Source organism: Microbacterium sp. gxy059 (genome assembly GCF_050958665.1).
Classification (GTDB): Bacteria; Actinomycetota; Actinomycetes; order Actinomycetales; family Microbacteriaceae; genus Microbacterium.
In genome coordinates, this window is sequence record NZ_JAMXWT010000022.1 from 1 (window position 1) to 51,766 (window position 51,766).

The 51,766-nt window shown below is 72.9% G+C and carries 42 protein-coding genes and 1 tRNA gene; 25 read left to right on the forward strand and 18 right to left on the reverse strand.

Translation table 11 applies throughout. From position 1 onward, the window contains the following. Together NHL53_RS12005 and NHL53_RS12010 are read left to right on the forward strand one after the other, a co-directional pair. The coding region (locus NHL53_RS12005; RefSeq protein WP_433777104.1) for an MFS transporter at positions 1-1,233 on the forward strand (1,233 nt) is incomplete at its 5' end. Between the two features lie 471 nt (positions 1,234-1,704). Further along, positions 1,705-2,355: a transcriptional regulator gene (locus tag NHL53_RS12010; protein WP_433777105.1), complete on the forward strand. Its 651-nt coding sequence runs from the start codon at positions 1,705-1,707 to the stop codon at positions 2,353-2,355. 63 nt (positions 2,356-2,418) lie between these two features. Here the strand turns inward: NHL53_RS12010 and NHL53_RS12015 are convergent, their stop codons facing one another. From NHL53_RS12015 to NHL53_RS12030, 4 genes are all read right to left on the reverse strand, one after another. Beyond that, positions 2,419-3,156, reverse strand: coding sequence for an HPr family phosphocarrier protein (locus NHL53_RS12015; protein ID WP_433777106.1), 738 nt, complete (start codon positions 3,154-3,156; stop codon positions 2,419-2,421). Beyond that, complete coding sequence (dhaL, locus tag NHL53_RS12020; protein ID WP_433777107.1) at positions 3,153-3,788, reverse strand: dihydroxyacetone kinase subunit DhaL; 636 nt, start codon at positions 3,786-3,788, stop codon at positions 3,153-3,155. Before dhaL ends, NHL53_RS12015 begins: the two co-directional genes overlap by 4 nt. An 8-nt stretch (positions 3,789-3,796) precedes the next feature. Further along, entirely contained in the window at positions 3,797-4,789 is a 993-nt protein-coding gene (dhaK, locus tag NHL53_RS12025; RefSeq protein WP_433777108.1) for a dihydroxyacetone kinase subunit DhaK, read from the reverse strand. Positions 4,790-4,920: 131 nt separating this feature from the next. Further along, positions 4,921-6,003, reverse strand: coding sequence for a hypothetical protein (locus tag NHL53_RS12030; RefSeq protein ID WP_433777109.1), 1,083 nt, complete (start codon positions 6,001-6,003; stop codon positions 4,921-4,923). A 92-nt stretch (positions 6,004-6,095) separates the two neighbouring features. On the opposite strand from NHL53_RS12030, the gene NHL53_RS12035 reads away from it, so the two are divergent. Genes NHL53_RS12035 through NHL53_RS12045 form a run of 3 tightly spaced genes read left to right on the forward strand, consistent with a single transcriptional unit; the run spans position 6,096 to position 9,715 of the window. Continuing rightward, entirely contained in the window at positions 6,096-7,469 is a 1,374-nt protein-coding gene (locus NHL53_RS12035; RefSeq protein ID WP_433777110.1) for an ATP-dependent DNA helicase, read from the forward strand. Positions 7,470-7,526: 57 nt separating this feature from the next. Beyond that, positions 7,527-8,795, forward strand: a complete 1,269-nt coding sequence (locus tag NHL53_RS12040) for a serine hydrolase domain-containing protein (protein ID WP_433777111.1) — start codon at positions 7,527-7,529, stop codon at positions 8,793-8,795. Further along, entirely contained in the window at positions 8,792-9,715 is a 924-nt protein-coding gene (locus tag NHL53_RS12045) for an EamA family transporter (protein WP_433777112.1), read from the forward strand. The genes NHL53_RS12040 and NHL53_RS12045 overlap by 4 nt, the downstream gene beginning before the upstream one ends. 165 nt (positions 9,716-9,880) lie before the next feature. Here the strand turns inward: NHL53_RS12045 and NHL53_RS12050 are convergent, their stop codons facing one another. After that, entirely contained in the window at positions 9,881-10,417 is a 537-nt protein-coding gene (locus NHL53_RS12050) for a TetR/AcrR family transcriptional regulator (RefSeq protein WP_433777113.1), read from the reverse strand. Positions 10,418-10,513: 96 nt separating this feature from the next. On the opposite strand from NHL53_RS12050, the gene NHL53_RS12055 reads away from it, so the two are divergent. Then, entirely contained in the window at positions 10,514-12,034 is a 1,521-nt protein-coding gene (locus tag NHL53_RS12055; RefSeq protein ID WP_433777114.1) for an MFS transporter, read from the forward strand. 241 nt (positions 12,035-12,275) lie between these two features. Here the strand turns inward: NHL53_RS12055 and pcp are convergent, their stop codons facing one another. The 4 genes from pcp to NHL53_RS12075 all read right to left on the reverse strand — a co-directional run bounded on the left by pcp (position 12,276) and on the right by NHL53_RS12075 (position 16,876). Next, the gene (gene pcp, locus NHL53_RS12060) at positions 12,276-12,914 is read right to left on the reverse strand and encodes a pyroglutamyl-peptidase I (protein ID WP_433777115.1); all 639 of its coding nucleotides are present in this window, start codon (positions 12,912-12,914) and stop codon (positions 12,276-12,278) included. Positions 12,915-13,761: 847 nt separating this feature from the next. Then, positions 13,762-15,654, reverse strand: a complete 1,893-nt coding sequence (locus NHL53_RS12065; RefSeq protein WP_433777116.1) for a YhgE/Pip family protein — start codon at positions 15,652-15,654, stop codon at positions 13,762-13,764. Continuing rightward, positions 15,651-16,247, reverse strand: coding sequence for a hypothetical protein (locus NHL53_RS12070; protein ID WP_433777117.1), 597 nt, complete (start codon positions 16,245-16,247; stop codon positions 15,651-15,653). Before NHL53_RS12070 ends, NHL53_RS12065 begins: the two co-directional genes overlap by 4 nt. Next, positions 16,244-16,876, reverse strand: a complete 633-nt coding sequence (locus NHL53_RS12075) for a TetR/AcrR family transcriptional regulator (protein WP_433777118.1) — start codon at positions 16,874-16,876, stop codon at positions 16,244-16,246. Before NHL53_RS12075 ends, NHL53_RS12070 begins: the two co-directional genes overlap by 4 nt. 115 nt (positions 16,877-16,991) lie before the next feature. Between NHL53_RS12075 and iolB the strand changes: the two genes are divergently transcribed. The 3 genes from iolB to NHL53_RS12090 all read left to right on the forward strand — a co-directional run bounded on the left by iolB (position 16,992) and on the right by NHL53_RS12090 (position 19,986). After that, positions 16,992-17,870, forward strand: a complete 879-nt coding sequence (gene iolB, locus NHL53_RS12080) for a 5-deoxy-glucuronate isomerase (protein ID WP_433777119.1) — start codon at positions 16,992-16,994, stop codon at positions 17,868-17,870. 22 nt (positions 17,871-17,892) lie between these two features. Then, positions 17,893-18,345 carry a hypothetical protein gene (locus NHL53_RS12085; RefSeq protein WP_433777120.1) on the forward strand — a complete coding sequence of 151 codons (453 nt, stop codon included), beginning with the start codon at positions 17,893-17,895 and terminating at the stop codon, positions 18,343-18,345. Positions 18,346-18,540: 195 nt separating this feature from the next. Further along, positions 18,541-19,986 carry a phytoene desaturase family protein gene (locus tag NHL53_RS12090; protein WP_433777121.1) on the forward strand — a complete coding sequence of 482 codons (1,446 nt, stop codon included), beginning with the start codon at positions 18,541-18,543 and terminating at the stop codon, positions 19,984-19,986. Positions 19,987-20,130: 144 nt separating this feature from the next. On the opposite strand, the gene NHL53_RS12095 is transcribed toward NHL53_RS12090, so the two are convergent. The 3 genes from NHL53_RS12095 to NHL53_RS12105 form a co-directional block, all read right to left on the reverse strand. After that, positions 20,131-22,428 carry a heavy metal translocating P-type ATPase gene (locus tag NHL53_RS12095; RefSeq protein WP_433777122.1) on the reverse strand — a complete coding sequence of 766 codons (2,298 nt, stop codon included), beginning with the start codon at positions 22,426-22,428 and terminating at the stop codon, positions 20,131-20,133. Positions 22,429-22,611: 183 nt separating this feature from the next. Further along, positions 22,612-22,682, reverse strand: a tRNA-Gly gene (locus NHL53_RS12100). A gap of 95 nt (positions 22,683-22,777) precedes the next feature. Beyond that, positions 22,778-23,626 (reverse strand): 3-hydroxyacyl-CoA dehydrogenase, encoded by an 849-nt coding sequence (locus tag NHL53_RS12105; protein ID WP_433777123.1) that lies wholly within the window; start codon positions 23,624-23,626, stop codon positions 22,778-22,780. 218 nt (positions 23,627-23,844) lie between these two features. Here NHL53_RS12105 and dcd point away from each other — a divergent pair, with 218 nt between their 5' ends. The 5 genes from dcd to NHL53_RS12130 all read left to right on the forward strand — a co-directional run bounded on the left by dcd (position 23,845) and on the right by NHL53_RS12130 (position 29,255). After that, a complete protein-coding gene (gene dcd / locus NHL53_RS12110) occupies positions 23,845-24,444 on the forward strand; it encodes a dCTP deaminase (protein ID WP_433777124.1) in 600 nt (199 codons plus the stop codon). 218 nt (positions 24,445-24,662) lie between these two features. Then, positions 24,663-25,262 (forward strand): PadR family transcriptional regulator, encoded by a 600-nt coding sequence (locus NHL53_RS12115; RefSeq protein WP_433777125.1) that lies wholly within the window; start codon positions 24,663-24,665, stop codon positions 25,260-25,262. After that, entirely contained in the window at positions 25,259-25,978 is a 720-nt protein-coding gene (locus tag NHL53_RS12120) for an ABC transporter ATP-binding protein (protein ID WP_433777126.1), read from the forward strand. Before NHL53_RS12115 ends, NHL53_RS12120 begins: the two co-directional genes overlap by 4 nt. After that, positions 25,975-28,845: an FtsX-like permease family protein gene (locus NHL53_RS12125; RefSeq protein WP_433777127.1), complete on the forward strand. Its 2,871-nt coding sequence runs from the start codon at positions 25,975-25,977 to the stop codon at positions 28,843-28,845. The genes NHL53_RS12120 and NHL53_RS12125 overlap by 4 nt, the downstream gene beginning before the upstream one ends. Before the next feature lie 101 nt (positions 28,846-28,946). Continuing rightward, positions 28,947-29,255 (forward strand): hypothetical protein, encoded by a 309-nt coding sequence (locus tag NHL53_RS12130; protein ID WP_433777128.1) that lies wholly within the window; start codon positions 28,947-28,949, stop codon positions 29,253-29,255. A 28-nt stretch (positions 29,256-29,283) separates the two neighbouring features. Here the strand turns inward: NHL53_RS12130 and NHL53_RS12135 are convergent, their stop codons facing one another. Beyond that, the gene (locus NHL53_RS12135) at positions 29,284-29,658 is read right to left on the reverse strand and encodes a YchJ family protein (protein ID WP_433777129.1); all 375 of its coding nucleotides are present in this window, start codon (positions 29,656-29,658) and stop codon (positions 29,284-29,286) included. Between the two features lie 718 nt (positions 29,659-30,376). Here NHL53_RS12135 and NHL53_RS12140 point away from each other — a divergent pair. Continuing rightward, on the forward strand, positions 30,377-31,612 hold the full coding sequence (locus tag NHL53_RS12140) for a DUF418 domain-containing protein (protein ID WP_433777130.1): 1,236 nt from the start codon (positions 30,377-30,379) through the stop codon (positions 31,610-31,612). Between the two features lie 850 nt (positions 31,613-32,462). Then, a complete protein-coding gene (locus NHL53_RS12145; RefSeq protein WP_433777131.1) occupies positions 32,463-33,482 on the forward strand; it encodes a hypothetical protein in 1,020 nt (339 codons plus the stop codon). A gap of 451 nt (positions 33,483-33,933) precedes the next feature. On the opposite strand, the gene NHL53_RS12150 is transcribed toward NHL53_RS12145, so the two are convergent. The 4 genes from NHL53_RS12150 to NHL53_RS12165 all read right to left on the reverse strand — a co-directional run bounded on the left by NHL53_RS12150 (position 33,934) and on the right by NHL53_RS12165 (position 37,875). Beyond that, complete coding sequence (locus NHL53_RS12150) at positions 33,934-34,401, reverse strand: nitroreductase/quinone reductase family protein (protein WP_433777132.1); 468 nt, start codon at positions 34,399-34,401, stop codon at positions 33,934-33,936. Between the two features lie 343 nt (positions 34,402-34,744). Continuing rightward, the gene (locus NHL53_RS12155) at positions 34,745-35,356 is read right to left on the reverse strand and encodes a rhomboid family intramembrane serine protease (protein WP_433777133.1); all 612 of its coding nucleotides are present in this window, start codon (positions 35,354-35,356) and stop codon (positions 34,745-34,747) included. Positions 35,357-35,381: 25 nt separating this feature from the next. After that, complete coding sequence (locus tag NHL53_RS12160) at positions 35,382-36,218, reverse strand: HAD hydrolase family protein (protein ID WP_433777134.1); 837 nt, start codon at positions 36,216-36,218, stop codon at positions 35,382-35,384. A 253-nt stretch (positions 36,219-36,471) separates the two neighbouring features. Beyond that, entirely contained in the window at positions 36,472-37,875 is a 1,404-nt protein-coding gene (locus tag NHL53_RS12165) for an MFS transporter (RefSeq protein ID WP_433777135.1), read from the reverse strand. Between the two features lie 476 nt (positions 37,876-38,351). On the opposite strand from NHL53_RS12165, the gene NHL53_RS12170 reads away from it, so the two are divergent. After that, positions 38,352-39,545 carry an MFS transporter gene (locus NHL53_RS12170; RefSeq protein WP_433777136.1) on the forward strand — a complete coding sequence of 398 codons (1,194 nt, stop codon included), beginning with the start codon at positions 38,352-38,354 and terminating at the stop codon, positions 39,543-39,545. A gap of 592 nt (positions 39,546-40,137) precedes the next feature. Further along, the gene (locus NHL53_RS12175; RefSeq protein ID WP_433777137.1) at positions 40,138-41,322 is read left to right on the forward strand and encodes an MFS transporter; all 1,185 of its coding nucleotides are present in this window, start codon (positions 40,138-40,140) and stop codon (positions 41,320-41,322) included. Here the strand turns inward: NHL53_RS12175 and NHL53_RS12180 are convergent. Then, a complete protein-coding gene (locus NHL53_RS12180; RefSeq protein ID WP_433777138.1) occupies positions 41,308-42,186 on the reverse strand; it encodes a helix-turn-helix domain-containing protein in 879 nt (292 codons plus the stop codon). The genes NHL53_RS12175 and NHL53_RS12180 overlap by 15 nt on opposite strands. A 957-nt stretch (positions 42,187-43,143) precedes the next feature. Here NHL53_RS12180 and NHL53_RS12185 point away from each other — a divergent pair. The 7 genes from NHL53_RS12185 to NHL53_RS12215 all read left to right on the forward strand — a co-directional run bounded on the left by NHL53_RS12185 (position 43,144) and on the right by NHL53_RS12215 (position 51,711). Beyond that, positions 43,144-43,848, forward strand: coding sequence for a FadR/GntR family transcriptional regulator (locus tag NHL53_RS12185; protein ID WP_433777139.1), 705 nt, complete (start codon positions 43,144-43,146; stop codon positions 43,846-43,848). Between the two features lie 434 nt (positions 43,849-44,282). Then, positions 44,283-45,686 (forward strand): four-carbon acid sugar kinase family protein, encoded by a 1,404-nt coding sequence (locus tag NHL53_RS12190; RefSeq protein WP_433777140.1) that lies wholly within the window; start codon positions 44,283-44,285, stop codon positions 45,684-45,686. 24 nt (positions 45,687-45,710) lie between these two features. Next, positions 45,711-46,601 (forward strand): NAD(P)-dependent oxidoreductase, encoded by an 891-nt coding sequence (locus NHL53_RS12195; RefSeq protein WP_433777141.1) that lies wholly within the window; start codon positions 45,711-45,713, stop codon positions 46,599-46,601. Between the two features lie 45 nt (positions 46,602-46,646). Next, entirely contained in the window at positions 46,647-48,071 is a 1,425-nt protein-coding gene (locus tag NHL53_RS12200) for a GntP family transporter (protein WP_433777142.1), read from the forward strand. Between the two features lie 198 nt (positions 48,072-48,269). Next, positions 48,270-50,123: a molecular chaperone DnaK gene (gene dnaK / locus NHL53_RS12205; protein WP_433777143.1), complete on the forward strand. Its 1,854-nt coding sequence runs from the start codon at positions 48,270-48,272 to the stop codon at positions 50,121-50,123. Beyond that, positions 50,123-50,737: a nucleotide exchange factor GrpE gene (locus NHL53_RS12210; RefSeq protein WP_433777144.1), complete on the forward strand. Its 615-nt coding sequence runs from the start codon at positions 50,123-50,125 to the stop codon at positions 50,735-50,737. Before dnaK ends, NHL53_RS12210 begins: the two co-directional genes overlap by 1 nt. Before the next feature lie 20 nt (positions 50,738-50,757). Then, complete coding sequence (locus NHL53_RS12215) at positions 50,758-51,711, forward strand: DnaJ C-terminal domain-containing protein (protein ID WP_433777145.1); 954 nt, start codon at positions 50,758-50,760, stop codon at positions 51,709-51,711. Positions 51,712-51,766 lie beyond the last annotated feature (55 nt).

Genomic DNA, 51,766 nt, shown 5'->3' on the forward strand with positions numbered 1-51,766 from the left:
GAGGCCGCCCTCGGCCTCGGCATCGCGGCCGGGCCCCTGATCGGCGGCCTGCTGGGGCACATCAGCTGGCGCGGTCCGTTCTTCGGCGTCGCCGTGCTCATGGGCATCGCCCTCGTCGCGACGCTGCTGTTCATCCCGAAGACCCCCAAGCCCGTCGAGAAGATCTCGCTCGGCGCGCCGCTCAAGGCGCTGAAGCACCGCGGGCTCCTCACGATGGGCATCATGGCCCTGCTGTACAACTGGGGCTTCTTCACGATGCTCGGCTACGCGCCCTACCCGATGAAGCTCGACGCCCTGCAGCTCGGCTTCGTGTTCACCGGCTGGGGCCTGCTCGTCGCCGCCTTCGCCGTGTTCTTCGCGCCCCGCCTGCAGCGCCGCTTCGGCACCGCCGCCGTGCTGTACGCGAACCTCGCGGGCCTCGGCATCGTCATGACCGCGATCGCGTTCGGCGTCGAGCACCCGACGGTGGTCATCGTCGCCGTCATCGTCAGCGGGGCGTTCATCGGCATCAACAACACGCTCACGACGCAGGCCGTCATGCTCGTGTCGCCCGTCGAGCGCTCGGTCGCCTCGTCGGCCTACGGATTCCTCCGCTTCTTCGGCGGCGGCCTCGCCCCGTTCGTCGCGGGCATCGTCGCCGCGCACCACGGCCAGGGCTGGGCCTTCGGCCTCGGCGCGATCGCCTTCTTCATCGCCATCCCCGTCCTCGCGAGCGGCCACAGGCTGCTCGCCGCGGCCGAGCGCTCCGAGGCGGAGGGCGACGCCGAGGAGGGCCAGGCGCCGCTCGCCCTCATCGGCGAGGAGACGCCGTCTGGCGTGCGCCCCGTCGTCGCCGCGATCGACGCGACCGCGCAGGCCGCAGACGTCGTCGAGCGCGCGGGTCGCCTCGCGGCGGCCGGCGGCACCTCGGTCGAGCTCGTCCACGTCGTCGAGACCGACGTCGTCGCCGACGTGGCGCTCGAGCCCGAGTCGGACGACGAGGCGCGCCGCGTGCTCGCCTCCCACCTGAGCGCCCTCGAGGAGCGCGGGATCCCCGCACGCGGCATCCTGCTCGCGAGCATCGGCGACCACGGCGAGGTCGGCGAGGCGATCGCCCGCCACGCGGAGGACGTCGACGCCCGCACGATCGTGCTCGGCCGCAGCGAGAACGGCCCGTTCGCGCGGTTCTTCGACGCCGACCTCGTCGAGCGGATCGAGCAGGCCGAGGCCCGCGACCTCGTCGTCGTCCCGTAGGCGTCGCCCGGGCGCCGTCGTCCCGGGGCGCGTCTCGCGTTCTGCGGGTTCCGGGTCTTCGTTCCCGCGTGCTGTGAGATACGGGTCGCTGTTCGTGCGGCTCGTGTCTCGCGTTGTGCGGGTATCGGATCCGGTTTCCCGCGTGTTGTGAGACATGGCTTGGTGCTCGTGCGGCCCGTGTCTCGCGTTCTGCGGGTATCGGATCCCCTTTCCCGCGTGTCGTGAGACGCGGTCTGCGGGATCCCGGCTCCCGAGCCGCTCGGACGCGCGCGGGAGGCGCGCCACCTTGGAGAACGCTGAACGCGTCGGGTAGCCTGGGATCGGAAGCTGACCGGTGGGTGGGGGAGACGAGAGTCTTTCCACCGCAGCTCTCATGGAGTCCTCGACCGTGCGCGGGAGAGCGGCGCTGTGCAGGGGCCGGGACGCGCCCGTCATGCACAACGCAACGCCGAGAGACGACGAGAGAGCACCATGAGCGAGAACCGAGTCCGACGTCCCCTGATGCTGACCGCCGCCGCCCTGAGCGGAGCGCTCCTCCTGGCCGGCTGCGGAGCCTCCGCCGAGGAAGAGCCCGTGACCGAGGAGGCGCCCGTCGAGGAGACCGCCCCCGAGGAGGAGGCTCCCGTCGAGGAGGAGCCAGAAGAGGAGGCCGCCGCACCTGCCGGCGACCAGACCGAGGTGGAGATCGGCGAGACGATCGAGGACCCCGACATGGGCGACACGATCCAGGTCGTCTCCGCGATCCGCGACTTCCCATCCGAGGCGGAGGCCGACCTCATCGCCGAGGGCGGCGAGGTCGTGCTCGTGCAGGTCGAGGTGACCACCGGCGACGAGTTCGGCGGCCTGGTCTCGGCCGGCGACCTCGAGATCTCGTGGGACGAGGGCGCCGACTTCTGGAACAACAAGACCCGCATGATCGCCGACGAGATGGAAGCGGCGGGCTACGAGGTCTTCGACGACGTGTCGCGCCGCGACGGCGGGGCCACGGGCTGGATCGGCTACCTCGTCGACGAGCGTGCCGACAGCTACCAGCTGAAGTACCACCGCAGCGGCGCCGAGGTCATCGGATCCGACGAGGTCATCGACGCGTTCGACGCCGAGCTCGTGATCCCCGCGCCGTAACCACCCGCGCACGAGAGAGGGGCCGGACGACCGCGATGGTCGTCCGGCCCCTCTTCCGCTGCGTCAGCGCTCGCCGAAGCCGTCGTCGATGAGCGCCTTGAGCGCCTGCGCGGCGTCCTCCGCGTCGGGGCCGCGCGCCTCGACGCGCACGCGGGTGCCCTGCGTGATGCCGAGGGCCATGAGCGCGATGAGGTTCGTCGGCGCCGGGCCGTGGCCCGCGCGCAGGTCGGTGATCGTCACCTCCGCCTCGAAGCACGCCGCCGTGCGCGCGAAGGTGGCCGCGGGGCGGGCGTGCAGGCCGGACGGGTTGCGGATGTCCGCCTCGAACGAGGCGACCTGCTCGCCGTCGCCCTCGGCCGGCGCCTCGCCGCCACCCGCGGGGCTCGCGTCGGGCGCCGGGGCGTCGCCCAGCTGCGTCGTCTTCGGCTCGAGCGCCCGTCTCGCGTCGGCGTCGACGGCGTCGAGCGAGGATCCGGAGGCCGCGCCGACGACCGCGGCGATCAGCCCCTCGACGAAGGGCGCGGCGCTCAGGCGCACGGGGACGTCCGTCGTCGTGAACTCGAGCGCCATCTCGGTGCTGAGCAGCGCGGACCCGAGGTCCATCACGACGAGCACCCCGTCGGGCGTCGCGATCTCGTCGATCGCCTCGGCGATCGCCGCCGCGTCGGTCCCCGTGACGCCGCCCGCCGCGCCCGCCGCGACGCGCACCGCGGGCGACCGCTCCCCGGCCACCTCGAGCGCGAGCGACACGGCGGCCTGCGCGAGCGCCGGGGAGTGCGAGACGACGACGATGCCGATCACGACGCGCCCCCGAGCGCCTCGGCGAGGGCGTCGAACAGCATCGCCGACGACGCGGCGCCGGGATCCATGTGCCCCGCGCTGCGCTCTCCGAGATAGCTCGCGCGGCCCTTGCGCGCCACGAGCGGGATCGTCGCGTCCCGCCCCTCGGCCGCCGCGTCGCGGGCCGCGGCCGATGCGCGGGCCGGACCGTCGGTGGCCGTCGCCTCCCAGGCGTCGACCGCGGGGCCGATCGCGTCGAGCATCGTCTTGTCGCCCGGCTCGGCCTTGCCGCGGGCCGCGATCCCGTCGTATCCGGCGCGGAGCGCCGCGCCCAGCGCCGTCGCGTCCAGCGACTCCGCCGCGCCGCCGGTCGCGCCGATCCGGAGGAACAGCGTGCCGTACAGGGGGCCGCTCGCGCCTCCCACGCTCGAGACGAGCGCCATCCCGACGGCCTTGCCGAGATCGGCGACCGTCGCGGGCGGCTCGGCCTCCAGTTTCTCGACGGCGGCGGTCATGCCGCGGGCCATGTTCGCGCCGTGATCGGCGTCGCCGATCACCGAGTCGAGCTCCGTGAGCTCCGCCCGCGCCTCGACCACGCGGTCGCGGAAGGCCCGCAGCGCGGCGACGAGGTCCTGCGTCGTGACATCGGTCATCGGATCCCTCACGCTCCCCATCGCAGACCGGGCGTGGACACCGGGGCGTCCCACAGGTCGAGCATCTCGTCGTCGGCCTTCACGACGGTGAGCGAGGCGCCCGCCATGTCGAGGCTCGTGATGTAGTTCCCCACCAGCAGGCGCGCCACCTCGACGCCCGCCTTCTCGAGCAGCGGGGCCACCTCGGCGTACAGCAGGTACAGCTCGATGAGCGGCGTGCCGCCCAGCCCGTTCAGCAGCACGATCGCAGGCCCCGACACGTCGAGATCGTGCGCGATCGGATCCACGAGCATCGGCGCGATCTCCCGCGCGGTCGCGAGGGGCACCCGGTGGCGGCCAGGCTCGCCGTGGATGCCGACCCCCACCTCCATCTCGTCCTCCGGCAGGTCGAACGTCGGCTTGCCGGCCGCCGGGACCGTGCAGCTCGTCAGGGCGACGCCCATCGAGCGCCCCTGCGCGTTCACCCGCTCGGCGAGAGCGTGCACCGCCTCCAGGTCGTCACCGCGCTCGGCGGCGGCCCCGACGAGCTTCTCGAGGATCACGGTCGTGCCGACCCCGCGGCGGCCCGCCGTGAAAGTCGAGTCCTGCACCGCGACGTCGTCGTTCACGACGACCGCCCGCACCTCGACGCCCTCGGCGGCCGCGAGCTCCGCGGCCATCTCGAAGTTGAGCACGTCGCCCGTGTAGTTCTTCACGATGTGCAGGACGCCGGCCCCGGCGTCGACGGTCTTCGTCGCCTCGAGCACCTGGTCGGGCGTCGGCGAAGTGAACACCTCGCCGGCCGCCGCCGCGTCGAGCATGCCCGGCCCGACGAAGCCGCCGTGCAGGGGCTCGTGCCCGGATCCGCCTCCCGACACGATCGCGACCTTGCCGGAGCGCGTGGGCTCCGCGCGGTAGATGATGCGGCTCGCGGGATCGACCCGCTGCTCGGGGTGCGCCGCCTGGATCCCCCGCAGGGCATCGGCGAGCACATCCGGCGGATCGTTGATGAACTTCTTCACGGGAACTCTCCTTCGAGGTCGGGATCATCCGGCGCGCGCCGACGCGGACACTGCCGAATCTGGCCGTCCGCGTGCCGCCTGTCAAGAGCGCGGAGAGGACGTGCAGGGCGGGCGACGCGCCTGCCGCCCGCTCAGCCGTCGACGCGGTCGATCTCGATGTGCACCTGGTCGCCCTCGAGCAGGTCGACCCGCGCCTCGAGGGTGAACGGCACGGCGGCTTCGTGGGGGAGGAGCTGACCGGTGAACAGGTCCTGCACCGTGACCGCGAGATGCGCGGTGCCGCGCGCCGGAGCGACGCGCCAGTCGTCGCCGTCGGGGGCGAGCGACGTGCGGGGGTAGTCGTCGATGCTCCACGCGACGTCGGGCTGGGCGAAGCCCCACTCGATCGTCTCGCCGAACGGGCAGCCGGCCGGCTGCAGCACCTGCTGGGTGGCGCACTCGTCGAGGAACTCGTCGACCTTCGTCTGCACGAGCTCCGTGAGCTCCTCTGACGGCTGCGTCTGCAGGTCGAGCTCGTCGATCTCGAGGGAGCCCGTCGCCCGGACGGGCGTCGCGGCGGCGACCGTCGCGGCCGTGTCGACCGCGACGTCGTAGACGCCGGGCGAGAAGACGAGCAGCGAGAGCGGGGCGAGCGGATCCGCCTCGACGCCGTCCGGGGAGACCTGGCGCTTGTCGATCTCGAACCCGTTGACGGTGAGCTGCCACGACCCGCGCACGACGAGATCGACGACGCCCAGCGGGCTCGTCTCGAACCGCCAGGACGGGACGAGGCCGGAGCGGCCGTCCTGCTCGACGAGGTAGGACGACTCGTCGGGGCGGCCGTCGATCGTGTACGCGACGGTCACCTCCACCGCGTCGGCGCCTTCCGCCCCCCTCTTCGGGATCTCGCTCGTGGCGTGGACGTCGGCGATGTCGTGCGTCAGCACGGCGGAACGCAGGAGCGCCTCGGAGGCGAGCGGCCGGCCGATCTGCTCGAGGTCGGGGCTCTCGGCCGCGACGCCCGGGATCGCGAGCGTGCCGGAGGCGTCGCCCGCCGCGATCGTCTCCACGTACCGCTCGACGAACGCGCTCGCACTCCAGAACTCGCGGTGAAGCGACGCGAACGCCGCCCCGAGCGCGCCGAGCAGCAGCGCGAACAGCGCGCACATGACGACCGCGTCGAGGACGGGCCGACGGCGTCGCGCGGGCGGCGTCGTGCGGGCGTCCTCTGACATGGGCATCAGTCTACGAACGAGAGGCAGGGGATCTCCTCTCCGCGGGCCGATCGTGAGGGGAACGTTTCTGCGGGCGGATCTACGATGGAGGGATGACCTCTCCCGCCCTGTCCGCCGAGCAGGAGGCGCTCTTCCGGCTCATCGAGGACACCAGGGAGCACGTGTTCGTCACGGGGCGGGCCGGAACGGGCAAGTCGACGCTGCTGCGGCACCTCACGTGGAACACGAAGAAGCAGATCGCGATCTGTGCCCCCACCGGCGTCGCCGCCCTCAACGTCGAGGGCCAGACGATCCACTCGCTGTTCAAGCTGCCGATCGGCCTCATCGCCGACAGCGAGCTCGAGCAGTCCGACGCGACCCGCAAGCTGCTCAACGCGATCGACACGCTCGTCATCGACGAGATCTCGATGGTCAACGCCGACCTCATGGACGGGATCGACCGATCCCTGCGGCAGGCGCGCGGGCGCCGACGCGAGCCGTTCGGCGGCGTGCAGGTCGTGATGTTCGGCGACCCGTATCAGCTCGCCCCCGTCCCGCCCCGCGGAGACGAGCGACGCTACATCGACGATCACTACCGCTCGTTCTGGTTCTTCGACGCGAAGGTGTGGGCCGGCGAGCAGGCGGGCGACGGCCTCATCGAGATGGGCAGGCACGGCGCGGAGCTGCACATCCGCGAGCTCACGCAGATCCACCGGCAGGACGACGACGCCTTCAAGACGATGCTGAACGCCGTGCGATACGGGCGCGTGACCGCTGACATCGCCGAGAAGCTCAACGCGGCGGGCGCGCGCACGCCGCCCGACGATCCGAGGGATCCCGTCATCACGCTCGCGACGCGCAACGACCGCGTCAACGCGATCAACGCGAAGCACCTCGCGGCCCTGCCGGGACGCGAGCAGACCGCCGTGGCCGACATCTCGGGCGACTTCGGGCGCGGCGACGCGTACCCGGCCGACGAGCACCTCTCGCTCAAGGTCGGCGCGCAGGTGATGTTCCTGCGCAACGACGTGGGCGCGAACGGCGATCCGCCCCGGTGGGTGAACGGCACCATCGGCACCGTCACGCGCATCTCGGGCGAGAGCGTGCGCGTCGAGGTCGAGCAGGAGGAGTTCGACGTCGAGCCGGCCGTATGGGAGAAGTACCGCTACGCGTACGACCCGTTCCAGAGGACCCTCTCCCGCGAGGTCGCGGCCGAGTTCACGCAGTTCCCCCTGAGGCTCGCGTGGGCCGTGACGATCCACAAGTCGCAGGGCAAGACCTACGACCGCGCCGTCATCGACCTCGGGCAGGGCGCCTTCGCCCCCGGGCAGACGTACGTCGCCCTCTCCCGGCTCACCTCGCTCGACGGCCTCTACCTCTCGCGGCCGCTGCGTCCCCGCGACATCCGGGTCGACGAGGACGTGCGCCGGTTCATGCGCGGCGCCTGGGAGAAGCAGGGCGACCGGATGCGCGCCGTCGCTCCCTGACAGGTCGCGGCCCGGCTCTGCTCTACACTCGATGGCAGTTGTCGCACAGGGGGTTTCATGCGTTCTTCGCTCCGTCGGAGCCGTCTCGCCGGAGCGGTCGCGGCGCTCGCCGCCGCGGGTCTTCTCCTGACCGCCTGCACGGGAGACGCCGATCCCGGCCCCGCCGAGTCGGGCGCCTCGCTGCCCGGTGACATCCAGGAGAGCCTCGAGGCTGCTGTCGAACACGCGATCCAGGGATCCGGCGCGAGCGGCGCGATCGTCGGCGTGTGGACGCCGTGGGGCGGCGACTGGGTGTCCGGCGTCGGCGAGACGTCGCCCGGATCGGGCGAGACGCCCTCCGCCGACATGACGTTCCGCGCCGGGCAGATCACCCGCTCGATGACGTGCGACGTGCTGTTCTCCCTCGAGGACGACGGCGTCGTCTCCCGCGAGGACGTCGTGACCGAGTACGTGCCGAGCGTTCCCGGCCTCTCCGAGGTGACCCTCGGCGACCTCTGCGACGACGTGTCGGGGATCCACTCGTCTCGCAGCGTGCAGTGGCGCAGCTTCAGCAGGAACCTGACTCGTGAGTGGGGACCCCGCGAGTTCATCGCACCGGGCCTGGCGCGGGGGATCTCCGATGCCGGCACATGGTCCGACTCCGATACGGGCTACTTCGTGCTGGGGCTCGCGCTGGAGAACGCCTCCCACACCTCGATGGAAGCGCTCATCGACGAGTACGTGGCCTCCCCCCTCGGTCTGCAGGACACGGTTCTTCCGGGGCCGACCGCCGCGGAGCCCGGTGCTCTCCCTCTTCCCGGCCTGTACACGACCACCGGAGCCGTCGAGCAGGGGTGCGAGGGAGATCCCGGCAACGTGACGACGCTCTCCGCGAGCTTCGGCTACGCCGACGCGGGAGTGGTGTCGTCGATCGGCGATCTGCGTGTCTACGCGTCTAGCCTCGCCGAGACGGCGGGCGACAGCGAGGACCTCCCCGCGCGCTGGGCAGACTCCCTGCCGGTCAATCCGAACGGTGCGCAGTGGCAGCGCACGGCGGGCGGAGACCGGTTGCTCGGATCCCTCATCGGGCAGCAGGGCTCGATGCCCGGCTACGCGACCGCCGCATACTCCGACATCGACTCGGGGCTCACGGTCGCGGTGGTCTTGAACAACTCGGCGGCGTCCGATGTCATCGCCGGCTCGCTCGCGCGGGAGCTCGCAGCGATCGCCGCGCAGGCCCCGGCCACCGACGGTGGCGACCGACCGGAGATCTCGCTGCCCTGGACGGTCGAGCAGGCCAGGGAATCGGTCTCGAACGCCGCGGTCTGCCCCATCGGCGAGGGATGATCGCCCGGCCCGCATCCGGATCCGCGCCCGCGTGGGCGCTCGCCGTCTGGCTGGGGCTCGTCTGCCAGGAGATCGGCGCGGCGCTCGCCGTGATGCTGTTCCCCGCGGTGGGCGCGGTCGGCATGGTCGCGCTGCGCCTCGTGTTCTCGGCGGCGGTGCTGCTGATCCTGGCGCGTCCGACCCTGCGGGGACACGGCGGCCGCGACTGGTGGGCGGTCGCGCGCTTCGGGCTCGCGATCGCCGTCATGAACAGCCTGTTCTACCTCGCTCTCGACCGCCTCGCGCTCGGCGTCGCCGTGACGCTCGAGGTGCTCGGTCCGCTCGCGCTGTCGGTCGTCGTCGCCCGCCGACCCGCCGCCTGGGCGTGGGCGGGGCTCGCGCTCGTCGGCGTGGTCGCGCTCGGCGGGGGCGGGTGGGGTCGCCTCGATCCGTGGGGCGTGCTGTTCGCGCTCGGCGCCGCCGTGATGTGGGCCGCCTACATCCGCGCCGCCTCGGACGTCGGGCGGGCCTTCCCGAAGCTCGAGGGCCTCGCGCTGAGCATGGTCGTCGGATCCCTCGCCGTCGCCCCGTTCGCGATCGTCACGGCGGGGTCGGCGCTCGTGCGCCCCGACATCCTCCTGCTGGGGCTCGGCGTGGCCGTGCTGTCGTCGGCGATCCCCTACGGGCTCGAGCTCGTCGCGCTGCGGCGGCTCCATCAGGCGGCGTTCGGGATCCTCATGAGCCTCGCCCCGGCGACGGCGGCGCTCGCCGGGTGGATCCTGCTGGGGCAGGCGCTGTCGTGGCTCGAGATCGCGGGGCTCGCGACGGTCGTCGTCGCGTCGGCGGGCGCCGTGCTGCTGAAGCCGCGGGACGTGCCGGGGGAGGAGCCCTCGAAGGATCCGTTCGCCGACACCGGGCCCATCACGACCTCGCTGTCGTAGGCGCCGGGCGCGGGCGCCCAGGCGCGGGGCGGGTGCCCTTGTCGTGCGGTGGGGCGCCGGGAGATGTCGGGTGCGGGGCGGGCGCCCTTGTCGTGGCGACCCTTGGTCGGGGTGCAGAGCCGCCTGACCGCGGGCGGGGGTCCTCAGCGAACCAGGCGCCGGCCCTCAGCCGCGGACCATGCGCACGAGCTCGGCGACGATCTCGTCGCGCCGCGCCGCGGGGTACGGCACCTGCTGCATCGCCTCGTCGATCCAGATGCCGTCGGCGGCGGCGAGCGCGACCTGCTGCTGCAGGGTGAGCGTGCCGATGTCGCCCACCCACCTGTCGCGGTGCGCGATCCAGATGGCGGCGAGGTCGGTGTCGTGCGTGACGTCGACGAGCACCGAGAGGTCGCCGATCGCCTCGAGCTGTCCGTCGGTCTCGGCGGTCGAGAGGAGGAAGGCGACGATGCGCTCCTCCCGGGTCGCCTCGTCGAACGGGCCGTCGAGGTGGCGCTGGGCGTCGTCGTCCCACGCGGCGATGAGCACCTCGATGACCGCCCGCGCGAGATCCTCCTTGGAGGGGAAGTGGTAGAGGATCCCGCCCTTCGTCTTGCCGGCCTCGGCGGCGACCGCCTCGAACGTCAGCGCTCCGAGGCCGACGCGGGAGGCGACGGCGAGCGCCGCCTCGGCGATCTCCTGTCGGGCGCTGGGTCGGCTCATGGGGTCCTCTCGCGGGGTGCGGTGCGGGGCCAGCGTAGCGGGCGATGCTCGGCATCCGCTCAGTTTCTGTACTGACCAGACGGTATAGTAACTGTTATGTCCACGACCGCACCCCTCGAGATCGACGCCCGCGCCGGAATCCGCGAATGGATCGCCGTCGGCGTCCTCACCATCGCCATCGTCCTGCTCGCCGTCGACGCCACGGTGCTGGCCCTCGCGATCCCCGCCCTCACGGAGGCTCTGAACCCCAGCGCCACCGAGGTGCTGTGGATCGGCGACGCCTACTCGTTCGCGATCGCGGGTCTCCTCGTCACGATGGGCAACGTCGCCGACCGCGTCGGCCGCAAGCGCCTGCTGCTCATCGGGTCCGTCGCCTTCGGCCTCGCGTCGGTCATCGCGGCCTTCGCCCCGACGGCCGGCCTGCTCATCGCCGCCCGCGCTCTCCTCGGCGTCGCCGGGGCGACGATCATGCCGTCGACCCTCGCGATCATCCGCGACATGTTCCGCGTCGACCGGCAGCGCACCCTCGCGATCGCGGTGTGGTCGGTGGGCTTCACGGTCGGCGCGGCCGCGGGTCCGCTCGTGGGCGGCGCGCTGCTGGAGCACTTCTGGTGGGGATCCGTGTTCCTCATCAACGTGCCCGTCATGGTCGTCGTCCTCGTGCTCGGCATCGCGCTGCTGCCCGAGTCGCGCAGCGCGAACCCGGGGCCGATCGACGTGCTCTCGTCGGTGCTGTCCGTCGTGGCGATCGTGCCGATCGTCTACGCGATCAAGGAGGTCGCGAAGGGCGGATCCGTCGTCTCGGCGCTCGTCGCGCTCGCCGTCGGCCTCGCGGCGGGATGGGCGTTCGTGCGTCGCCAGCGGCGCATCGCGGTGCCGCTCGTCGACATGGAGCTGTTCCGGGTGCCGGCCTTCTCGGGCGCGATCGCCGCGAACGTCGTGTCGGTGTTCGCCTTCAGCGGCCTCATCTTCTTCTTCTCGCAGTACCTGCAGCTCGTCCGCGGGTTCTCGCCGTTCGAGGCAGGGCTCGGGGAGCTGCCCCTCTCGATCGGATCCGTGCTCGTCGTCGCGTTCATCGCGATGACCGTGGCGCGCTTCGGTCAGGGTCGCTCGATCGGCGGCGGCCTCGCGGCGGTCGCGGCGGGCCTCGTGATGCTCGCGATCGCCGAGGGGCTTCCCGGGTACGTCTGGTTCGTCGTGGCGCTCGTCGTCATCGGCGTGGGCGTGGGGCTCGCGGGCGCTGTCGCGACCGACGCGGTCGTCGCGTCGGTGCCGCGGGACCGGGCGGGCGCCGCCTCGTCGATCTCGGAGATGGGCTACGAGCTGGGCGTCGCGCTCGGCATCGCGGTGCTCGGATCCCTGCACAGCGTCATGTACCGCGGGGCGCTCGAGCTGCCGGCCGGCACCACGGGCGCCGTGGCGGAGGCCGCGGGGGAGTCGCTGCCGCAGCTGGCCCGCGCCGCGCACCTCGACGGCGGATCCGAGGCCGCGCTCGAGGCGGGCCGGGAGGCGTTCACGGTCGCGATGCAGCAGACCTCGCTCATCGCCGCGGTCCTCGTCGCGGTCGCGGCGGTCATCGCGTGGCGGGTCGTGCCCTCGACGCGCCAGGCGTGCTGAGGGGGCCCGGGATTCGGCGTCGGGCATCGGCGCCGGCCTCGGGGCGGGCCGGCTCGCGAGTGGCGCAGGTTTTCGCGAATGGCGCCGATATCGGGATGAATATCTGCGCCGTTCGCGAGTTTCTGCGCCGCTCGCGAGCCTCGGCAGGCGCCTCTGCTCAGAACAGCGGAGATCGCGCGCTGAGCGGATCCTCGACAGCGGATCGGTCCTCAGGATCCGCGTTCTCCGCGGATGCCCGCGGTCAGTGGATCGCGCCGCCGGGCTCGGCGAGGTCCTGCGGGGTGTCGAGCGCTGTGCGGATCGCGATCTCGAGCGCGCGGGCGAGGTCGGCAGCGGGCAGCGAGGGGGCGCCGTCCGGGGCGGTCTCGTCCGACCACGGCAGGTGCACGAATCCGGCCCGCGCGTCGCGCCCCTCGGTCGCGTGCGATGCCGCGAACGCCACGTGATTGCACACGAAGGTGCCCGCGCTGTACGAGACCGCCGACGGGATCCCCGCCTCGCGGATCGCGGCCGCGATCGCCTTCGTCGGCAGCGTCGCGAACAGGGCGTTCGGCGCGCCTGCGACGCTCGGCTCGTCCGCGGGCTGGCGCCCCGCGTTGTCGGGGATCCGGGCGTCGACGAGGTTGATCGCCACGCGCTCGGGCGTGACGGCGGTGCGGCCTCCCGCGAGGCCCGTTGCGATGACGACGTCCGGATCCGTCTCGTCGATGAGGGCGCGCAGCTCGCGCGCCGCCTCGTCGAACGCGACGGGGAGGGTCGCGGCGACGAGCGTCTCGGGCCCCGCCCAGCGCGCGGCGACGGCGTCCACCGCCTCGGCGGAGGGATTGCGGTCGTCGCCGCCGAAGGGCTCGAATCCGGTCAGCAGCACGGTGGTCGTCACCCGATCCACCCTACGGTCGCGCTGGATGCACGACGACGCCATCTCTCGCCCGACGGGGCGCGACACGCCGCCTCTCGCGGCCGGTGGGCCGGATTCTGGCGTCGTCGTGCATCTGGTGGGTGCTCGCGCGGCGGGTCGCCGTGCACTATCCCCGGCCTCAGGGCCGCCAGAGAGCGTCGCCTTCCGGCGCCCCATCTGCTCGGCGGTGCGTGGGGAACGTCGCTGCGCGGGGGCGGTGCACGACGACGTCATTTCTCGGCCAGAGGGGCGTGACGCGCCGCTCACCAGGGCCGTGGGCCGGATTCTGGCGTCGTCGTGCACTCACGTCGGGGGCAGGCAAGCGGGCCGGCGGGCGCCCGGCCCCGGCTCGGGGTGATGAGGTGCCCGACACCCCGCCGCAGGCCCTGGCGCCAGGAGTCCCCGGCCTCGGTGCGAGAGCCGCCGCGGGCGCCGATGTACCCACCCTCGCCCGCCGCCGTCGGCCCCAGCGCCGGCCCCAGCGCCGGCCCCAGCCGTCACCGCGCCTCGGGCTGAGGGGACGATGCGTCGCGGAGCGTGGCCGCGGGCGTCGGTGCGGTGTGCCGTCTCAGGCCTGGCCGCTGTCGCCGACCCAGGCACCGGCACCGGGAAGTTCCCCGACCCCCGCCGGCGGCAGCGCGACCGCGGGTGCACGACGACGTCATTTCTCGCCCGCGGGGCGCGACACGCCGCGTGTCGGGCGTGCGGAGTGGATTCTGGCGTCGTCGTGCACAAGGCACCGCAAGGCACCGGCACGCAGGCACCCTGCCGCGCGCCGGGTCCCCACACCGCGCCCGGCTCCCCACACCGCGCCCGCAGGCCGCCCGCCTCATCCGATCAGCGACGGCCGCAGGTCGCGCAGCGTGCGGTTGCGGGTCATCCGCCAGATCGCGAGGAACGCGACCGCGAGCGCGCCCACGAGCCAGATCGCGAGGAACCCGGCGTCGGCCCAGGCGCGCGACATGTCGCCGCCGTACATGAGCTGGCGGATCCCGTCGACGGCGTGGCTCATCGGCAGCGCCTCGTGCAGGCTCCGCAGCGGCGCGGGCAGGGTCTGGTACGGGAACGTGCCGCCCGCGGTGACGAGCTGCAGCACCATGAGCACGAGGCCGAGGAACTGGCCGACGCTGCCGAGCAGCACGTTGAGGGTGAGGATGATCGCCGCGAACGACGCCGACGTCAGCGCGAGGAACCCGAGCATCGGCCACGGCTCGGCGACCGAGTACCGCAGCGCGAACAGCAGCACGCCGAACGCGGCCGCCATCTGCAGAGCGCCGAGCACCGCGGGCGTCGCCCACGCGCCGAGCGTGATCGGCAGCGGCCTCCGCAGGGCCGTCACGGCGCGCTGCGAGTAGGGCTTCACGATGAGGAACAGCGCGTAGATGCCGATCCAGGCGGCGAGGCTCAGGAAGAACGGCGCCATGCCCTCGCCGTACGACTCGGCGGCGGTGAGCGCCTCCGAGTCGACCTTCACCGGATCCGACACGAGCGACGCCGCCTCCTGGCGCTCCTCCTCGGTCTGGTCAGGGATCTGCGAGACCGCGTCGTCGAGCCCGTCGCGCAGCTCGGCGGATCCGGAGTCGAGGTCGCCGAGGCCCGACGCGAGCTCGGAGCTGCCGTCGCGCAGCTGCCCGACCCCGTCGGCGAGCGAGGCGGATCCCGTCGCGGCGCTCGCGATCCCGTCGCGCAGGGCGGGCATCGCGTTCGAGAGGGTCTGCGCGCCGTCCGAGACCTGCCGGCTCCCGTCGGCGAGCTGCGCGACCGCGCTCGCCGCGTCCTGCACCTTGCCGTTGACGTTCTCGATGTCGTCGTGCATGGGGGAGAGCACCCCGAGCACGCGGTCGATCGTCGCGTCGTCGAGCCCCGCGTCCTCGAGGTCGGCGCGCACGTCGGCCTCGTCTGGCAGGCGGTCGACGGCCGCCTGGGCCTCCTCGGCTGCGGGCTGCACGCGGTTCGAGAGCTCGGCGTTGCCGTCGGCCACCTGCCGGGCGCCGTCGGCGAGTGTCGCCACCTGATCCGGCAGCGACGCCGTCGACTGCTGCAGCGTGGCGAGCCCGTTCGACAGCTCGCTCGCGCCGGTCGCCGCGGTCTGGGCGCCGTCGGCGAGGGTCGTGGACCCCTCGTGGGCCTGGTGCGCGCCGTCGGCGAGATCGGAGGCGCCGCCTGCCGCGTCGGAGATGCCGGAGCGGATCGTCGCGATGCTGTCGAGCAGGGTGCGTGCGGCCTCCTCGCCCACCTCCTGGGTGAGGCTGTCGCGCACGGTCTTCGTGACGGTGTCGGCGATCGTGCCCGCGAGGTAGCTGTTGGCGTCGTTCGTCGTGAGCTCGACGACGGCCTGCACGGGGTCGTCGGATCCGACCGACGTGAGCGCCTCCGAGAAGTCGGGGCGCAGCGTCACGACGAAGTCGTACTCGCCCGACTGCAGGCCCGCGGCGGCGGTCTCGGCCGACTCCTCGTGCCAGTCGAGGGTCGCGTCGTCGATGAGGGTGTCGCGCACCTGCTCGCCGTAGTTGACGGTCTCGCCGTCCTGCTCGGCCCCGGTGTCCTCCACCACGAGTGCGGCCGGCACGCCGTCGAGGTTGCCGTAGGGATCGTCGTTTCCCCAGAGGTACAGGCCCGAGTAGAGCACGGGGACGAACATGAGCGCGACGAGCGCGAGGATCGCCATGGGGGAGGCGGTCAGGCGCTTCAGCTCGGTGCGGACGAGGGTGAAGAAACTCATCGGGCGATGTGCTCCCTGTCGATGGCGGCGTCGACGGTCGCCGCGGAGGCGATCACGATGACGGCGAAGTCTCTGCTCGCCCAGGCGCGGGCGACGTCGAGCCACGAGGCGATGTCGCCGCCGTGGCGGTCGGGGCTGACGATGACGAGGGCGTCGACGTCGGGGTGCGCGGCGGCGGTGCGGGCGAGGACCCGCACGCGCTCGCCGGCTGAGAGGGCCTTCATGGGCGCGGTCGCGCGGTCGGAGAGGTCCTCGTCGGCGAGCAGGCGCCGCGTCGCCGCGCGGGGGCGCCGGAGGCCCGCGAACACGAGCTCCTCGTGCACGACGGCGCGGAGCGGCAGGTCGTCGGCCGGCGCGCTCGCATCGGGGGCGTCGACGAGCGCGACGCGGCGCCGTAGCGCGCGCGGGTCGTCCTCGCCGTCGAGCGTCACCTCGCCCGCGTCGGGGGACATGCGCCCGGTGAGGATGAGCCCCAGCAGCGTCGGCCGCTGGCCGCCCTCGATCGGCACGAGGGTGACCTCGCCGGACGGGGCGTCGACGGTCGTGGCGTCGAGCGCGGACCCCTTCGAGACGCCGTGGGCCCGGATCCTCATGCGCTCTCCCCTCGGTGCGCCGCGTCGGCTGCGGCCCTCGCGTCGCGCCAGGAGAGCCCGGCGACGCCGAGCGCGGTGGTGACGACGAGGTCCTCTGCGGAGGAGTCTGTCATCTCGTGCGCGACGGCGACATCCAGCACCGTGAGCGTCGCGGCCTCGACGAGGCGCGCGACGATCTCGGGGTCGGCGTCCTGGCGGAACGCGCCGGAGGCGGCTCCGCGTGCGACGGCGTCGCGCAGCGAGCGGCGGATCGGGGCGAGACCCCGTGCGACGGCGCTCTCGAAGGGGCCGCGGACGATGAGGTGCGCGAGCAGGCGCACGTGGGTGATCTCGCGCCAGAGCGTGGAGCCGATCCGCGCGATGTGCTGGGCCGGATCCTCGTCGTGCGTGCCGGCGAGGGCCTCGGTGATGTGCGCGGTGCCGCGGTCGACGATCTCTCCGAGCAGCTGCTCGCGGGAGGAGAAGTGGCCGTAGAAGGAGCGCCGGCTGAGCCCGGCGGCCGACGCGATCTCGTCGAGGGGCGCCTCGGGGTCGCGGCGCAGCACCTCGAAGGCGGCGGCGAGCAGCGCCTCGCGGTTCGCGACGGCATCGCGTCTCCGGGTGCGCGGGGCAGTCGTCTCGTCCTTCACGCCTCCGATCATAAGGTGCACGCATATGTGCAAGATGGGAGGCGGGCGGGATCCGGTGCCGATTGCTATCGTCATGTCAGGACAAAGTGCGTCCGTTTCGAGCGGAGGAGAGCCCATGAGCGACCACCGGATCCCCGCGGGGGAGACCGCCCACGGCGCGTGGCAGATGGACATCGCGCCCGAGCGCGCCGGGTGGGCGCACAGCGGGATCCGCTCTCTCGCGCTCGCGCCCGGCGCGTCCGAGACCTTCCCGACGGCGGGCGACGAGATGATCCTCGTCCCGTTCGAGGGCGGATGGCGCGTGGAGGTCCACGGCGAGGGGACGTGGGATCTCGCTGGGCGCGCGAGCGTCTTCTCCGGCCCCACCGACGTGCTCTACGTCCCGCGCGACGCGCAGGTGACCGTGACCTCGACGACCGGCGGCCGCCTCGCGATCCCCACCGCCCGCGCCGAGAACCGGTTCCCCGTGCAGCACGTCGCGGCGAGCGACGTGCCGGTGTTCGTGCGCGGCGCTGGCCCCTGGTCGCGGCGCATCCGCGACTTCGGCAACGCGAGCGTCATCGATGCGGACCGGCTCCTCGCCGTCGAGGTCGTGAACCCGGGCGGGACCTGGTCGGGCATCCCCCGGCACAAGCACGACGTCGCGAGCGAGACCGAGTCGCCGCTCGAGGAGATCTACTTCTTCGAGGCCGCGCCGACGCCCGGCGGCGGACCCGGGTACGGCCTCATGCGGGTCTCCTCGTCGGAGGCGGGCGAGATCGACGTGACGGAGGAGGTGCGCTCGGGTGACGTCGTGCTCGTGCCCTTCGGCTGGCACGGACCCGTCGCCGCACCGCCGGAGAACCACCTGTACTACCTCAACGTCATGGCCGGACCCGCCGGCCGCAGCTGGAACGTGACGAACCACCCCGAGGACGAGTGGGTGACCGAGGCCTGGCAGGGGCTCGCGCCCGATCCGCGCGCCGAGAGGGAGGACCTGCCGGGAGAGCGCTGAGGCGCCCGCTACCCTGATCCGCATGGACGAGGTGCTCGCCTGGCTGCCCGGGGCGCTGATCGTCGCGCTCGTCATCATCGGGATCGGCGTCGCCAGCGGGCGGAAGAAGAGCGCTCCCGATGGTCCGCTGACCGTCGACTCCCGCGCGGAGATCGCCTCGCTCTCGGGTGGGGAGCGCGCCGAGATCGACGCCCTCCTCGCCGCCGGCCAGCCGATCCGCGCCATCAGGCGCCTGCGCGAGCTGCGCGGCCTGTCGCTCGAGCAGGCGAAGGGCGCGATCGACCGCTGGGAGCCGGGAGGGGTCGTCGCGTCCGGCCTCTCCGACGAGGCGACCGCGGAGGTCGACCGACTCGTGCGCGAGGGGAAGGCGATCGCGGCGATCAAGGCGTACCGCGAGCACGCCGGCGTCGGCCTGGTCGAGGCCAAGCGGGCGATCGAGGCGTGGCCCGGCTACCGGCCCCCGCCGCGCTCGTGAGGCGAGACGGGGCCGGCGCCCCGAGGCGCCGCGGTGCAGAGTGCACCATCCTCCCGCCCAGATGGGGCGCTCCGGACCGGAACGGCGTGAGCGAGCGGATCCGACGCGGAACCGGGGGAGAATGGGCGGGATCCGGCAGGAGGATCCGCACCGAGGAGGACGCATGATGCGCACGATGGATCGCGGGGCACGACGGTGACGAGCGCCGTGGTGGTCGGCAGCGGGCCCAACGGGCTCGCCGCCGCCACCGTGCTCGCCCGGGCGGGCCTCGACGTCACGGTCGTCGAGGCGTCCGACGAGCTCGGCGGGGGCGCGCGCTCGGTCGCGTCGCCCCTGCCCGGCCTCCTCCAGGACCACTGCGCGGCGGTGCACCCCATGGCTCCGCAGGGGGCGTTCTTCCGCAGCCTCGACCTCGAGGCGATGGGCCTCCGCTGGCGGTACGCGCCGATCGACGCCGTGCACCCCCTCGACGGCGGCGACGCCGGCGTGCTGCGCACCTCGATCGCCGAGACCGCGGAGAGGCTCGGCGAGGACGGGCCGCGGTGGCGGCTCGCGTTCGGCGCCTCGTCGCGTTCGTTCGACCGGCTCGCGCGCGACATCATGACCCCGATGCTGGGGATCCCTCGGCACCCCCTGCTGCTCGCCCGCTTCGGGCCCGTCGCGGGGCCGCCCGCGACGTGGGTCGCGCGGGCGTTCCGCACGGAGCGGGCGCGGGCGCTGTTCCTCGGCGTGGCCGCGCACGCCATCAACCGGCTCGACCGGCCCCTCGTCACCGGCATCGGCGCCGGGATCATCACGGCGGGGCACTCGAACGGCTGGCCCGTCATCGAGGGCGGAACGGGCGCGTTCACCGCGGCGCTCGTGCGGCTGCTCGACGGGCTCGGCGTCACCTTCGAGACCGGGCGACGCGTGCGATCCGCCGCCGACCTGCCCCCGCACGACATCGCGATCCTCGACGTGCACCCGCAGCACGCCGCGACGATCCTCGGCGACGCGCTGCCGCCGCGCGTCGCCCGCGCGTACCGCACGCACCGGCCCGGCCCCGCCGCCTTCAAGGTCGACTTCGCCGTCGAGGGCGGTATCCCCTGGCAGAACGACGACGCGCGCCGGGCGGGCACCGTGCACGTCGTCGGATCCGCGCGCGAGGTCGTCGAGGCCGAGCACGCGGTCGCGGTGGAGCGGCGCATGCCGAAGAGCCCCTTCGTGCTCGTCGGGCAGCAGCACCTCGCGGATCCGCAGCGGGCGGACGGATCCGTCGTTCCCGTCTACGCGTACGCGCACGTGCCGACGGGGTACCGGGGAGACGCGACGCGCGTCATCGTCGATCAGATCGAGCGCTTCGCGCCCGGGTTTCGCGATCGCATCGTCGCGTCGGCTTCCCGCACCGTCGCCCGCACGGAGGAGGAGAACGCCAACTTCATCGGCGGGGACATCCTCACGGGCGCGAAGACCCCGATCCGCTTCCTGACCGGCCCGCGCGTCAGCCCGCACGCGTACGACACGGGCGCGCCCGGCACCTACCTCTGCTCGGCCGCGACGCCTCCCGGGCCCGGCATCCACGGCATGTCCGGATTCAACGCGGCGCACCGCGCGCTGCGGCAGGCGGGCATCGACTGGCGCGCGGGCGGTCGGTCGGCGTAGCGACCGCGGGGCCCGCGAGGGGGCGAAGCGCCGAGCGACGTGCGATTCTGCGACTCAGGTGGTGCGGAAAGCTTTCGGGTCTGCGAAAGCGACGGATCCGGGTGCCTGAGGCGTGCGTCTCCGAGATTCGGGCGGTGGCGGGGGTTACCATCCGCCGCCCGGTCGCAGGTCGATGCGGCGCAGCAGCTGGGCGTTGAGGGCGACGACGATCGTCGACAGCGACATGAGGATCGCGCCCACCGACATGGGCAGCACGAAGCCGACGGGCGCCAGCACTCCCGCCGCGAGCGGCACGGACAGCAGGTTGTAGCCGGCGGCCCACCACAGGTTCTGCGTCATCTTCCGGTACGTCGCCCGCGACAGGTCGATGACCGAGAGTACGGATCGCGGATCCGAGCTCGCGAGGATCACGCCCGCCGAGCCGATCGCCACGTCGGTGCCGGCTCCGATGGCGATGCCGACGTCGGCCTGCGCGAGCGCGGGCGCGTCGTTGACGCCGTCGCCGACCATCGCGACCCGCCGCCCCTCGCGCTGCAGCTCGGCGACCTTCGCGGCCTTGTCCTCGGGGCGCACGCCCGCGAAGACCCGGTCGATGCCGAGATCGCGGGCGACCTCGCTGGCGACGGCCTCGGCGTCGCCCGTGATCATGACGACCTCGACGCCGCGCGCGTGGAGCTGCTCGACGGCCTCGCGCGACTCGGGGCGGACCTCGTCGGCGAGCTTCAGGCCGCCGATCGTCTCGCCGTCGCGCAGCACGTGCAGGATGATCGCCCCCTCCTCGCGCCAGGCCGCCGCCTCGGGGATCTCCTCCTGTCCCGTCTCCTCGAGCAGGTGCGGGCCGCCGACGCGGATCTCGCGACCCGCGACCGTCGCCGTGACGCCCACGGCGGGCGACGACGAGAACCCGCTCGCGGGCGGCACGTCGAGGGCGCGATCCGCCGCCGCGGCGACGATCGCCTTCGCCAGCGGATGCTCGCTGTCGGCCTCCGCGGCGGCGGCCAGAGCGAGCAGGGGATCCGCGTCGATCCCGTCGACCGGCCGCACGTCGACCACCACCGGCTCGCCCTTGGTGAGCGTGCCGGTCTTGTCGAAGAGCACGGCGTCGACGAGGCGCATCGACTCGAGCGCGAGGCGGTCGGTGATGAGCACGCCGGCGCGCGCCGCGCGCTCGGTGGCGATCGAGACGACGAGGGGGATCGCGAGGCCGAGCGCGTGCGGGCAGGCGATGACGAGCACGGTGATGCTGCGCACGACCGTCTCGTCGGGGTAGCCGAGCGCGGCCCACACGATCGAGGTGACGACGGCGGATCCGAGCGCGAACCAGAACAGCAGAGCGGCGGCGCGGTCGGCGATCCGCTGCGCGCGGGACGACGAGGCCTGCGCCTCCGCGACGAGGCGGTCGATGCCCGCGAGCGCGGTGTCGTCGCCGACGGCCGTGATCTCGATGCGCAGGCCCGAGTCGGTCGCGACGGTGCCGGCGGTCACGGCGTCGCCCTCGCCGCGCGTCACGGCGCGCGACTCGCCGGTGATCATCGACTCGTCCATGTCGGCGCGGCCGGAGACGATCCGGCCGTCGGCGGGCACGCTCCCGCCCGGGCGGACGACCGCGATGTCGCCGACGCGCAGGTCCGACGGGGCGACCGAGACGATCGCGTCGCCCTCGAGGCGCTCCGCCTCGTCGGGCAGCAGAGCGGCGAGGCTGTCGAGAGCGGACGTCGTCTGCGCGAGCGAGCGCATCTCGATCCAGTGGCCGAGCAGCATGATGACGACGAGCAGCGCGAGCTCCCACCAGAACTCGAGCTCGTGCCCGACGAGCCCGAGCGTCGCGGCCCACGAGGAGAGGAACGCGACGGTGATCGCGAGGGCGATGAGCAGCATCATGCCGGGGGAGCGGCCGCGGATCTCGTCGATCGCCCCGGTGAGGAACGGGCGCCCGCCCCAGACGTACATGACGGTGCCGAGCGTCGCCGCGACCCACGGTCCCCACGTCGGCAGGTCGTAGCCGAGGATCATCGCGAACATCGGCGAGAACGCGACGACCGGGATCGCGATCACCAGGTGGATCCAGAACAGCCGCCGGAACTGCGCGACATGGCCGGCGTGGCCGGCGTGGCCGGCGTGTGCCTCGTGACCCGCGTGCGGGTTGGGCGACGGGTGGCCGGCGTGATCGGCGTGCGCCGCATCCTGGTGGTGTGACGCGTGGCTGTCGTGATCGGCATGACCGCTGTGCGCGTCGTGCCCGTCATGGCCGCTGCGGAGGGCGTGGGGCTCCCGGTGCGCATGGTGGCCGTGGTCGTCGTGCCCGGTGCTGCGGGGCTCGTGCGTCCCGTGCCCCGCGTGCCGGTCATCGCCCCGATGCGGAGTGCGGCCGGCGTGCCCCGGGTGAGGTGTGGGGCCGGTCTGCCCGCCGCTTTCGTGCGCGTCGGGGTGCGGATCGGTCATCGGCTCTCCTCCTCCGTCGGCCTGCGCTCAGCCTCTCAGAGAAGGACAACGCCGGGGCGGGCCAGGACGTTCCCCGGGCCTCGCGAGCAGGCAGAGACCGTCGGCCGTATCCGGCCGCGACAGCGGAGTCGTGTGCGAACGAAGAAGCCCTCCGCGCGGCGAGCCGTGCGGAGGGCGAAGACGAGGGGCTGACGGGAATCGAACCCGCGCTGTCTGCTTGGGAAGCAGAAGTTCTGCCATTGAACTACAGCCCCGCATCCGCGTGATGCGGATGGCCCGAGCTTAATCCGCGCCCGGGCGGAGCGCAAAGCGGGGCGTCCCGCCCGCACAGGGGGGCGGGACGCGCGCCTCACTCGTACGTGTAGAAGCCGCGACCGGATCCCTTGCCCAGGTAGCCCTTGTCGATGTAGTCGCGCTTCAGGATCTCGGCGAACTCCTGCTGCACGGGATCCGAGCTGCTCATGCCCAGGTTGTAGGGCGTCATCATGCCCACCACGTCGAAGATCTCGAACGGGCCGGACGGGGCGCCGGTGGCGATCTTCCAGGTCCTGTCGATGTCCTCGGGGCTCGCGACGCCCTTCACGAACAGCGCGGCGCCGGCGTTGAGGAAGGGCACGAGCAGCGAGTTCAGCACGTAGCCGGGCTGCTCCTTGCGCACGCGGATCGGCACCATGCCGATCTCCTCCGCGAACTGCGCGACCTGCTCGAACACCTGCGGGTCGGTGCCCGCGTGGCCCATCACCTCGCCCGTGTTGAACTTCCAGACCTCGTTCGCGAAGTGCAGGGCCAGGAACTTCTCGGGGCGGCCGGTGAACGGGGCGATGTCGCTCGGCAGCAGCGTTGAGGAGTTGGTGCAGAAGACCGTCGTCTCGGGCGCGACCTTCGCGACGTCCTCCCACGTCTGCTGCTTGATGTCGAGACGCTCGGGGACCGCCTCGATGACGATGTCCGCGTCCTTCACGGCGTCGGCGAGATCCGCGCTGGTGCGGATCCGCGCGACTGCGGCATCGAGCTTCTCGGGCGTCGCGTCGGGGAGGTCGCGGAGGTACGCCGCCTTGAGGTACTCCCAGCGGTCCGCGAGCTTCGCGAGGATCTCGTCGCTCAGGTCGTAGGCGACGACGTCCTTGCCCGCGTAGGCCGACTGGAAGATGATCTGAGAGCCGAGCACTCCGGTGCCGAGCACGGTGAGGTTCTGCATTGTCCCGCTTTCTCGTGACTGCGCGATCCGGCCGCTCCGGCGGGGGATGGCCTCGTCGGCCGCGCCTCGCGATCGGATCGCCGGACGTCGAGCGTCGCGGTCTGCGGCGGTTCTCTGACGTCGGGTCGGAGCTCCGGTCCAATGCCCCCGAGCCTACGCCTCCCGGCCGGCGCGAGCAAGGTCGCGGGGCGGGGCAATCCCCCCGTTATCCTGTACCCGTGCTGCTCTCCGACCGCGACATCCACAGCGAGCTCGACGCCGAACGCATCCGCCTGGATCCCCTCGATCGCGACATGGTGCAGCCGTCGAGCGTCGATGTGCGGATCGACCGGTATTTCCGGCTGTTCAGCAACCACAAGTACCCGTTCATCGATCCGGCCGAGGATCAGCCCGACCTCACGCACCTCGTCGAGGTGGCGCCCGACGAGGCCTTCGTGCTGCACCCCGGGGAGTTCGTGCTCGCGAGCACGTTCGAGACCGTCACGCTGCCCGACGACGTCGCCGCGCGCCTCGAGGGCAAGTCGTCGCTGGGCCGGCTCGGGCTGCTCACCCACTCCACGGCGGGCTTCATCGATCCCGGGTTCTCGGGGCACGTGACGCTCGAGCTGTCGAACATGGCGACCCTGCCGATCAAGCTGTGGCCCGGCATGAAGATCGGCCAGCTCTGCTTCTTCCGCCTCAGCTCGCCGGCCCTCAACTCCTACGGCGCGTACGGCAACCGCTATCAGGGCCAGCGCGGCCCGACGGCCAGCCGCTCGCACCTGCGCTTCCACCGCACCGACGTGTCGGCGACCGACGCGGGATCCCGCGGCGAGTAGCCCCGGATACGCCGCCCGCGCGCGGGAGCAGGCGCCCACGATCACGGGCGCTGCTCCGACTGGCGCGCGCCCGCACGCGCGGGCGCATGCACCTGCCGTACGACCCCGCCGCGTCCCCCGGGGAGGGGCCAGCGCCGTGTGATCCCGCGTTGACATCCCGCCCCGTGCCGCACAGACTGTTACCCGGTAAATGATTACGGGGTAAAAAAGGGGAGACCATGTCGGTCAGGCAGGGACTGCTGGCGATTCTCGATCAGGGCGCGTGCTACGGCTCGCAGCTGCGCGCCGAGTTCGATCGGCGCACGGGCGGCACGTGGCCGCTCAACGTCGGGCAGATCTCGTCGACCCTCGAGCGCCTCGAGCGCGACGAGCTCGTCTCCCGCGGCGAAGCCGACGATGAGGGCCGCGTCTACTGGCACATCACCGAGGCCGGTCGCGCCGAGGCCCGCGCGTGGTTCGGATCCCCCGTCGAGCGCACGCAGGGCACCCGCGACGAGCTGGCGATCAAGCTCGCGCTCGCCTCGACGCTGCCGGGCGTCGACGTCGCCGCGATCGTGCAGACCCAGCGCACCGCCACCCTGCGGCACCTCCAGGGGCTCAACCGGGCGAAGTACGCCGGCCGAGACCCCGAGGGCGCGGAGGAGCTCGCCTGGTCGCTCGTGATCGACCAGATGATCTTCCAGGCAGAGGCCGAGGTGCGGTGGCTCGACCACACCGAGCAGCGCCTCGCCGCGCTGCCCCCGCAGGCGACCGAGCTCCAGCTCAGCCACGAGACGCCCCGCCGCGGTCGGCCGAAGCGCACGGGGGCGTCCCTGTGACCGACGCCGTCCTGCGCCTCATCGGGGTCTCGCAGCAGTACGGCCACGGCGCCACCGCCATCTCCGCGCTGTCGGGCGTGGACCTCGAGGTGTGCGAGGGCGAGGTGGTCGCGATCATGGGCCCGTCCGGATCCGGCAAGTCGACCCTCCTGACGATCGCGGGAGGCCTCACGATGCCCACCTCGGGCGAGGTCGTCGTCGAGGGCCAGCACCTGGCCGACCTCGGGCCGCGGGGCCTCGCGCGGCTGCGCCGCCGGTCGCTCGGATACGTGTTCCAGGACTTCAACCTCATCCCCACGCTTACGGCGCTCGAGAACGTCACGCTCCCCCTCGAGCTCGACGGCCGTCCGCGCCGCGCCGTGCGGGAGGTCGGGCTGGAGGCCCTCGCGTCGGTGCAGATCGCCGACAAGCAGGCGGCCTACCCCGACGACCTGTCCGGGGGTCAGCAGCAGCGCGTCGCGATCGCCCGCGCCGTCGTCGGCGGACGCCGCCTCATCCTCGCGGACGAGCCGACCGGCGCCCTCGACTCGGCCACCGGCGAGGCGGTCATGCGCATGCTCCGCGGCCGCGCCGAAGCGGGGGCGGCCGTCATGCTCGTCACCCACGAGGCCAGGCACGCCGCGTGGGCCGACCGCATCGTGTTCCTCCGCGACGGCCGCATCGTCGACGAGACGCGCAGCGGATCCGCCGACGACCTCCTCCTGGGGGCGCGGTGACCGCGACCGCCACGCGGGCGTCCGCCCGCGCCGGCCGGAGCAGGCGGAGCGAGCCGTCGGAGAGCGGATCCCGCCGCGCCCGCTGGCGTCTGGCCGCCCTTCTCGCGCTGCGGCAGATCCGCCGCGCCCGCGCCGCGAGCCTCCTCGTCATCGCGCTCGTCGCGCTGCCCATCGCGGGTACCGCGGCGGCCCTCATCTACGCGCAGAGCCAGCAGCCCACGATCGACGAGGACATCGTCGACACGCTCGGCCGAGCCGACGTCGCCCTCGAGGTGGTCGGCGGTCCGGACCCGACGCGGCGCCAGTACTTCGACCAGCCCTACTGGGCGGAGGTCGCGACCGACGACGACGGCTACCCCCTGAACGAGGAGCTCCCTCCCCGCGCCGACATCGAGGAGATCCTGCCGGACGTCGACCTCATCGAGACCGCCTACGCGCAGGTGATCGCCCGCACCGACAAGGGCGTCGGCACGCTGCCCGTCGAGGTCGGGCGCACGTGGGATCCGCTGCTCGAGGGGCGCTACCGGGTGCTCGAGGGGCGCACGCCCGAGACCGTGCACGAGGCGATGGCGACCCCCGCGGCGCTCGAGCGGCTCGGCATCGAGATCGGCGGCACGGCGGTGCTGACGGATCCCGAGCTCGAGCTCACGATCGTCGGCACGATGGGCACGCGCTGGACGAACGAGCACGACATGACGCTCTTCGTGCCGGACGGCACGGTCGAGGTCGAGAACGACGACCCGATGCTGAAGCGGTGGTTCGTCGCCGACGACTGGCGCCCGACGCCCGCGGAGATCGACGCCCTCAACGAGGAGGGCGTCGTCGTCAGCGATCGCGACCTCATGCGCGACCCCGGAGAGCGCGCCTCGCCCGACTTCGACCAGGGGAGCGGCACCGACTGGGCGATGTTCTCGGTCGTCGTCGCGGCGTTCGTGTTCAGCCTCTACATCGTGCTGCTGCTGGCCGGATCGGCCTTCGCCGTCAGCGCGCGCCGTCAGCGCCAGGCGCTCGCCGTCGCGGCGAGCGTCGGGGCCGATCGCGCCGATCTGCGGCGCATCGTGCTCTGGCAGGGCACCCTCCTCGGGCTCGTCGGCGGCCTGGTCGGCGCCGTCGCGGGCATCGGGCTCGGCGCGCTCGTCTGCGAGATTATGCGCCAGCGCGGATCCCTGATCTGGGGTCTGCACATCCCGTGGCTCCTCATCGCCGCCCTCGTGGTGCTCGCCGCGGTCGTCGGCACGCTCACCGCGCTCCTGCCCGCGCGGTCCGCGGCGAAGATGAACGTGCTCGCCGCGCTGCGCGGCGCCAGGCGGCCCGTGGCGATGACGGCGAAGCGCCCCGTCTGGGGCATCGCGCTCATCATCTGGGGCATCGCGATCACGGTCGCGTCGGGGATCCTGCTCGTCGTCACCTACCGGTCGAGCGCCGATCTCCGCGCGGAGAGCGACCTGCTCGTGACCGGCATGATCGGGATGATGGCGGGCCCGCTCTTCAGCCAGATCGGCGTGATCCTCGCCGGTCACGCGGTGCTCGCGCTCATGTCGCGCCTCACGTCCCGCTGGGGCGTGGCCGCGCGGATCGCGGGGCGCGACGCGGTCGCCAACCCGTCGCGCATCGTCCCCGCCTTCGGCGCGATCGCGGCGTGCGCGTTCCTCGCGACCGCCTCGTTCGGGGGCGCGGCCGTGCTCGTCGCCGACACCCAGAAGGCGTGGGTGTGGGAGGCGCCCTCCGGATCCGTCACGGCTTCGCTGTGGTTCGCCGACGACCGCGAGATCGTCGAGAGCGGGCACGGAGACCGCGTCGTCTCGGAGACGCAGGCGATGCTGCGCGACGCGGGCGCGACTGAGACGGCGCTCGTGCGCATCCCGCTGTGGCCCGCCTACGACGAGACGACGGGCGAGCCGGCCGACGACGCCACCGAGACGTTCGCCGAGGTCTCGACGTACGAGATCTGCGACGAGAGGGATCCCGTGCCCGACTGCGTCTGGGCCGACGCCGACCCGCGGATGGGCGACTACAGCCCGCCGGTCGTCGTGGAGCCGGACGGACTCCCGCTGCTGCTCGGCGACGCGGTCGACGACGAGACGGCGGAGCGCTTCGCCGCGGGCGGCGCGATCGTCGACGGCCCGAGGTGGCTCGACGGCGACGAGGTCGTGCTGCACACGTGGCTGACCGGCGAGGTCTACGGTCCGGGCGCATCGTCGGCCGAACCGGTGGCGACCCAGCGGGTGCCCGCGGACGTCGTGCCGAGGGACGACCGCCAGTTCTCCGGATCCGTGATCCTCTCGCCCGCGGCCGCCGAGCGGATCGGGCTCGCGACCCAGCCGGACCGGGTGATCGCGCTCTTCGACACCGCGGTCGACACGGCGTTCCTCGATCGCCTCGGCGGTCTCGCCGACGAGCTGTCGCAGCAGGTCAGCGTCGACGGCGAGACGGAGATCATGATGTCGCGACAGGAGGAGCCGCCGACGCCGGGTCCGTGGATGTGGCTCATCCTCGGCGCGACGACCGTGCTCGTCGTGGCGGCGTCGACGATCGCGCTGGGCCTCTCGCGCGTCGAGCGCCGCCCGGACGACGCGACGCTCACGGCCGTCGGATCGTCGCCCATCGTGCGCAGGTGGGTCTCGTTCTGGCAGGGGCTCGTCATCACGGGCGTCGGCTGCGTGACGGGCGCGCTCGCGGGTCTGCTGCCGGTGCTCGGCGCGCTGTTCATCCTCGAGGGGACGGTGGGGAGGCCGCTCACGGTCGCCGAGCTGCCGTGGCCGTTCTTCGCGACGCTGGCCGTCGGCCTGCCGGTCGTGATCGCCGTCGCCGCCTGGATCATCCGCCCCGCGTCGCCCGACCTCACGCGCCGCACCGCGATCGCGTAGGGGCGGCGCCGAGCGACCACGAGATCCGCGAGCGACCACGGAATAGGGTGGGCGCTCGGCGATTGCGTGGTCACTCGGCGGGGGCAGGCTACCCTCTGGTCATGGCCTACGACCCGGAGCTCGCCGACCGCGTGCGCGCGATCGTCTGCGCCGCGGCGGACGTCGAAGAGAAGCGGATGATGGGATCCCTCGCGTTCCTCGTGAACGGGCGGATCGCGGTGGGCGTCTCGGGCGACGAGGCGTTCTTCCCCGTCGGCGGCGGGGCGGCCCTCGACATCGCGCTGTCGCGCGGAGCGCACCGCATGCAGATGTCCGGAGGGCGCACGGCCCCCTTCGCCGCGCTGACGGACCCCAACGACGACACCCTCGCCGACTGGATCGCCGAGGCCGTCGCCCGCGCGCAGGGCTGAGCGCGGGCCCTCCCGTGCCCGCGGTCGCTCAGCCCACGTCTCCGTCGACGTACACCCAGCGTCCGCCGCGGCGGACGAAGCGCGAGTGCTCGCGCATCTCGTCCGGCCCCTCGGGACCGTCGAAGCGCGCCGCGAAGTCCACCGTGCCCGCGTCGTCGTCTTCCGTGCTGCCTAGGATCGTCAGTCCGGTCCAGCGGATCCCCGGATCCGCCGTCACGTCGTCGGGCCGCGTGCGCGGATGCCACGTGCGGGCGAGATAGAACGGGTCGCCGACCGCGAACGCCGCATACCGCGAACGCATCAGCTGCTCGGGCGTCTCGGCCGCGCGCTCGCCGCGGTGCAGGGCTCCGCAGCAGTCGGCGTAGGCGGTTCCGGATCCGCAGGGGCAGGCGTCGTGGGGCACGCTCCGATCGTAGGCGGGCGGCCCGGTGCACGACGACGCCACTTCCCGGGTGGAGGGCGGGATGCGGCGACTCCGCGGGGCGTCGGGTGGAGGATCGGCGTCGTCGTGCATCGGGGAAGCCGCGACCAGGCGTCGCCCACGCCGGTGGGGCCACGGCCCGCAGGTGACGAGGCCTCGCTCGGGATGCACGGAACGCCGACGCGTGGGGCTGCGGGCGGGCCTCTCGCGTCGTGCCGGGGGCGAGGCCGCCTCTCCCGTGCACGACGACGTCATTTCGCGGGCGGAGGGCGCGATATGGCGATTCTGCGGGGCGTCGGGTGGAGGATCGGCGTCGTTGTGTACCGGGGTGCTGCGGCGGGGCGGTGCCTACGTCGGGATATCGAGGTCTGTGGGCGGTGAGGCGTCGCCTGGCCGGCGGTTGACGGTGCCGCTCACGCCGTGTGCAGGACGACGCCATTTCTCGGGTGGTGGGCGGGATGTGGCGACTCTGTGGGGCGTCGGGCGGAGGAATGGCGTCGTTGTGCACCGGCCGTGTCGTATCTCCGCCCCGCACGGATCCCGCACCCCCGCAGTCGCGCATTCGCCCCCGCTCCGCCCCGCTCTCGTGCACCTGCCCCGACACGCATCTCCGCACGAATCCGCCGCGAGGGGGATGCGCGGATCCCTCTGCCGTGCGAGCCTCGGAACCGACGAGCCCGCGACACCGACAGGAGCCACGATGCCCGCGACCACCCGAGGACCTGCCCGCAGTGCCGAGCGCGCGCTCGCGCCCGACCTGGCGCGCGGTTTCTGCCTGCTGTTCATCGTCATCGCGAACACGCCGTTCTACCTGTGGGGCGCCGCCGAATCGGGGCTGACAAACGCCCACCCGAAGGACGGATCCGCGCTCGACCAGATCGTGCAGACCGTCACGATGGTGGCGATCGACGGGCGCACCTATCCGCTGTTCGCGTTCCTCTTCGGCTACGGCATGGTGCAGATGTACCGGCGCCAGTTCGACGGCGGAGCGGATCGGCGCGCCGCCCGCCGCGTGCTGCAGGTGCGCAACGCGTGGCTCCTCGCGTTCGGCCTGGTGCACGCGGTGCTGCTCTGGATGGGCGACGTGCTCGGCGCGTACGGCCTCGCGGGCCTCGTGCTCGTGTGGCTGTTCTTCTGGCGCCGCGACCGCACGCTGCTCGTCTGGGCGTGGATCTTCACGGGCCTGCTCGCGCTCTTCGCGCTGTTCAGCCTCTTCGGCGGATGGGCGCTCATGACGTTCGTCGACCTCGACCAGGTGCCGGCCGCCGGCCCGGATCTGCATGCGGCCCAGGGGGATCCGAACTACCTCTCCTCGCTCGTCGCGCGGATCAGCTTCTGGCCGATGCTCGTGATCGGGCAGGGGCTGTTCGGGCTCGCGGTGCCGATCATGATCCTCGTCGCGTTCTGGGCGGCGCGGAGGCAGATCCTCGAAGAGCCCGGCGCGCACCTGACGCTGCTGCGCCGCACGGCCGTCGTCGGCATCGCGGTGGGCTGGCTCGGCGGCGTGCCCGGCGCCCTCGCGCACCTCGGCGCGATAGCCGTGCCCGAGCAGGTCTCGTGGATGTTCGCGGGGCTCGCGACCGTCACGGGCGTGTTCGCGGGCGCCGGATACGTGGCCGTCTTCGCGCTCATCGCGCACCGGATCCAGGAGCGCCGCGCCGCGAAGCCCGCCCCCGCGCGGCTCGGGTTCGCGGGCGCGGTGACGGCGGTCGGCAAGCGCTCGCTCAGCAGCTACCTCCTGCAGTCGGTGCTCTGCGCGCCGATCCTCGCGGCGTGGGGCCTCGGGCTCGGCGGGCGGCTGGGCAGCGCCGAGATGGCGCTCTTCGCGATCGCCGTCTGGGCGGTGACGCTGCTGCTCGCCGCGATCTGGGAGGCGAAGGGCTGGCGCGGCCCCGCCGAGACGCTGCTGCGCCGGCTCGTGTACCGCAGGCGCTGAGGGATCCGCCGGGGCGTTCTCCGGCTGCGCGGCGGGTGGCGTCTCCACGTGCTTCGCGCACCCGGCCCGGGGATGGATCCGTGCGGCTGCGGATCGCAGAAGCGCACCGCGCACCGCCTTTGTCAGGTGCGTTTCGCGGACTCGAAGCGGACTGCGTCGGCTCGGGTTGCGGAAGTGCTCCCGTCCCGGGGCATGGACCCGTGCGATTCACGTACCCGAGAGGATCCGCTCGGCCCGGGGCGCAGAAGCGCATCGTGAGCTGCCTCCGAGAGGTGCGTTTCGCGGACTCGGAGCAGCCTGCGCCGGCCCGGGTCGCAGAAGTGCACCCGTCCCAGGCAGGGGCCGTGCGATTCACGTACCCGAGAGGATCCGCTCGGCCCGGGTCGCAGAAGTGCACCGCGCACCGCCCTCGGCAGGTGCGTTTCGCAGATCCGAGGCAGCCTGCGCCGGGTCGAGTCGCAGAAGTGCACCGCGAACCGCCCCGTCGAGGTGCGTTTCGTAGATCCGAGGCGCCCTGCGCCGACTCGAGCCGCGGAAGCGCACCCGCCCGAGGGAGGGATCCGTGCGAGCCACGTACCCGAGAGGGTCCGCCCCCGCCCGGGTCGCAGAAGTGCACCGCGAACCGCCCCGTCGAAGTGCGTTTCGCAGACCCGAAGCAGCCCGCGCCGACCCGGGGCGCAGAAGCGCACCCGCCCCGAGCAGGGATCCGTGCGATTCGGGGCGGCATCCTCTCGCGACCCATGAGGTGGGTGGCGCTCGCGAGCGCCGGACCTCGGGCGGAGGTGGTGCGAGGATCCCCTGCCTCCGCGTGTGGCGAGGGAACCGTGCGTCCCGCGCTATCTTCGATCGCATGAGCGCACACGGTCTCGCCTCGATGCGGGAGTTCCGCCGGCACGCGCGCCGCGATGCGCCCCGCATCCGACGTGCCGAGCGTACGGTCGCCTTCTCGATCCTCCTGGTCGTGTTCGCGATCATCTTCGCCGCGATCGGCGCGCTCATGATGACGACGGCCGCGTCCGAGCCGGCGTCCGAGCGCACCCGCACGTTCCTCCTCGGCGTGTTCTCGGCCGGGTTGGGCGTGTTCTTCCTCAGCGTGATGGTCGCGACGCTTGTCGGGCGGGCGCGGTCCTGGCGGTCGCGCCGAGCGGCCGCGCAGAACGCCCTCGCGCACGGCTGGCATTACGAGCTGGAGGTGGATCCGCGTGAGCATCCCGGATCCCTGTTCCGCAAGGGCGTGCGAGGCTGGGCCGAGAGCGCGGTGCACGTGCACGAGCCGCGCTACACCGAGGTGGGCAACTACACGTTCCAGGCCGAGCAGGGGAAGTCGCTCAAGGCGCTCGAGCGCATCGGATACGTGTGCGTGCAGCTCGACCGGCGGCTGCCGCACCTCTTCCTCGAGGCGCAGGGCCGGAAGCGCGTGCGCCCCTACGACCTGGGCTTCTCCGGCGCGCAGCGCATGGATCTCGAGGGCGACTTCCGCAGCTTCTTCCGCGTGTACGCCCCCGCGGGGTACGGCGAGGACGCGCTGTTCGTGCTCACCCCCGACCTCATGCGGCTGCTCGTCGAGGAGGCGCCCGGGTGCGACGTCGAGATCATCACCGACTGCCTCTTCGTCTACGCGCCCGGCGCGTTCGACCTCACGACCCCTCACCCGCTCGGCGTCGCCCTGCGGATCGCCGAGACCATCGGCGCCCGCACCGCCCAGCGCTCGTCGCGGTACGTCGACGAGCGCGCCGACCATCCGGATCTCGTGGATCCGTCCGGCGCGCGTCTCGCGACCTCGCGCCGGTGGATCCTCACCCTCGTTCCCGGGATCGCGTTCGTCGTCACGATGCTTGCGATCGGCTGGACGCAGGGCGCGTTCGGCTGAGCACAGCCAGCCCGCTCCGCTCGCCGAGCGACCATGCGCTCCGCGAGCGACCACGGCCTTCGGTGGTCGCTCGGCGAGATCGTGGTCACTCGGCGTGGGGACACGCGCGTCGGGCGGGTGGGGTCGCGAGTGACCATGAAAACCGCGAGTGACCACGAATTTTCATGGTCGTTCGGCGAGATCGTGGTCGCTCGACACGGATGGGTGCGCGGACCCGGCCAGGTGGCACGTGCGCCGGCCGGACCGGTGCCGCGCAGGATCCGCGAGTGACCATGGAATACGGTGGTCGTTCGGCGGGGGCGGCGGGTCCCGGGCCGTTCCGCGGGGCGCAGAGCCTGGTCGGGCGCACCACCCGGCGGTGTGGCGCGGCATGGAGCTGAACGGCCCGGCGCCCTCGAGTGACCATGCGATCCGCGAGTGATCACGGAGGACCGGGCCCGCTCCGCTGAGGTCAGGAGGCGGTGACGGTCACCGGATCGAGCACCACGACGTCGGTCGGGGTGCTCCGGTGATCCGCCGAGGCGATGTGGTGGGGCTCGACGGCGGTCCACGCAGCCCAGAGGCGGTCGCGCTCCTCGCCGACGGCGCGGTGGGCGACGACGTCGCGCGCGGATCCGTCCGAGAGCATCACCCGTGCCCGCGGATCCGCCTGGAGGTTGAGCCACCAGGCCGGATGTCCCTCGCCCCACCCGTTCATCGCGAGGGTGTGCAGCGTCTCGCCCTCGGTGAGGTAGCCGACGATGGCGCGGCGCTCCTCGCCTGACCGGCGCCCGACGGTGATCAGCGTGAGCGCGCCCCACGGGTGGCGCTCGCCCGGGCGCCAGAGGCCCCGCCCGGGGCCGCGCGCGGCGATCCCGCGATGCACGCGCCAGGCGGTGCGCACGATCCAGCGGGGCGGGACGAAGGGCTTCGCGGGCATCGGTCCTCCCCGGACGGCGCGCCCTCAGACTCTGCCACGACCCGGACCGACCGCGGGGTGAACGTCTCGTGTCGGTTCGGCCTCGGCGGCACCGGCGTGCACGACGACGCCATTTCTCGGGCGCGGGGCGTGACGCGCCGGGATCTCGGCGTGCGGAGCCGAGGATCGGCGTCGTCCTGCACCGGCGCGGATCCGCGCGGCGCGGGCCCGAGCGGCCCACGAGTGACCACGAAATCCGCGAGTGACCACGAGATACCGTGGTCGCTCGGCGATTTCGTGGTCACTCGGCGCGCGGACAACGCCGCCCGTCGCCCGCCGCGAAACGCGACCGGGCGGCTCGCCGTCAGCGCCCCTCGACCGGGCGGCGGTGCCTCTCGGGGCGCAGGGTCCACGCCGCGACGGTGCCGCCGATCGCTCCGAAGAGGTGCGCCTGCCACGAGATGCCCGCCGGAGCGCCGAAGACGCCCGTGAGCATCGCGCCCCCGTAGCTCAGGGCGACCGCGACGGCGATGATCGCGTAGAGGATCCCTCGCCCGCGCGACGGCGCGACGAACGCCCGCGCGAGCAGGTAGCCGAAGTACCCGAACACGAGGCCGGACGCCCCGACCGTGAGCGTGCCGGGCGCGTTCACGAACCAGGTGCCGACCCCGCTCACGAGGGCGATGATCGCCGTCACCGTCCAGAACCGCTTCACGCCGTCGAGCGCGGCGAGCCCGCCGAGCACGAGCAGAGGCACGGAGTTCGAGATGAGGTGCGACCAGCTCGAGTGCAGCAGCGGGCCGATCACGAGCCCGCCGACGCTCGACAGATCCCACGAGCGCAGGCCGAGGCCCGTGAAGGATCCGGGCAGGATCGCGTCGAGCAGATGCACGCCCCACATGACGAGCAGCAGCACGGCGGGCTGGGCGAGGCGGGTCAGCGCCTCGCTGCGGCGGGTGGGCTGCTCGGAGGTCATGAGACGAGTCTCTCCGACGTCGGGGTCACACGAGCCCGTGGCGCGCGAACGCGTTCCAGATGCCGTCCTCGCCGACCGGGGTCGTCGTCTCGTCGGCCGCCGCGAGGGCCTCGGGTGTCCCGTCGCCCATCGCGATGCCGACGCCCGCGAGGCGCAGCATCTCGAGGTCGTTGTTGTTGTCGCCGATCGCGATCGAGTCGGCCACCGGGACGCCGACCTCATCGAGCAGCAGCTGCAGCGTGGATCCCTTCGTCACGCCCGCAGGCGAGATCTCGCCGCCCGCCGTGCCGAGGCCAGGCATGGTGCCCGTGATGACGGAGAAGTCGTCGCCGAGCTCCGCCGTGACGGCCGCGAAGCAGCCGGGGTCGTCGCTCGAGAACACGGCCTTCGCGACCTGGTCGAGGTCGGGCTCGTCCGAGACCCGGATGTGCGAGAGCAGCGCCTCGCGGGTCGCGGCGGTGAGGCGCCCCGACGCGGCGAGCTGGTGCTCGAGGCGGGCGTAGCCGCCGCGGGTCGCGCGCACCTCGTCGCGGGTCTGCAGCACGAAGTCGGCGCCGACCGAGCGGAGGCCGTCGACCATGCGGCGCACGTGCGCCGGGGCCATGAGCCGCTCGATGCGCCACCCGCCCGCGGTCCACAGCTCGCCGACCCACGCGTAGGCGCCGGCGCCCAGGATCGCGCCGTCGAAGCCGATCTCGACGAGACGGCGGTCGACCTCCGTGGGCGTGCGGCCGCTCGCGAGCATCACCCGGTGGCCGTTGCGCCGGGCGGTGCGGATCGCCTGCGCCGCGGAGGCGGGGACCTCGCCGGAGTGGTCGATGATCGTGCCGTCGATGTCAAGGAAGACGATGCGCGAGGTCATGGATCCAGTCTCTCAGGTGGCCGAGGGTGAGGCGCCCGCGCCGAATCGGCGGAGATCACGGGTGGAGCGGAAGGGATCTGGGGGCAGGGATCCGTCGGTTCGGGGCTTCTCCGCTGGTTCGGGGCGCCCGCGGGTGCGCGGCCGAGCGTCTCGGGCGTGCTGAGCATCTCGGAATCTGCTCGGTGTCTCGGGGATGCGCGGGGATCCGCCGCTTCTCGGCAGGTTCCGAGATGCTCGGGACCCCGGCGCCCGCTTACCGCGCCGGGCGGACCGGCAGCACGAGCAGCAGGCCGAGCAGCAGCACGACGACGATGCCGAGGATCCCGAACGTCGTCGCGCTGGTGGCCGAGACGAGGATCGTCCAGGCGAGCGACGACATCCAGCTCGTCGCGCGACCGGTCGTGGCGTAGAGGCCGAAGATCTCGCCCTCGCGGCCCGCGGGGGTGACGCGCGCGAGGAACGATCGCGACGCGGACTGCGCGGGGCCGACGAAGGCGCAGAGGATGAGGCCGCCGATCCAGAACACGAGCTTCCCGGCGTCGACGAACGCGAAGACGGCGAGTCCCGTGACGACCATCGACGTGAGCGAGAAGACGATGATCGCCTTGGGGCCGAAGCGGTCGTCGAAGCGGCCGGCGAGGATCGTCGAGAGGCCGGCGATGAGGTTGGCGGCGAGGCCGAACACGGCGATCTCGATGAATCCGAACCCGTAGACGGCGCTCGCGATGACGGCGCCGAACGTGAAGATGCCGCTCAGACCGTCGCGGAACACGGCGCTCGAGAGCAGGAACCAGAAGGTGTTGCGCGTGGCGGGGGAGCGGTACAGCCCGATGACGTCGCGCACGAGCACGCCGTAGCTGCGCAGGAAGCTCACCCGCCGCTCGGGCCGTCCCTGGGGAGCGGGCTCGGGCACCGCGAAGAACACGGGCAGCGCGAAGACGACCGACCAGAGCGCGCAGCCGACCGCGATGAGGCGGAACGGCAGCCCGTTCTCGGAGGGCAGCCCGAACCAGTCGAGCGCGTAGAAGACGATGACGATCGCGAGCGCCACCACGCCGCCGACGTATCCGAATCCCCAGCCGAGCCCCGAGATCCGCCCGATGTTCTTCGGCGTCGAGATGCTGATGAGTAGCGCGTTGTTGTTCACGACCGCGATCTCGTTGCAGACGGCGCCGACGCCGATGAGCGCGACGCCGAGCCAGAACAGCGCGGGCGTCGGCTCGACGAACCACAGCCCGAGCGACGCGAGGATCACGCCTCCCGTGCCGATCCCGAGCCACAGCTTCTGCCGGCCCTGCGCATCGGCCTGCTGGCCGAGCACGGGGGCGAGCAGGAGGATCAGGAGGCCCGCGATCGTCGTCCCCGTGCCGAGGCCCGAGGTGAGGCCGGCGATCGCCGCGACCTTCGCCGGATCCCCGTCGCCCCGCGCCTGCATCTCCGGGGCGAGGAAGGCGTCGGTCGTGAGGTACAGCGCCGTGAAGATGAACGTGATGATCACGGTGTGGAAGGGCTGCAGACCCCAGTCCCAGAACGCCCAGGCGAGCACGCGCGAGCGGGGCGCCGGCTCCTTCTCGAGCTGCTGGTGCAGCCCCATCACGGGCAGCGCCGCGCTGTCGGCGGTGGCGGAGGGGCGCGGGGCGCCGTCGGTTTCGGCCATGCGCGCACGATATCGGGTGCGGGCGTCGCGCGGGTGACGCGGGCGGCCGCGGCGCGATCCCCGGGCCGGGGATCGCGGATCCGCGAGTCTTCGAGTCCGCAGCGGCACCTCACGGGGCGGGGACGCGGTGACGTGAGTGCCCGGTGACGACCTGCGGGCGCGCGAGTCCGGCGACGACCTGCGGCCGTGTGGGTCCGGCGACGAGCGGGGCGGGGCGGATCCGGTGGAGGGCCGCGGACGGGGCCGGTGGCGACGGCGGGTGCGCGGATCCGGTGGCGACCTGGGCGCGACGGCGGAGGAGGCCAGCGGGCGCGAGGGCCCGACGACGTCCGGCGCCCGGTGACGCGGCGACGACTCGCGAACTCGGGGAGTGCCTGGAGGCGCGGGGACGCGGCGAAGGCTCGCGGGCCCGGCGACGCGCGAGGGCGGGGCCGCTCGACTTCTTCCCCGCCGCGCACATAGGGCAGGATCGTCGGATGACGAGATGGGGAGGCGCGGACCGCACCGCGGTCAAGGCGCGCATCGCGACGTCGGCGATGTTCTTCACGAACGGCGCGATCTTCGCGAGCATCGTGCCGCGCTACCCCGAGATCAAGGAGCAGCTCGAGCTGTCCAACGCCGCCTACGGCGTCGTCATCGCGATGAACCCCGTGGGCGCGATGGTCGCGGGCCTCGCGGCGGCGGCGCTCCTCAGGAGGTTCGGATCGGCGAACGTCGCCGCGGCCACGAGCGTCGGGCTCGCGGTGGGCGTGCTGGGGGCGGCGCTGTCGCCCGCGGTGATCCCCCTCGCCCTCGCGCTGTTCTTCGCCGGCACGATGGACGCGATCACCGACGTCGCGCAGAACGCGCACGGGCTGCGCGTGCAGAAGCGCATGGGGAAGTCGATCATCAACTCCCTGCACGCGATCTGGTCGGCGGGCGCCGTCTCAGGCGGCGCGCTCGCCGCGGGGGCGATCGCGCTCGGCCTGTCGCCGGCGGCGCACATCGCGATCACGTCGACGCTGTTCGCCCTCGTGGCGCTCGTGGCGCGCACCTGGGCGCTGCCCGGCCCCGAGTCGGAGTCGGGCCGCACCGAGGAGATCCGCCTCGCGACCGCGGCGGGAGGCGTGACCGCCCGCACGGTCGTCGTGGTCGCGGCGCTCGTCGTCATCGCGATGGGCGGCGGCCTCATCGAGGACGTCGGCGCGACGTGGGCCGCGCTCTACCTCGGGGGGATCGGCGCGGATCCGGTGCTCGCGGCCGCGGGCTTCACGGTGCTGATCCTCGCCCAGTTCGTCGGGCGCATGGTGAGCGACCCCATCACCGATCGGTTCGGGCCCCGCACGGTGACCCTCGCCGGCGGCCTGTTCATCGCGGTCGGCGTGGGTCTCGCGATCCTCGTGCCGACGGTGCCGACCGTGCTCGTCGGCTTCGCCCTCGCCGGGTTCGGCAGCGCCCCCATCATCCCCCTCGCGATGCAGGAGGCCGACCGGCTGCCCGGCCTGCGCCCCGGCACGGGGCTCACGATCGTGACGTGGCTCATGCGCATGGCGTTCCTCTTCTCGCCGCCGCTCGTGGGGCTCATTGCGGACGGCGTCTCGCTGCGCGCGGGCCTCCTCGTCTCGGCGGTGGGCGGGATCCTCGTGGTCGCGCTCTGCGGTGCCCTGCCCCGCCGCGAGAAGAAGGAGTGACGCGGGTCCGTCGCGCCGGGCGCCCCTCCCGAGGGCGCTTCTCCGCCCGCGAGTGACCACGAGATCCGCGAGTGACCAAGGAATATCGTGGTCGTTCGCGGATTCGGTGGTCGCTCGTCGTCCTCGTGGTCGCCCGGGGATGCGCAGGGAGGTGCGTCGCGCCGGATCGCCCATGCTCTGTGCCCGAGCCGGGTGGGCGGCCCCGCTTCGCCGGCGCGCCTGACCGGCCCCTCCGAATGGCCATCAGAACGCCGAGCGACCAAGTGAATATCGTGGTCGCTTGTGGATTCGGTGGTCGCTCGGGGCCGCGCGTCGCGCCGGATCGCCCGCGCACCGGCAGCGCCCGACGCCGGGACGCCGTGGGGCTGATCGCCGACGTCAGCGGGGCGGATGTGCGCGTCGTTCTGTCGGAGATCCTGCCCGGAGGAGGGCGACGCCCGGGGAACCACCGGGATCGTGGTCCCGCGCCGCCGGAATCTCCGACAGAACGGCAACGAGACGGCACCGCACCGGCGCGACGCCCCGGACGAACGGTCGGGTGCGCCGGAAGCGCGGTCGGGCGCGGCGGGGCGCGAGCGGCGAGCGTGGGAGCATGACCACGACAGAGCCCGTCCCCGTCCGGGAGAACTCGCGACCCGCCCGCATGCCGTACGGCGCCCTCCTCGCCATGATGGGCATGAGCTTCCTTCTCGTGACCGCGGAGTTCCTTCCAGGGGGCATGCTCACGCCCATCGCGGATTCGCTCGGCGTCACCCCGGGGCAGGCCGGCCAGATGGTGACGGTCACGGCGCTCGTCGGCCTCGTGGTCGCGCCGACCGTGGGGCTCGTCTTCCCGCGCCTCGACCGGCGCGCTCTGCTCGTGTGGCTCGCGGTCGCGGCCGCGGCGTCGAACCTCGTCGTCGCGATCGCCCCGACGCTGCCGATCGTGCTCGTCGCCCGGCTCCTCCTCGGGGCGGCGCTCAGCGCCTTCTGGGCGATGTCGATCACGGTCGCCGCGCGCATCGCGGGGCCGGAGCGCCTCGGCCGGGCCGTCATGTTCACCACGACGGGCAACTCGCTCGCGACCGTGCTCGGCGTGCCCGTGGGCGTGGTCCTCAGCGAGGCGCTCGACTGGCGTGCGGTGTTCGCGATCGCAGGGGCCGCGACCATCGCGCTGGCGGTCGCCCTGCGCGCCCTGCTGCCATCCGTGCCCGCGGCGAAGGCGTCGAGCCTGCGCGTGCTCGTCGACACCCTGCGGCGTCCCGGCATCGGGGCGGGGCTCGCCGGCCACGCCCTCGTCGTGCTCGGGCACTTCCTCGCCTACACGTACGTGCGCCTCGCGCTGGAGCGGATCCCCGGAGCGGGCACGGAGGCCATCGTGCTGCTGCTCGCGCTCTTCGGCGTGGGCGGGCTGATCGGCAACATCGTCGTCGGCCTCGTCGTCGACCGCCGCTTCGCGCTGCTCGCCGCGGCCACGCCCGTCGGCATCGCCGCGGCCGTCGCGGTCGTCATCCTCGCCCCGGGATCGGTCGGCGCGGTCGGGGCGGCGTCGTTCGTCTGGGGGTTCCTCTTCGCGTCGTGGATGATCGTCATCAACACGTGGGCGGGCAACCGCGCCCCGGACCGTCTCGAGGCGGTCGGCGGGCTCGTGGTCGTCGGCTTTCAGGCGGCGATCGCGCTCGCCGCGGGCCTCGGCGGCCTGGTCGTCGACGCGCTGGGCGTGGAGGCCGCGTTCGCGGGCGGCGCCGTGCTGCTCGTCGCCGGATCGGCGCTCTTCGCCCTGTCAGGACGCCGCTGAGCAGGAGGCGGCGAGGGCGGATCCCGCTCGCGCGCGCCACGCGGACGGCGGCATGCCCGTGTGGCGGCGGAACGCGCGGCTGAAGCCCTCGTCGGAGGAGTAGCCGAGGCGACGCGACGCCTCCGAGACGGCGGCGCCCTCCTCGAGCATCCGCTGTGCGGCCTCGATCCGCACGCGCGCCACGTAGCGCGCGGGGGAGACGCCGAGGGCGCGGTGGAAGCGCTCGGCGAAGACGCTGCGCGACATCGCCGCGGTGCTCGCGAGGCGCTCCAGCGACCAGTCGTCGCCGGGGTCCGTGTGGATCCCTGAGACGACGCGGTCGAGGAAGGGATCGTCCGCGAGCGTCGGCCAGCCGGCGGGCGCGCAGCCGGCGTCGGCCCAGGCGCGGATGATCGACAGCAGCACGGTCGTGGTCATCATCCGGCAGATGAGCGGATCCCCCGAGCGGCGCACGGCCTGCGCGTCCTCGCCGCCCATCGCCGCGGCGAGCGTGGCGGCGGCGGGCTCGCGGGCCTCGAAGCCCGACACGGAGAGCGCGGGCGGGAGCGTCGCGGCGAGGAGGTCGGCGGATCCCGCGAGGGACGCCTCGCCGACGAGCACCACGGCGTCCTCGGCGGCCTCGACCGCGAGGGAGCGTCGGCCCGCCGCGAGGAAGGCGTCGCCGCGGCCGAGCGCGACGGCGTCGGATCCCCCGCCCGCGGGTTCGAGCGGGCGCACGGATCCCTCGAGCACGTAGAGCAGCGTCGCGTCCGCCGGGGCGAGGGCGAGCAGCTCCGCGTCGCGCATCGCGACGCGCCGACCCGACCCGCGGCGGATCTCCACGGACGCCAGCACCCGCTCCAGGTCTTCGCGATTGACGCTCATGCCGGAGGAAACAGCCCGCCCGCGGGGGCTATTCCCCCCCCGGGGGCAGGTCTTTCCGTCGCCTGCCGAGCGACCACGAGGTCCGCGAGCGCCCAAGGAATATCGTGGTCGCTCGCGGATTCGGTGGGCGCTCGGCGAGGCGAGTGGGGTGAGGCGTGGCGCGTGCGGTTCGCGCCACCGCGAATGCCGGGGATCCCGTGAACGCCGGACGGATCCGCCCGATTCGCTCCGGCGTTCACGGGATTCCCGGTGGAAGCGGGCGGGAGTCCCGCGTCGCCTGTGCGCCTATCCTCTTCTCCGCATCGTCGAGTGACCAAGAAGCCCGCGAGTGACCAGGAAATAACGTGGTCCTTCGCGGATTCGATGGTCACTCGGCGGGGCGGGTGGGGAGTGCTCGCGCCGTGCGTGGGATTGGGATCACCGCGAACGTCGGGGATCCCGCGAACGCCGGACGGATTCGCCTGATCCTCTCCGGCGTTCGCGGGATTCCCGGGGGAAGCCGCGGGGATCCCGCGTCGCCCCGTGCGCGTCCTCGTCCTCGTCCTCGTCCTCGTCCTCTTCCTCTTCTCGTCGAGTGACCAAGAACCCCGCGAGCGCCCAAGGAGTATCGTGGTCGCTCGCGGATTCGGTGGTCACTCGGCGGGCCGGGGGAGCGCCGCGCCCGACGCGAGCCCGCCAACGCCGGAGATCCCGCGAGCGCCGGACGGATCCGTCTCCCTCGATCCGGCGTTCGCGGGATTCCCGGCGGGAACGGGGGCATCCGCCTCCCGCGCCCGGCGAGAGCGGAGGCCCGGATCGCCACGGGGTGCGCGGGCGGCCTCGTGCGCTGGCCGGTTCGACGAGACGATCCCGCGCGTGCGCACCCTCGCGGGGCGAGGCGACGGCGCTCGGTAGGATGGTCGGCATGCTCAGCGCGCCGTCGTCTCCGGGACCCCGCGCGAGCGAGGGGCGATAGCCGTGGCAGAGCGCATCACCCGCACCCAGTCGGTCGTCGACGGCCTGCTCGACGCGATCATCGAGGGGCGTCTCGCGGCGGGGGAGGGGCTTCCCCCCGAGGCGGATCTGGCCGAGGAGTTCGGCGTCTCGCGGCTGACGCTCCGCGAGGCGGTGCGGCTGCTGCAGGCGCAGGGCGTCATCGTGCGCGTGCCGGGAAGCCGACACCGGGTCGCTCCCACGAGCGAGTGGACCGGGCTCGACGCCGTCGTGCGGCACGCCCGCAGCGCCGGCGCGCGCGAGCGGTCGTCTCTCGAGATGCTCGAGATGCGCGTCATGTTCGAGGTCGGAGCGGCCGAGCTCGCCGCCGCCCGCCGCGGCGACGACGACCTCGACGAGCTCGCCGCCCTCCTCGAGCGGATGCGCGCCGCCCACGCCGAGGCCGACGTGGCGGCGTTCGTCGAGGCCGACCTCGCCTTCCACGACGTCATCATCCGCGCGGCCGACAACCGGATCCTCGTCGCGTCCATGCGCCCGCTCACGACGCTGCTCGCCGAGACGCGGCGCGAGACGAGCGCCGTGCGGGAGATCCGCGAGCACGCGATCGCCGAGCACGTCGGCGTGCTCGAGGCGCTCCGCGAGGGCAGCCCCGACGCCGTGCGGGAGGCGATGGCGAGCCACATGCGCCAGACCCACGACGACCTCGTCGCGTACGTGCACGGACGCTGACGGGATCCAGCCCGCGGATCACCGGGCGCATCGCGCTCTCCTCCGAGGAGCGTCGCGCCTCCGCTCCCGCGCATCGCGCCCCGGCCGCGAGCCGCCCGCCGCGCTCGAGCCTCGCCCGCCGCGGACGAGACGAGGACGAGTCTCGCGCCGGCGTGCTCGCCGTGTCGCATCGCCCTCGCCTCGGCGGGATCCGCGGGTCGCGAGCCGTCGGCGTCCGCCGCGGACCACCGCATCCGCAGCGCTGTCCTCACCGGGTGAACGACCGCCCTGTCCGGCAGCGAGCCGCCCGACGAGATCGGGCCCTCACCTCGGTCGCTGCCCCGCGGAGGGCGGGAGACGTCCGCCTCTTGTCGAACCGGCCGACGCGCATTAGCATCGATATCTGATATCAAACTTCCTGGGCGAAAGTGCCCGACCCGAACGAAGGAGTTCACGTGAACGTCGACGTCCTGCTCGCCGATCTGCCCGCTCCTCAGGCGCTGTCGGCCGACGAGGTGCGCGCCGAGATCGACCCCCGCTCGGTCGTGGTCGTCCTCGACGACGACCCCACAGGCACCCAGCCCGTCGCGAACCTGCCGGTGCTCACGCGCTGGGACGTCGAGGACCTCGAGGCGGCGTTCGCGACGGGCACCCCGGCCGTCTACGTGCTCACGAACACCCGTTCGCTCGACGAGGCCACGGCGGCGCGGCGCAATCGCGAGATCGTCGCGTCGGCCCTCACCGCGGCGGAGAGCGCCGACCGTCGCGTCACCTTCGTCTCGCGCGGCGACTCGACGCTGCGCGGGCACTTCCCCCTCGAGACCGACGTGCTCGCCGAGGAGATCGCCGACCGCGGCGGCCGCGCCCCCGCGCTCACGCTCCTCGTACCCGCCTTCCCCGACGCGGGCCGGATCACGGTCGACGGCGTGCACTACTGGGTTGTCGACGGCGAGGCGACCCCCGTCGGCGAGACCCCCTTCGCCGGCGACGCGACGTTCGGCTTCTCGAACTCCGACCTCCGGGCCTGGGTCGAGGAGAAGACCCACGGGCGGATCCCCGCGTCGGACGTCGCCGCGCTCACCCTCGACGTCATCCGCGCGGGAGCCGACAGGGTCGCCGAGTTCCTCTCCGCGCTCCCTGATCAGACCGCCGTCGCCGTCGACGCCGTCGATGAGACCGACATGCGCGTCGTCGCCGTCGCGCTGCACCGCCTCCGCGACCGCGACGCCCTCCTCCGCGTCGGGCCGACCTACGTGCGCGCCCACATCGGGCAGGAGATCGTCGCGCCGGTCCGCGCCGAGGACATCCCCTTCGCCCACGACCGCGGCGGGCTCGTCGTCGTCGGCAGCCACGTGCCCCTCACCACCCGCCAGCTCGACGAGCTCGTGCGGCAGCGGCCGGACACGACCACGGTCGAGCTCGACGTGCGCCGCCTCATCGACGACCGCCGAGAGGCGCACCTCGACGAGCGGGCGCGCGCCGTCGCCGCGGCCCTCGAGAGCGGCACCGTGATCGTGCACACCTCGCGCGAGCTCGTCACGGGATCCGACGGCGACGAGAGCCTCGACATCGCCCGCCGCGTCTCGAGCGGCGTCGTCGAGCTCGTGCGCCGCGTGCTCGCGATCGCGCCCCCGCGGTTCGTCATCGCCAAGGGCGGCATCACCTCGAGCGACGTCGCGAGCGAGGCCCTCGAGATCCGCCGCGCGACGGTGCTCGGCCCGATGCTCCCCGGGATCGTCTCCCTCTGGCAGCCCGAGGCGGGCCCCGCCGTCGGGATCCCCTACGTCGTGTTCGCCGGGAACGTGGGCGACGACGACTCCCTCGCCCGCGTCGTCGCGATCCTCGCCGACGGCCGCTGACCTCCCCATCGAAAGGAACGGACAATGACCTCCGACATCGCCGTCATCGGTCTCGGGGCCATGGGACTGCCCATGGCCACGCGACTCGCCCAGCGCTTCAGCGTGCGCGGCTTCGACATCGCCCCCGAGCGCGTCGCGCTCGCCGCGGAGGGCGGCGTCGCCCCCGCCGCGTCCGCCGCCGAGGCGGTCGCGGGCGCCCAGGGCGTGCTCGTCGCCGTGCGCACCGGCGCGCAGCTCGAGAGCCTCCTCTTCGGCGAGGACGGCCTCGCCGAGCACCTCGCGCCCGGCGCCGTCGTGATCCTCACGAGCACCGTCGGGACCGAGGGCATCGCGTCGGTCGCCGAGCGGCTCGAGGAGCGCGGGGCCGCGCTCGTCGACGCGCCCCTGTCCGGCGGTCCCGTCCGCGCGGGCGAGGGCGACCTGCTCATCGTCGTGGGCGCCGCGCCCGCGGCCCTCGAGACCGCCCGCCCGGTGCTCGAGCAGCTCGCGTCGACGCTGTCGATCGTCGGAGACCGCGCAGGCGACGGCCAGGCGCTCAAGACCGTCAACCAGCTGCTGTGCGGCGTGCACATCGCGGCAGCGGCTGAGGCCCTCGCCCTCGCCGACGCCCTCGGGCTCGACCGGGAGCGCACCCTCGGGGCGCTCACGGCCGGCGCGGCGAACTCGTTCATGCTCGGCAATCGCGGCCCGCGCGCCCTGCAGGCGTACGACGAGGGAGGCGCCGAGGTGCTCAGCCGCCTCGACATCTTCGTGAAGGACCTCGGGATCGTCGGCGACGCCGCCCGCGCCGCGCACCTCTCGACCCCGGTCGCCGCCGCGGCCGAGCAGCTGTTCCTCCTCGGCGAGGCGCAGGGGCTCGGATCGCGCGACGACTCGGCCGTCATCCGCGTCGTCGCCCCCGAGCGCCGCGCTTAGCCCCCACCCCTCGGACCCGCACACAGAAAAAGAAGAAGAGACCCAATGACGCTCCCTCTTCCCGCGCTCATCGCGATCGGAGTCGCCGGCCTCGGCCTGCTGCTCCTGCTCATCATCCGCTTCCGGATGCAGGCGTTCTACGCGCTCATCCTCGTCTCGATCGTCGTCGGCCTCGCCGCCGGACTGCCGCTGAAGACGATCCCGGCGTCGGGCGACGACCCCGAGCGCCTCGGCATCATCGAGGCGATCATCGCCGGCGTCGGCGGCACGCTCGGATCCGTCGCCGTGCTCGTCGCCCTCGGATCCATGCTCGGCAAGATCATCGAGCTGTCGGGCGGCGCCGAGGCGCTCGCCGGGCGCTTCACGAGCTGGCTCGGCCCGAAGCGGGTCGGAATCGCGCTCGTGATCGCGGCGGGCATCCTCGCGATCCCGGTGTTCTTCGACGCGGGGTTCATCATCCTCGTGCCGATCATCTTCGCCTTCTCGAAGGTCGCCGGGCTCAACCCCATCAAGTTCGGCCTGCCGGTCGCGGGCATCATGCTCGCCGTGCACGTGGCGGTGCCGCCTCACCCCGGCATCGTCGGCGGCGCCACGATCCTCGGCGCGGACATCGGCTGGGTGACGGTCTTCGCGCTCGCCGTCTCGGTGCCGCTCGCGGTGCTGTCCTATCTCGTCGCCAAGGTGATCAACCGCCGCGAGTACGCGATGATCGAGGCCACCAGGGAGCTCTTCGCCGAGTTCGGCAGCGAGGAGGCCTCGGCGAACGTCGGCCTGCGCGACGGCGAGAAGGCGCCTGGCGCCTTCACGGTGCTCGCGCTCATCCTCCTGCCGCTGCTGCTCATCATGCTGGGCACCGCTGTCGCCCCCGTGTTCGAGGCGGGCAGCTTCTGGAACGGCTTCCTGTCGATGATCGGCCAGCCGATCTTCGCGCTCATGGTGGCCATCGCGGCCGCGATGTTCTTCCTCGGCGTGCGCCGCGGCTGGTCGGCCGCGAAGCTCGGCGAGGTCATGGAGTCGGCCCTGCCGGGCGCGGCGGTCATCATCCTCGTGACGGGAGCCGGAGGCGCGTTCGGCCGGATCCTCACGGAGACGGGCATCGGCGGCGCGGTGGCGGAGGTGCTCGTCTCGAGCGGCCTGCCGCTCCTGCTCGCGGCGTTCCTCATCTCGCTCGTCATGCGCGCGGCGCAGGGATCGGCCACGGTCGCCATCTCGACGACGGCGGGCCTCATGGTCCCGGCGGTCGCGGCGCTCGGGCTCGATCCGCTGCACACCGCGCTCGTGGCGGTCGCGATCGGGTACGGCGGCCTCGGCCTCAGCCACGTCAACGACTCGGGCTTCTGGGTGGTCACGCGCTATCTCGGGCTGTCGGTGAAGGACGGACTGCGCACGTGGACGCCGCTGACGACCGTGCTCGGCGTCGCCGGGTTCCTCCTCACCTGGGTGCTGTACGCGGCGATCCCGATGGGCTGATCCGCCCTCCCTCCGAACGCCCCCGACGCCCCGTGCGCCGGGGGCGTTCGCGCGTTCCGGGGCCGGGTCGCGCGCAAACCTGAGTCGGGTTGTATCAACTTTCTTGACAGGGTGGATCCCGTGGCATACACTTGAGCCAACGCGGCTCAAGTATCGCGTGAAGACTTTCCATCTCTTCTCCGACGAAAGGGAGCGCACATGTCACGTGCTGTAGGAATCGACCTGGGAACGACCAACTCGGTCGTCTCCGTCCTCGAAGGCGGCGAGCCCAAGGTCATCGCCAACGCGGAGGGCCTCCGCACCACCCCGTCCGTCGTCGCGTTCGTCGGCGACGGCGAGGTGCTCACCGGCGAGACGGCCAAGCGCCAGGCCGTCACCAACGTCGACCGCACCATCGCCTCGGTCAAGCGCCACATGGGCACCGACTGGACGTTCGACGTCGACGGCAAGAAGTACACGCCGCAGGAGATCTCGGCGCGCATCCTCATGAAGCTGAAGCGCGACGCCGAGGAGTACCTGGGCGACAAGGTGACCGACGCGGTCATCACCGTCCCGGCGTACTTCAACGACGCCGAGCGCCAGGCCACGAAGGAGGCCGGCGAGATCGCGGGCCTCAACGTGCTGCGCATCGTCAACGAGCCCACCGCGGCCGCCCTCGCCTACGGCCTCGACCGCGGCAAGGAGGACGAGCTGATCCTCGTCTTCGATCTCGGAGGCGGCACGTTCGACGTCTCGCTCCTCGAGGTGGGCAAGGACGACGACTTCTCGACGATCCAGGTGCGCTCGACCGCGGGCGACAACCGCCTCGGCGGCGACGACTGGGATCAGCGCATCGTCGACTACCTCATCGACGCCTTCAAGAAGAGCTCGGGCGTCGACGTCTCGGGCGACAAGATCGCGCTCCAGCGCCTCAAGGAGGCCGCGGAGCAGGCGAAGAAGGAGCTCTCGAGCTCCACGTCGACGACGATCAACCTGCCCTACCTCTCCCTCACGGAGCAGGGGCCGGCCTCGCTGAGCGAGACGCTCAGCCGCGCGAAGTTCGAGGACCTCACGAAGGACCTCCTCGAGCGCACGAAGAAGCCGTTCGACGACGTCATCCGCGAGGCGGGCGTGAAGGTCTCCGACATCGCGCACGTCGTCCTCGTCGGAGGATCCACCCGCATGCCCGCCGTCAGCGAGCTCGTGAAGAGCGTGACGGGCAAGGAGCCCAACAAGGGCGTCAACCCCGACGAGGTCGTCGCCGTGGGCGCGGCCCTCCAGGCGGGCGTCCTCATCGGCGAGCGCAAGGACGTCCTGCTCATCGACGTCACGCCCCTGTCCCTCGGCATCGAGACCAAGGGCGGCATCATGACGAAGCTCATCGAGCGCAACACGGCCATCCCGACCAAGCGCAGCGAGACCTTCACGACGGCCGAGGACAACCAGCCCTCGGTGGCCATCCAGGTGTTCCAGGGCGAGCGCGAGTTCACCCGCGACAACAAGCCGCTCGGCACCTTCGAGCTGACCGGCATCGCGCCGGCTCCTCGCGGTCTGCCGCAGGTCGAGGTCACGTTCGACATCGACGCCAACGGCATCGTCCACGTGTCGGCCACCGACAAGGGCACCGGCAAGGAGCAGTCGATGACCATCACGGGCGGATCCTCGCTCGCGAAGGACGACATCGACCGCATGGTGCGCGAGGCCGAGGAGCACGCGGCCGAGGACAAGAAGCGCCGCGAGGCCGCCGACACCCGCAACCAGGCCGAGCAGCTGTCGTACTCGATCGAGAAGCTCCTCGACGAGAACGACGACAAGCTCCCGGCCGACGTCAAGGAGTCGGTCAAGGCCGACGTCGACGCCCTCAAGGCCGCGCTCGCGGGCGAGGACGACGACGCCGTGAAGACGGCGCTGGACACGCTCAACGAGAGCCAGACGAAGCTGGGCGAGGCGCTCTACGCGCAGGCGCAGCAGGAGCAGGCCGAGACGCCGACCGACGCCCCCGCGGGCGACGCGTCCTCCGATGAGGACGTCGTCGACGCCGAGGTCGTCGACGACGAGGACGAGAAGAAGTAATGACCGACAAGGACCCGATCGAGCCGAACGACGGCGACGACCAGGTCCAGCCGGACGCGCAGGCGGGGGCCTCGGAGGCCCCCGCCTCGGGCGCATCCGCTGGCGAAGACGCCGAGGCCGAGGGCGATGGGCTCACGGTCGACGACATCCTGGACGCCGAGCAGACCGACGAGGCGGCCGAGCAGGAGAAGAGCGACTACGAGACGCAGCTCCTGCACGACCTCAAGCGGCTGCAGGCCGAGTACGCCAACTACCGTCGCCGCACCGAGGAGCAGCGCCAGGTCGAGAGCGACCGGGCGAAGGGCGAGGTCGGCAAGGGCCTCCTGCCCGTGCTCGACGACCTCGTGCGCGCCGAGCAGCACGGCGACCTCGCCGAGGGCAGCGCCTTCGCGATCGTCGCGGAGAAGATGCGCGGCGTCGCCGAGCGCATGGGCCTCGTCGCCTACGGCGAGGCGGGCGATGCGTTCGACCCGCAGCAGCACGAGGCCGTCTTCCAGCAGCCCGTTCCCGGAGCCGTGGAGCAGACGGTCCTCGAGGTCGTCGAGGTGGGCTACCGCCTGGGCGACGTCGAGCTGCGCCCGGCCAAGGTGGTCGTCGGCGTTCCGGCCGAGTGACCCACGCGAAGAAGGTGTAGATGGCCAGCCAGGACTGGTTCGAGAAGGACTTCTACAAGGTCCTCGGGGTGTCCAAGGACGTCTCCGACTCCGACCTGAAGAAGACCTACCGCAAGCTCGCGCGGAAGTACCACCCCGATTCGAACCCGGGAGACGCCGCGGCGGAGACGCGGTTCAAGGAGATCAGCGAGGCCTACTCGGTGCTCTCCGACCCGGAGCAGCGTCGCGAGTACGACGAGCTGCGGGCGATGGGATCCGGTGCGCGCTTCACCGCGGGCGGATCCGGCGCGGGCGGCTTCGAGGACGTCTTCAGCCGGTTCACGCGAGGGGGCTCCTCGCCCGACTTCGACGACATCTTCTCGATGTTCAACGGGGCCACGGGCGGGGGCGGGCGCGCGAACCCGTTCGGCGGGTTCGGCGGCTCGCAGCCGCCGCAGAAGGGTCAGGACGTGCGCGCGCGCACGACCATCGACTTCATGACGGCGGCGAAGGGCGAGACCATCTCGCTGCGCGGCGAGGACGGCAAGCCGTTCAAGGTGAAGATCCCCGCGGGGGTCTCCGACGGGCAGAAGATCCGCCTGCGCGGACGCGGACGCCCGTCGCCGACCGGCGGCGAGAACGGCGACGTCGTCGTCGAGGTGACGGTCAGGCCGCACCCGGTGTTCTCGCGCGACGGCCTCAACCTGCGCGTCACGGTGCCCGTGACGTTCGCGGAGGCCGTGCTCGGGGCGACGATCGAGGTGCCGACCCTCGAGGGCGGTCGCGTCAAGCTGCGAGTCGCCCCCGGCACGCCCTCCGGGCGGATCCTGCGGGTCAAGGGGCGCGGCATCACGGCGAAGAGCGGCACCGGCGATCTGCTCGCCGAGGTGCAGGTGGTCGTGCCGACCCACCTCGACGACGAGCAGAAGGAGGCGCTCGAGCGCTTCCGCGAGGCGGAGTCGGCGGAGAACCCGCGCGCGGGGCTCTTCCGATGAACACCGTGTCTCGATTCGTGCGGGAAAGCCGATTGTGGTGCTGGGGCTGGAGCTG

What these genes read in the sequence shown, in the direction of transcription:
- iolB (WP_433777119.1), top strand. Translation starts at nt 16,992, where the DNA reads ATGAGCGACCACCGGATCCCCGCGGGGGAGACCGCCCACGGCGCGTGG.
- NHL53_RS12040 (WP_433777111.1), top strand. Translation starts at nt 7,527, where the DNA reads ATGCGTTCTTCGCTCCGTCGGAGCCGTCTCGCCGGAGCGGTCGCGGCG.
- NHL53_RS12155 (WP_433777133.1), bottom strand. Translation starts at nt 35,356, where the DNA reads ATGACCTCCGAGCAGCCCACCCGCCGCAGCGAGGCGCTGACCCGCCTC.
- NHL53_RS12165 (WP_433777135.1), bottom strand. Translation starts at nt 37,875, where the DNA reads ATGGCCGAAACCGACGGCGCCCCGCGCCCCTCCGCCACCGCCGACAGC.
- NHL53_RS12200 (WP_433777142.1), top strand. Translation starts at nt 46,647, where the DNA reads ATGACGCTCCCTCTTCCCGCGCTCATCGCGATCGGAGTCGCCGGCCTC.
- NHL53_RS12045 (WP_433777112.1), top strand. Translation starts at nt 8,792, where the DNA reads ATGATCGCCCGGCCCGCATCCGGATCCGCGCCCGCGTGGGCGCTCGCC.
- NHL53_RS12140 (WP_433777130.1), top strand. Translation starts at nt 30,377, where the DNA reads ATGCCCGCGACCACCCGAGGACCTGCCCGCAGTGCCGAGCGCGCGCTC.
- NHL53_RS12070 (WP_433777117.1), bottom strand. Translation starts at nt 16,247, where the DNA reads ATGAGGATCCGGGCCCACGGCGTCTCGAAGGGGTCCGCGCTCGACGCC.
- NHL53_RS12145 (WP_433777131.1), top strand. Translation starts at nt 32,463, where the DNA reads ATGAGCGCACACGGTCTCGCCTCGATGCGGGAGTTCCGCCGGCACGCG.
- NHL53_RS12095 (WP_433777122.1), bottom strand. Translation starts at nt 22,428, where the DNA reads ATGACCGATCCGCACCCCGACGCGCACGAAAGCGGCGGGCAGACCGGC.
- NHL53_RS12010 (WP_433777105.1), top strand. Translation starts at nt 1,705, where the DNA reads ATGAGCGAGAACCGAGTCCGACGTCCCCTGATGCTGACCGCCGCCGCC.
- NHL53_RS12050 (WP_433777113.1), bottom strand. Translation starts at nt 10,417, where the DNA reads ATGAGCCGACCCAGCGCCCGACAGGAGATCGCCGAGGCGGCGCTCGCC.
- NHL53_RS12195 (WP_433777141.1), top strand. Translation starts at nt 45,711, where the DNA reads ATGACCTCCGACATCGCCGTCATCGGTCTCGGGGCCATGGGACTGCCC.
- NHL53_RS12130 (WP_433777128.1), top strand. Translation starts at nt 28,947, where the DNA reads ATGGCCTACGACCCGGAGCTCGCCGACCGCGTGCGCGCGATCGTCTGC.
- dnaK (WP_433777143.1), top strand. Translation starts at nt 48,270, where the DNA reads ATGTCACGTGCTGTAGGAATCGACCTGGGAACGACCAACTCGGTCGTC.
- NHL53_RS12150 (WP_433777132.1), bottom strand. Translation starts at nt 34,401, where the DNA reads ATGCCCGCGAAGCCCTTCGTCCCGCCCCGCTGGATCGTGCGCACCGCC.
- NHL53_RS12105 (WP_433777123.1), bottom strand. Translation starts at nt 23,626, where the DNA reads ATGCAGAACCTCACCGTGCTCGGCACCGGAGTGCTCGGCTCTCAGATC.
- NHL53_RS12210 (WP_433777144.1), top strand. Translation starts at nt 50,123, where the DNA reads ATGACCGACAAGGACCCGATCGAGCCGAACGACGGCGACGACCAGGTC.
- NHL53_RS12035 (WP_433777110.1), top strand. Translation starts at nt 6,096, where the DNA reads ATGACCTCTCCCGCCCTGTCCGCCGAGCAGGAGGCGCTCTTCCGGCTC.
- NHL53_RS12175 (WP_433777137.1), top strand. Translation starts at nt 40,138, where the DNA reads ATGACCACGACAGAGCCCGTCCCCGTCCGGGAGAACTCGCGACCCGCC.
- NHL53_RS12030 (WP_433777109.1), bottom strand. Translation starts at nt 6,003, where the DNA reads ATGTCAGAGGACGCCCGCACGACGCCGCCCGCGCGACGCCGTCGGCCC.
- NHL53_RS12065 (WP_433777116.1), bottom strand. Translation starts at nt 15,654, where the DNA reads ATGAGTTTCTTCACCCTCGTCCGCACCGAGCTGAAGCGCCTGACCGCC.
- NHL53_RS12215 (WP_433777145.1), top strand. Translation starts at nt 50,758, where the DNA reads ATGGCCAGCCAGGACTGGTTCGAGAAGGACTTCTACAAGGTCCTCGGG.
- NHL53_RS12085 (WP_433777120.1), top strand. Translation starts at nt 17,893, where the DNA reads ATGGACGAGGTGCTCGCCTGGCTGCCCGGGGCGCTGATCGTCGCGCTC.
- dhaL (WP_433777107.1), bottom strand. Translation starts at nt 3,788, where the DNA reads ATGACCGATGTCACGACGCAGGACCTCGTCGCCGCGCTGCGGGCCTTC.
- NHL53_RS12055 (WP_433777114.1), top strand. Translation starts at nt 10,514, where the DNA reads ATGTCCACGACCGCACCCCTCGAGATCGACGCCCGCGCCGGAATCCGC.
- NHL53_RS12170 (WP_433777136.1), top strand. Translation starts at nt 38,352, where the DNA reads ATGACGAGATGGGGAGGCGCGGACCGCACCGCGGTCAAGGCGCGCATC.
- NHL53_RS12115 (WP_433777125.1), top strand. Translation starts at nt 24,663, where the DNA reads ATGTCGGTCAGGCAGGGACTGCTGGCGATTCTCGATCAGGGCGCGTGC.
- NHL53_RS12160 (WP_433777134.1), bottom strand. Translation starts at nt 36,218, where the DNA reads ATGACCTCGCGCATCGTCTTCCTTGACATCGACGGCACGATCATCGAC.
- NHL53_RS12180 (WP_433777138.1), bottom strand. Translation starts at nt 42,186, where the DNA reads ATGAGCGTCAATCGCGAAGACCTGGAGCGGGTGCTGGCGTCCGTGGAG.